Below are 55,520 nucleotides of genomic sequence, written 5' to 3'. Positions count from 1 at the left end.
GTCCACGACGGAGGCGCGGACGGCGGAGCCGAGGGCCCCGCGGACGGCGGCGCGGCGGGCACTCCCGGCGTCCACGACGGAGGCGCGGACGGCGGAGCCGACAAGTCCGGCAGCGGCGTTTGAGCATCCCTCCGACCGGGCTTCAGGACGCCGGCGCCACAACGGGTGCCGGCGTTCTGGAGACACGCCTGACCGGCCTGAGCCCAGAGAGGTTCGCCCGCGAGGTGTGGGCGCGCACCGCGCTGCTCACGCGCCGCGCGAGTGATTTCTCCGACCTGTTCCGCGCCGACGCCGTGGACGAGCTGATCTCGCGTCGCGGGCTGCGTACGCCCTTCCTCCGCGTCGCCAAGGACGGCTCCACGCTTCCCGAGTCGTCATTCACCTCGTCCGGCGGTGTCGGCGCCACCATCTGCGACCAGCTCGACGACACCGCCCTGTGGCGCGCGTTCGCCGACGGCGCCACGCTCGTCCTGCAAGCCCTTCAGCGCACGTGGGCGCCGGTCGCGGACTTCAGCGCCCGCCTTGCCCATGAGCTGGGGCATCCGGTGCAGGCCAACGCCTATGTCACCCCGCCGCAGAGCCGCGGGTTCGACGACCACTATGACGTCCACGATGTCTTCGTCCTCCAGATCGACGGTGCCAAGCGCTGGATCGTGCACGAGCCCGTCCATCCCGACCCGCTGCGCGATCAGCCCTGGACCGATCGCCGCTCCGCCGTCGCCGAGGCCGCGAAGGGCGAGGCGTACATCGACACCGTCCTCGAACCCGGCGACGTCCTCTACCTGCCGCGGGGCTGGCTGCACGCCGCGCAGGCGCAGGGCGAGGTCTCGGTCCACCTGACGCTCGGCATCCACAGCTGGACGCGGTACGCGCTGGCCGAGCAGCTCGCCCAGTGCGCGCTCGCGGTGCTGCGCGACGATCCCCGGATGCGCGGCACCCTGCCCCTGGGTGTGGACGGGCCGGAGTGCGAGATCGACGTCGTCCGCGAGCGCCTCGTCGCCGCCGTCACGGAGGCCGATTCCGCGCCGCTTTTCCACCGCGCCCGGCGTGCCCAGGCACGCCCCGCTCCGCTGGGGCCGCTGGCCCAGCTCGCGGCCGTCGACGGCCTGGGTCCCGACTCGCCGGTGCGGCTCCGTGAGGCGCTGGAGGCGCGGCTGGAGGGGCGGCGCCTGGCCACGCGCGTGGGCCGGCTCGATCTCCAGGAGACCGACCTGCCGTCGGTCACCCTCATGCTCGACGGTGAGGTTCGCACCGCCGGTGATCTCGGCGTCGGACTCGTCGAGAGACTGCTGCGCGCGGGCGTACTGGTGCCCGCCGAACAGTGACGTGGCCCCGGTGAGTGCGGCGGAGCGCTTCTTCTGCGCCGATGCCGCCCGGACACGCGGCGACCCACTCGCGGGCACGGCACCGTACGGCCGTGTCTGGGTCCTGATCGAGTACCGAGGCGGCTGGCCACCCAACGGCTTCGACGGCCTCGATCTCGAGCCCGACACCAAGAGACTCGTGTTCTCCGCCGCCCAGGCGGTGCGGGCGCGCGTGCTTCTCATCAGGCGGCACGGGCGCCGCGCACCCGGAGGCGCCAGGCGCTGGGCCGTACTGCGCTACGAGAACTCCGGCGCCCACCGGCAGGAATGGGGCACATGGAGCCGTGACGAGGACCTGGCGCAGATCACCGGCGCTCTTGGGGCCCCGGGACGGCTCGGCTGTCCGCCCGTGGTCCTCGTCTGCGCCCACGGTCAGCACGACACCTGCTGCGCCGTGCGCGGCAGGCCCGTGGGGCGCGCCCTGAGCGAGCGCTGGCCGCACCTGGTGTGGGAGTGCACCCACGTGGGCGGCGACAGGTTCGCCGCCAACGTCGTCGTCGCGCCCGACGGTGTCTACTACGGCGCTCTCGACGCCGGCTCTTCCGTGGCAGTGGTCGCGGAGCATCTGGCCGGCCGCGTCCATGCGGAGCATCTGCGCGGGTACACGGATCTCTTCCCGCCGCAGCAGGCCGCTGTGGCCGCCCTGCTCAGACGCTTCGGCCCGGCCGGCCGCCACGACTACGCGGTCGTCGAGACCGTGCGCGAACACGAACACGAGCCTTACCGCGACCGCTGGCGAATCCGCGTCACCGATCACCCGCCCCGTCCGACGGCCTTCGACGTCGAGGTGCGCTCCCACCGCACACCGCCGTGCCGGCTGACCTGCCGCGGCCCGACAGGGAGTTCGGCCGTCGTCTACGAAGCCACGTCGATCCGCGTCGACTGAGCTTTTGCGGCGGGCGGCCTCCTACAGCCCGTACGTCTTGCCGATGATGTCCCGCTGGATCTCGCTCGTCCCGCCGTACACCGTGGACACGACGGTCGAGCGCAGCAGGGCCTCCATGCCGTACTCCGTGGCGTAGCCGTAGCCGCCCATCATCTGCATGCCCTCCAGGGTCACGTGCTTGGCCAGCTCGGTGCACTTGAGTTTGGCCATGGAGGCCTCGCGGGCGAACACGCGTCCGGGCTCGGCGTCGATCGTCGCCGCCACGTCGTCGAGGAGCAGCCGGGCGCACTCCAGTTCGGTGGCCATGTCCGCGATGCGGTGCTTGAGGACCTGGAACGAGCCGACCGGCCGGCCGAACTGCTCCCGCTGCCGTACGTACGCGAGGGTGTCGTCGAACGCCCGCCGGGCGACACCCAGCATCAGCGCGGCGAGGATCATCCGCTCCAGGTTCAGCCCGGCCATCAGCTGCGTCCAGGCCCGGCCCGGTGTGCCGACGACCGCCGAGTCCGGCACGAAGCAGTCGGTGAAGTACAGGTCGTTGACCTCCCGGCCGCCCATCGTGTCGATGCCTCTGATCCGCAGGCCCTCGGCGTCGGTGGGCACCATGAACTGGGTGAGTCCCGCGTGCCTGGACTCCTCCCGCGAGGTGCGGGCGATGAGCAGGATGTGATCGGCGAAGTGCGCGTTGGAGCACCAGGTCTTCTGCCCGTTGACGAGATAGCCGCCGTCGGTGCGCTCCGCGCGGCAGGTCAGCGCGCTCACGTCCGACCCCGCGCCGGGTTCGGACATCGAGACGGCCTCGACGCGGCCCTTGACCACACCACCGAGCACGACGCGCTTCTGTTCCTCGGTGCCGAACTTGTCGTACGCCGCCGCCGTGATGATCGTGGTCCCGAAGCCGCTGATCGGTGCGAGCCCGTAGGAGGTCTCCTCCAGGAACAGGCAGAGGTCCGTCATGCCCAGGCCCGCGCCGCCGTACTCCTCGGGGACGGCGATGCCCAGCCAGCCCAGCCCGGCCATCTTCTCGTAGAGCTTCTGGTTGTGCGGTTCCTGACCGCCCGCGGTCAGCTTGTCCCGCTGCTCCTTGGTGCCGCACTCGCGGCGGCAGAAGTCGCCTACCGCCCTGACCAGGTCTCGGCGTTCGTCGTTGAGGACTCTGGGCATGATCTGGGTTCCTCCTTGGATCTGGACATGCCGGACGAGGGCCTGCCGCGTGCGCGCTACGCGCGGGCGGGGCGCGGCGGGTCGAGCATCGGGACGAGGAACTGGCGGGCCACCGCGCGCACCTGCTCCTCGTCGTCGAGGTCGATGACATGGCTGGGGACGACCAGGAAGGAAGCGGAGACCCGGACCATCATCTCGGCCACGACGTCCACGTCCACGTCGCCGGATACGCCGCCCGCCTGCTGCTCCCTGCGGAGCCTGCCCGCGACGAACTGCCGTACGACGGCCAGCGTCCGGCCCCCGTCGCTGGTCATGGACGGCACGACGGCGTCCGGCTCGGCGGCCAGCAGGCCGCCGATGAGGGGGTTGCTCCGGATCGCCCGCAGCGAGCTGACGAAACCCAGTACGACGCGGTCGGCGACGGTCTCGGCGTCCTGGATGTCGACGATGAACTGGTCGAAGTACCGCCGGAACTCGCGCCGCACGACCTGCTCGACCAGCGCCTCCTTGGAGGCGAACCGGCGGTAGACGGTGATCCGGGAGACACCGGCGAGCCGCGCCACATCCGCCATGGTGGACCGCTTGATGCCCATGCGGCAGAACTGCTCGTGAGCGGCGTCGAGGATGCGCGCGATGTCCTCGTCGTCCTGGTCGACGCCTTCGACGGCCTCGGTGAACGCGAGTTCCAGCAGTGACTGGGAGTCCGAAGGGTTCATGAGGGCCGACAGTACGGGTTCCACGGTTGCCTTCCCTGGGTCCGAAGTCGCCTTCCCGGACTCTGTGAAGCCTCTGGCGTTCATGCCTCGTCTGTGCTCCTCTGGGGATACGTGGATACACAACGCGTTTCAGCGTATCAGCATCAGCAGCACGTGAGGAGTTCGCAGCAATGGACCGACTCAGCAGACGCGACATGTTGATGGCGGGCGGAGCGCTGGGCGCACTCGGTGCGCTGGGCGCCGCGACACCCGCGCAGGCACGCACGCCGTGGACGTGGTCGCCCAAGGGCTCGGTGGCGGGCTCCGGGGCAGGCGAGGACCCGCGGTGGGTGTGGGACGCGGAGGCCGACCCGCTGGTCGCCTCCCTGCTGGACCGGGGCGATGTCCCCAAGGTCAACAAGCTGTTGCGGACCTGGACCAAGAACGGCCAGCCGCTGCCGACCGGACTCCCCGCCGACCTGCGGGACTTCATGGAGCGGGCCCGTCGACTGCCCTCGTGGGCCGACCGGGGCAAGCTGGCCACGGCGGTCGAGTTCAACGAGAAGCGCGGCCTCTACCTGGGGGTGCTGTACGGCCTGGCCAGCGGCATGATGAGCACGGTCATCCCCAAGGAGGCACGCGCGGTCTACTACTCCCAGGGCGGCGCGGACATGAAGGACCGCATTTCCAAGACCGCCAAACTGGGGTACGACATCGGGTCCCGGAACGCCTACCAGCCCGACGGCGAAATGATCGTGACCTGCGTCAAGACCAGGCTCGTGCACGCGGCGGTGCGTCATCTGCTGCCCCAGTCCCCGCACTGGCCCGACGTCGCCGACGAGGAGATCCCGATCAGCCAGCGGGACATGATGGTCACGTGGCACAGCCTGCCCACGACCGTCATGCAGAAGCTGACCGCGTGGAAGGTGCCGATCCCCGCCGCCGAGTCCGCCGCCTTCCTGCACTCGTGGCAGCTGGGCGGGCACCTGCTCGGCATCAAGGACGAGTACATCCCGGGGTCGTGGGACGAGGCCGACGCCCAGGCGAAGCAGGTCCTGGACCCTGTCCTCGCGCCGACGCCCGAGGGAGTCAAGCTGGCCCACATCCTCCTCGACCTCGGCTCCTCGGTCGACGGCGGCATCCTCAGCAAGCCCATACTCGGCGCGTTCACACGCTTCCTGCTCGGCGACCGGATCGCCGAATGGCTGGACATTCCCAGGGAGGTGATCTGGGACTCGCTGCTCAAGACGGCCTGGGGCCCGTTCGTCGCCGTACGCGAGGGCCTGCTCCCCTTCCCGCTGGCGCCGAAGGCCTACTGGACGTTCGACGAGTTCCTGCGCAAGGCTGCCCTGCTCTTCCTGTCCGAAGCGCGGCCCATCAGCATCGAGATCCCGGAAACCAACCGCCCGTCCTGAGCGGGCCTCAAGGAACTGAAGGAACTGAAGGAGCTCAAGGAACTCAAGGAGGAGTGCAGGACATGGCGGATCTCAGCAGACGCAAGATGTTGGCCGCGGGCGGGGCCCTGGGCGCGCTCGGAGCGTGGAACATGGCCTCCCCTGTCCACGCGCGCCCCATGAACTGGTCCTGGTCGCCCAGCGGTTCGGTCGCGGGTTCCGGTGCCGGTGCCGACCCCCGGTGGGTGTGGGACGAGGAGGCCGATCCCCTCGTCGCCTCCCTGCTCGACCGCGGTGCCGTACCCGAGGTCAACCGCCTCCTGTGGAACTGGGAGCGGAACGACCAGCCGCTGCCCGACGGTCTGCCCCGGGATCTGCGGACGTTCATGGAGGAGGCGCGTCGGCTGCCGTCGTGGGCGGACCGGGCCAAGCTGGAGACCGCCGCCGACTTCAACAAGTCCAGGGGCCTCTACCTCAACCTGCTCAACGGTGTGGGCGGCGGCATGCTCAGTACCGCCATTCCCAAGGAGGCGCGGGCGGTCTACTACTCCAAGGGGGGCGCGGACATGGAGGACCGCGTCGCCAAGACGAGCATCCTGGGATTCGCCGTCGGTGCCCTCGACGCGTACCGGCCCGGCGGCAACTGCGTGGTCAACGCCGTGAAGACGCGTCTGGTGCATGCGGCTGTACGGCACTTGCTGCGGCAGTCGCCGCACTGGGGCGACGACATACCGATCAGCCAGAACGACATGCTGGTCACCTGGCACACCCTGCCGACCTTCGCCATGCGCAGGATGCGCGAGTGGAAGGTGCCGATCACCAGGGCCGAGTCCGCGGCGTATCTGCACGTGTGGCAGGTGACCGCGCACATGCTCGGCATCAAGGACGAGTACATCCCCGCCACTTGGGACGCGGCGAACGCCCAGTCGGACCAGGTACTCCCCCCGGCCATGGGGCCGACCCGCGAGGGCGTCGAACTGACCGACATCCTGCTCGGGCAGCTCGCCGAGCAGACCAGCCCCGGCAGCGTCAGCCGGCCGCTGTGCAACGCGCTCGCCCGCTATCTGGTCGGCGACGAGGTGGCCGACTGGGACGAGATCCCGCGTGAGCCGGTCTGGGGCCCGGCGATCAAGATAGCGTGGCCGGCCCTGGTGAAGTTCCGCGAGGGCCTCATCCCGCTGCCGCTGGTGCCCGAGACCGCCTGGATCATCGACGAGGCCGCCCGGAAGTACATCCTGTTCTATCTCACCAAAGGCAAGGAGACGAAGATTGATATCCCCGTCGTCAACCGCCCCGAGTCCTGACCCGACACCCGACCCGAGTCCTGACCCGAGTCCTGAGTGGACCGGACGATGAGAGAACCGGAGAAGGACGGCCGGGCCGCCGTCGGCCGGCGGCGATTCCTCGGCTATGTCCTCGCCGCCCCGACCTTGGTGGCCGCCGCCGAGCTGGGCCCCGCGCCGACGGCGGAAGCCGGACCGCCGACAGCCGACGCCCGGCTGCCGTCGCCCGACATCACGGACCTGCTCGACCTCAACGACCTGATGACCGCGGCGGCGCTGCCGACCTCCGGTCTGATCACGGTCGAGGTCAACCGGGACGGCACGGTGTCGTTCGCGCTGCCGCGGGCCGAGGTGGGCCAAGGCATCACCACCTCGGCGGCCATGCTGATCGCCGAGGAGATGGACGTACCGCTCGAACGGATACGGGTCACGCTGGCCGATGCCCGGCCGGAGCTGGTGTTCAACCAGCTCACCGGCGGATCGAACACGACCATCTCGACCTACACCCCGATCCGGATCGCCGCCGCCATCGCCCGGCGGAGACTGCTGGAGGCGGCGGCGAGGCAACTCGGCGCGGACGTAGGCGAGTTGACGGTGAAAGCCGGAGTGGTCACCGATCGCTCCGGCGGGCGCGACGGCATCGGCATCGGCGCGCTCGCCGAGAAGGCGGCGAGCACCCGCACCCGGAAGATGCCCGTGGAACTCACGGCCCGCGAGGACTTCACCGTCATCGGCAAGCCGCACAACCGCGTCGACGCGCTGGAGGCGGTGACCGGGCGCAAGAAGTTCGCGATGGACCTCGACGTCCCGGACGCGAGGCCGACGATGGTGTGCCGCCCGCCGACCATCAACGGCAAGGTCGGCCCGGTCGCCAACCTCGCCGAGGTCCGCGGCATGCCGGGCGTCACCGATGTCGTGGTGATCTCCACCGGGGTCGCGGTGCGCGCCGAGACGTTCGGCCAGTGCATCGACGCCGTACGCGCGCTGCGCGTGTCCTGGAGACCCGGCACCGCCGAAGGCGAGTCCGACGAGACGGTACTCGAGGAGCTGGCGGCCGCGGAGCTGCCGCTCGGGCTGCGGCCGCCGACACCGACCGTGGAGGGCAAGTTCACCTTCCACTTCCGCAGCAACAGCGCGCTGGAGCCGAACTGCGCGATCGCCGACGTGCGGTCCGACCGTGCCGAGATCTGGTCGTCGCTGAAGTCACCGATCGTCGCCAAGCAGGCCATCGCCGCCAAGCTCCGGCTGCCGCTCGGAAAGGTCACGGTGCACGTCACCGAAGGCGGCGGTTCCTTCGGGCGCAAGCTGTTCTTCGACGCCGCCCTGGAAGCCGCCGAGGTCTCCCAGAAGGTCGGCAAGCCCGTCAGGCTCATGTGGCACCGCGCCGACGACTCCCGCCAGGGCCGCGCCCATCCGATGGCCACCTCGCGGGTACGCGTCGCCTACGCCGGTGACACCGTGCTGAGCTACAAGCAGCGGCACACCAGTGTCTCCACGGACCTCGGCCACGGGCTCGGCGAAATCATCACCGCCCTGGCCGCGCGGCTGCCGGTGGGCGACATCGGTTTCTCCGAGACGTTCTTCCAGCTCAGCCAGACCATGTCGTACGACTTCGGCCTCAACAGCCGGCTGCTCAGCGAGACCGACAAGGGCTTCAACACCGGCAGCATGCGCAACGTCTACTCCCCGGACGTCACCTGCGCCCGGGAGCTCGTCGTCGACCAGGTCGCCGCGCGGATGGACAAGGACCCCTACCGGTTCCGGCACGACTTCCTGCGCGACGACCGCTCCCGCGCGGTCCTGGAGAAGGCCGCCGAGGCCGGCGACTGGGGGCGGCGGATGCCGGCCGACACCGCGCAGGGCATCGCCTTCCACGCCGAGTACAAGGCGGTCAGCGCCGCCCTTGTGGAGATCGACTGCCGGCCCGGGACCGTCGGCCGGCCCATCCGCGACGGCGTGGGCGGACCACGCGTCACCAAGGCCGTCTTCGTGGTGGACGTCGGCCTCGCCGTCAACCCGCGCGGTCTGGAGGCGCAGATGATGGGCGGCGTCATGGACGGCATCGCGCTGGCCCTGACCTCCAGCCTGCACCTGCGTGACGGGTACTTCCTCGAAGCGAGCTGGGACAACTACTTCTACACCCGGCAGTGGAACACCCCGCCCGAACTGAAGATCATCGTCATGCCGAGCACCTCCGACGAGCCCGGCGGCGCCGGGGAGTTGGGCGTCGCCGCGTCGATGGCCGCGGTCGCCTGCGCGTACGGCCGCGCGACCGGAGCGATGCCCACCAGTTTTCCCATCAATCACGGCACGCTCTCGTTCACCCCCAAACCCACCGTCCCGCCCATCCCCCCGTCCCCCACCGACGGCCTGGACCACGCCCGCTGAGAGCTTGGAGACCTGAGTGCCTGAGCACACTTTCCGCGTCAACGGCGAGCGGGTCACCGTGGACGTCGCCGACGACGTGCGCCTGCTGTGGGTGCTGCGCGACATCCTCGGCATCACCGGACCGAAGTACGGCTGCGGTATCAACGTCTGCAAGGCGTGCACCAGCCACCTCAACGGCCAAGCGGTCAATCCCTGCGCGATCCCCGTCAAGGACCTGGAGCCCACCGACGAGGTCACCACCATCGAAGGGCTGCCGGCCACGGTCGGCGAGGATCTGCACCCCATGCAGCAGGCGTGGCTCGACCACGACGTCGCCCAGTGCGGCTACTGCCAGCCGGGCCAGATCATGGCGGCGGTGGCCCTGGTCCGCCGTGCCGCCGCCGAGGGCCGCGGCATCACCGACGCCGACCTCGACGGCCTGCGCAACATCTGCCGCTGCGGTACGTACTTCCGCATCCGCGAGGCCATCAGGGCCGGTGCCCGGAAGATGCAGCCGGGCAGCTGATCATCCGGTCAGTCGATCAGGGGGTGCGCCGGGAAGTCGTGGTCCTGCCACAGCAGTCGGGAGGTCTCCTCCGGGTAGGCGGTGACCGTCGGTCGCGCGTCGAAGAGCCGTACGAGGCGTCGCTCGGCGTCGTACGCGGGCCAGCCGGGGTCGCCGTGCGTGGCGAACGCCGTCCACGCGGTGCGGATCTGCGCGGACAGCGCCTCCGCCTCCTCGGAGGGGGATGCGCCGATCAGCAGGGCGGGCTGTCCGCTGCTCAGGTTGCCGAAGGTGAGCGGCACGTCGAGGCCGTGGCAGGCGCCGAGCGCACCGTCCATGCCCGGGGCGGGCCAGGTCAGTTCGTAGACGTGGGCGCGGCCTCCGCCGGCGAGCCGCGCCCGGGCCAGGTGCAGCGACGGCATGCGGAACAGCCAGTCGGCGTTGACCAGTTCGTACAGTTCCTGCGGGTCCGCGGCCGGGAAACCCTCGCGGTAGCGCCGTGCGCCTTCCTGGCCGGGCGCGAGGATGCGCAGCGCGGTATCGGCGTGTTCCCGCGTCACCTGGCCGAGCAGGCCGTCGATCACGGTGAACAGCCGGTGCTCGTCACGGGTGTGGCCGACGACGAGTTCGACGTCACGGGCGGCACCGGCGGCCAGCGCCTGCCAGGGAGTGACCGGCAGGACATCGCCGTCGACGACGGGAGAGAAGGGGATCGGCCGGTGCGTGATCTGCCCCCAGCGCTCCCGCCACCGGCTCATGTTCGCGGCGACCGCGTCACCGGCGGCGGGCAGCAGGGCCGGAGCCACCGTCGCCAAGTCGGTCGCTGTGGGGCGTGACCCCAGCTCACCGGCGCAGGCGGCGGCGATGTCGGCGGCCAGCCCGGGCGAGAAGTACGTGCCCTGGACGCTCTGTGCGACGGCCCGGCGGAAAAACCCTGCCGCCCGTGGCATGGCCAGCAGCGCGGCGATCGATCCGGCGCCCGCCGACTGGCCGAAGACGGTGACCTGGTCCGGGTCGCCGCCGAACGCCCGGATGCTGTCGCGCACCCACCGCAGAGCGGCGACCTGGTCGAGCAGACCCCGGTTGGCGGGGGCCCCTTCGATCTGCCCGAAACCCTCCATGCCCAGCCGGTAGTTGAACGTCACCACGACGACGCCGTGCCCGGCCAGGCGGGCGGCGTCGTACTCCGGGAGGCAGGACATGCCGAAGACGTAGGCGCCGCCGGGGATCCACACCATGACGGGGAGTCCCGCTCCCGCGTACGGTTCGGGCGACCAGACATTGACGGTCAGCCAGTCGTCCCCCGCCGTCTCCCGGGACAGTTCGTCCATGCCGAACACGCTGGACTGCGGGGGCGGCGGGCCGTACGACATCGCCGTGCGCACGCCGTCCCAGCTCCGCGCCGGCTTCGGCGCGCCGAAGCGGAGCGCTCCGACCGGCGGTTCGGCGAACGGGATGCCGCGGAAGACCGCCGTTCCCGACTCGCGGCTGCCGCGCAGCGCTCCGGCGGCCGTACGGACTTCGGGCTCGGACGGCGCGGACTCGGTGACGGTCGACATGGCTTCCCCTCGGGTGGGCCGAGCACGGTCAGTGGGCCGGTCAGTGGACCGAGCACCGTCAGGCGGTTTCACCGGCGGCCGGTCACCGCGAAGCATCCCGCCGCCGCGAGCCGCCGGTCCACTCATTTAGGGCGTCCGGTCGTTCAGGGCGTCCGGTCGTTCAGGGCGTCCAGATCGCACCGGGCCCTCTGGCCGAGCGTGTGCCCGCCGTTGACCTTGACGCGCTCGCCCGTGACGAAGGCCGCTTGCGGTGAGGCGAGGAAGGCCACGGCGGCGGCGACGTCCTCCGGTCGGCCCATGCGGCGCAGCGGCACGTCGGCGGCGTAGGCGGCCAGTGACTCGGCGCTCGCGTCGGCGTGCCGCTCGACCGGGATCCAGCCCGGCGCGACGGTGTTCACTGTGATCCCGTACGGGCCGAGCGCGCGGGCCCAGCACTCGGTCAGGGCGTGCTGGGCGGCCTTGGCGGCCGTGTACGCCGACATCTCGGGCAGTACGCGTTCCAGCACGTCGGAGCCGATCTGGACGATCCGGCCGCCGCCGCGTCCGCGCATGCCCGGCAGCACCGCCCGCATGAGCAGTGTGGGGCTCTTGACGAAGAACGTGAGCTGGTCGAGATGGTCTTCCCAGGACACCTCCGCCGGGTCCAACTGGGGCTGCGGACCCGTGGCGTTGACGACGAGGGTGGTGACGGGCCCGAGCCGGGCCGTGACGTCCGCGACGAGTTCCGTGACGGCGGTGTCATCGGTGACATCGGCGGGGAACGCCTCGGCTGTCCCGCCCGCCGCGCGTATGTCCGCGACCACCGTGTGGGCCGCTTCGGCCCCCGACCGGTAGGAGACGGCGACCGGGTGTCCGTCGGCCGCCAGACGTCGGGCGATCACGGCGCCGAGGCCGCGGGAGGCTCCGGTGACCAGGGCGGTGCCGGCGGTCGGGCCGGCGGTGCTGTCGGCGGTGACTGCTGCGTATGTCATGTCGCCAACATATGCGGACGGACCGCCTAGCCCAACCAGGTCACATCTGCGCCGAACTCGCCCCCCGCCCGTGCGTCCGCATGACCGGTGCGAGCCGGGCGGACGATGTTGGTGCCCGGTGTGCCGTGCCGGTGGTCACGTCGGTACCGGACAGGTGCGAGAGCGAGGAGGCCACGATGGCGGAGCTGTTCATCGACGGGGAGTGGACCGGTGCCGTCCAGGGCGCGCGGCGGGACGTGATCAACCCGTACGACGCGTCCGTCGTCCAGCAGGTCGACGACGCGGGCGAGGCCGACGTCGACCTCGCCGTACAGGCCGCACGGCGGGCCTTCGACCGCGGCGACTGGCCGGCGTCGCCCACCCGGGAGCGGGCCGACGTACTGCTCAGGGTGGCGCGGTTCCTGCTGCGCGACCAGGAGGAGATCGCGCACATCGAGTCCCTCGACACCGGCAAGACGCTCGCCGAGGCGCGGATCGACGTCGAGGACGTCTCGAACGCGTTCCGCTACTTCGCCGAGATCGCCGACAAGGACGGCGGCCGGGTCGTGGACGTCGGCCCCGATGTGCTGAGCCGGATCACCTACCACCCCATCGGGGTCTGCGCGCTCATCGCACCCTGGAACTACCCGATGCTGCAGGCCTCTTGGAAGGTCGCCCCGGCGCTGGCCGCGGGCAACACCTTCGTGCTCAAGCCCAGTGAGACGACACCGCTCTCCACCATCCACATGATCCGGCTGATCGCCGAGGCGGGCGCGCCGCCCGGGGTCGCGAACCTCGTGCTGGGCCCGGGCGCCACCGTCGGCGCGGCGATGTCCTCCCACCCGGAGGTGGACCTGGTCTCCTTCACCGGTGGTCTGGCCACCGGGCGCCGGATCATGGAGGCGGGCGCGCCGGACGTGAAGAACCTCGCGCTGGAGCTGGGCGGCAAGAATCCCAACGTCGTCTTCGCCGACTGTGACTTCGAGGCCGCCGTCGACCACGCGCTCGAAGCGTCGTTCTTCCACTCGGGGCAGGTCTGCTCGGCCGGCTCCCGGCTTCTGGTGGAGGACTCCCTGCACGACCGGTTCGTGGAGCGTCTCGCCGTCCGCGCGGGGGCCATCCGGCTCGGCAACGGGCTCGACCCGCGGACCGAGAGCGGTCCGCTCAGCTCGGCGGAGCACCGGGAGAAGGTCGAGGGCTATCTGGAGATCGCCCGCGCCGAGGGCGCCCGCCTGGTCTGCGGCGGCCGCCGTCCGGACGATCCCGAGCTGTCGCGCGGCTTCTTCCTGCTGCCCACCATCTACGCCGACTGCGACCGCTCCATGCGCATCGTGCAGGAGGAGGTCTTCGGCCCGGTGGTCACCGTGGAGCGTTTCCGCACGGAGGACGAGGCCGTGGAGCTGGCCAACGACACCCGTTACGGGCTGGCCGGCGGCGTCTGGACGAACGACGCGAGCCGCGCCCAGCGGGTCGCGGCCCTGCTGCGGCACGGCACGGTCTGGATCAACGACTTCCACCCGTATGTGCCCCAGGCCGAGTGGGGCGGCTTCGGCCGTTCCGGTTTCGGCCGGGAGCTCGGGCCCACCGGTCTGCGCGAATACCAGGAGGCCAAGCACATCTACCAGAACCTGAGGCCGGGCGTCTCCGGCTGGTTCAAGGGCTGAGCGGGCAGGGCGACAGGGCGAGAGAGAGGGCGACGCCATGGACGGCGAGACGACGACCTACGACTACCTGATCATCGGCGGCGGTACGGCGGGCTCCGTGCTGGCGGCGCGGCTGAGCGAGGACCCGGCCTGCCGGGTGTGCGTGGTGGAGGGCGGGCCCAGCGATGTCGGCGACGACCGCGTCCTGCGGCTGCGGAACTGGATCAATCTGCTGGGCTCCGAGTTCGACTACGGCTACACCACCGAGGAGCAGCCGCGCGGCAACTCGTACATCGTGCACTCGCGGGCCCGTGTGCTCGGCGGCTGCTCCTCGCACAACACGCTGATCAGCTTCCTGCCGTTCCCGCAGGATCTCGACGAGTGGGTGGCGAGCGGCTGCGACGGCTGGGGTCCTGAGACGATCCTGCCGTACCGGTCGCGGCTGCGGAACAACATCGTGCCCGTCGGCGCCGCCGACCGCAACGCGATCGCGGAGGACTTCGTGACGGCGGCGTCCACCCGGCTCGGCGTCCCGGTCGTGGAGGATTTCAACGCCCGCCCCTTCACCGACGGCGCCGGCTTCTTCTCCCTCGCCTACCACCCGGAGACCAACAAGCGCTCGTCCGCGTCGGTCGCGTATCTGCACCCCATCATGGACCGACCGAATCTGACGCTGCGTCTGGAGACGTGGGCGTACCGCCTGTCGCGCGACAGCGAGGGCCGTTTCACCCGCGTCCAGGTCCGCAACCCCGACGGCTCCATGTCGACGCTGGAGGCCGAGGCGGAGGTTCTGCTCTGCGCCGGAGCCATCGACACGCCGCGGCTGCTCATGCTCTCCGGCATCGGCCCCGCCGACCAGCTGCGCGACCTGGGTATCGAGGTCGGCGCGGACCTGCCCGGGGTCGGGGAGAACCTCCTCGACCATCCCGAGTCGGTGATGGTGTGGGAGACCCGTGGGCCGCTGCCGCCCAACTCGGCGATGGACTCCGACGCCGGCCTCTTCCTGCGCCGCGACGCCGCGGGCGGCCCGCGCCCGGACCTGATGTTCCACTTCTACCAGGTGCCGTTCACCGTCAACACCGAGCGGCTCGGCTACCCCATCCCCGAGCACGGCGTCTGTATGACCCCGAACGTGCCGCGCGCCCGTTCCGTCGGCCGCATGTGGCTGCGGAGCGCGGACCCGTCGGTCCACCCGGCCCTGGACTTCCGCTACTTCACCGATCCGGAGGGGCACGACGAGCGTACGATCCTCGACGGCCTGCGCATCGCCCGCGAGGTGGCCGCCACGGCCCCGCTCAGCGACTGGCTGCTGCGCGAGGTGGCGCCGGGACCGGACGTCCAGTCGGACGCGGACCTGTCCGAGTACGGACGCCGCGCCGCGCACACCGTCTACCACCCGGCCGGTACCTGCCGGATGGGCGCCGAGGACGATCCGATGGCGGTGGTCGATCCGCAGCTGCGGCTGCGGGGACACGACGGGCTGCGCATCGTGGACGCGTCCGTCTTCCCCACCATGCCGTCCATCAACCCGATGATCACCGTACTGCTCGCCGCCGAACGCGCGGCGGACCTCATCAGCGCCCGGCCGGCCCCGCAGCCGACGGGCGTGGAAGGGGCGGTCCGGTGACCGTTCCGGGAATGCCGGACAGCGCCGCGGAGGCAGGGCAGAAGGAAGCCGACTCGGAGTTCCGCAAGGACATGGGGCCGTGGGCGAACTTCGCCCTCGGCTTCACCTACCTGTCCCCGGTGGTGAGCACCTACACGCTCTTCGGCACGGCCCTCGCCGACGGCGGCCCCCCGATGATCTGGGCGTTCGTCATGGCGGGCTGCGGGCAGTTCCTCGTCGCGCTGGTCTTCGGCGAGGTCGTCGCGCAGTACCCGGTCGCGGGCGGGGTCTACCCGTGGGCGCGGCGGCTGTGGGGCAAGCGCTGGGCCTGGATGACCGGGTGGGTCTACCTGTGGGCGCTGCTCATCACGATCACCAGCGTCGCGTACGGCGCCGGGCCCTACATCGCCATCCTGCTCGGTTTCGACGCCACCGTGCACACCACCGTGCTCTGCACGATCGGGCTGATCGTCGTCGCCGTACTGATCAATTACGCGGGTACGAAGGTGCTCTCGTGGGCGGCGCTGATCGGCTTCGGGGCGGAGCTGATCGGCGCCCTCGTCGTCGGCGTCATCCTCTTGGTCACGCACCGCTTCCACGGCCTCGGCGTTCTCTTCGACGACTTCGGCGCCGCCGGTGACGGCTCCTATCTGCCCGTGTTCCTCGGAGCGGCGATCATCGGCTTCTACCAGTACTACGGCTTCGAGGCCTGCGGAGACGTCGCCGAGGAGGTGAAGCACCCCGGCAAGGTGATTCCCAAGGCGATGCGCCGCACCATCTACGTCGGCGGGGCCGCGGCGACCTTCACCTGTCTGACGCTGCTGCTGGCCGTCGTCGACTACCGGGCGGTGATCTCCGGGCAGGACACCGACCCGGCCGTCAGGATCCTCTTCGACGCCCTCGGCGAGGCAGGCGCGCGGCTGGTGATGGCCGTCGTCCTCATCTCCTTCCTGTCCTGCACGATCAGCCTGCAGGCCGCGGCGGGCCGGCTGATCTACTCGTACGCACGCGACGAGATGATCATCGGCCACCGGCTGCTGCGGAAGTTCTCCCCGACCCGTGCGGTGCCCGAGTACGCGCTGCTGGTCGCCGCGGTGCTCCCGGCGCTGATCGCCGTCGGCTCCCTGATCTCGGAGGACGCCCTGACCAAGATCGTCTCTTTCGCGATCCTCGGCATCTACGCCGCCTTCCAGATGGTCGTCCTCGCCGCGCTGCGGGCCCGCCTCAAGGGCTGGCGGCCGAGCGGCGAGTACCGGCTGGGCCGGTGGGGTCTGGTGGTCAATATCGGGGCACTCGCCTACGGGATCTTCGCCATCGTCACCATCGCCTGGCCCCGGACGCCCGAGGCCGCCTGGTACGACAACTGGATCGTGCTGCTCGGCGCCGGCGTCGTGGTGGGCGTGGGGCTCGTATACATGTTCACCACGCGCCACTACGGCCGCGGCGACGCCCCTTCGGCGAACGCCATCCCCGACTAGAGCACTGGATCACTGGGCCACTGGACCGCTGGGCCCAGGAAACAAGGAACTAGGAGCGACATGAAGATCGGTTACAAGCTGGCCGCCGAGGCGTTCGGTCCGGCGGAGCTGGTGAGGCAGGCGGTTCTCGCCGAGGAGGCGGGCTTCGACTTCGTCGAGATCAGCGACCACTACCATCCGTGGCTCGACAATCAGGGGCACTCGCCCTTCGCCTGGACGGTGCTGGGCAGCATCGCAGCCAAGACCTCCCGGATCGGGCTGGCGACCGGCGTGACCTGCCCGACCGTGCGCTACCACCCGGCGATCATCGCCCAGGCGGCCGCCACGCTGGCCCTGCTGTCGGAGGGCCGTTTCGTCCTCGGTCTCGGCTCCGGAGAGCGACTGAACGAGCACGTCGTCGGCCTCGGCTTCCCGGACTCGGTCCACACCCGGCACGAGCTGCTCCGGGAGGCCCTGGAGATCATCCGGCTGCTGTGGAGCGGGGGGTACCGGTCGTACGAGGGCAAGCATCTGCGCCTTGAGGACGCCCGGGTGTTCGACCTCCCCGAGGAGCTTCCGCTGATCGCGGTGGCCGCCAGCGGCGAGGTGTCCGCGCGGATCGCCGCGGAGCTGGGCGACGGCCTGTTCGCCACGGAGGACAAGCCGGAGATCGTCCAGCACTACTGCGACGCGGGCGGCAGCGGCCCGCGCTACGCGGAGGTCCCGATGGCCTGGGCGCCCGACGAGCACACCGCGGCGAGGGCCGCCCTGGACACGTCCCGATGGGCCATGACGGGGTGGAAGGTCATGAGCGAGCTGCCCAACCCGGTCAACTTCGACGCCGCGACCACCACGGTGCGTGAGGAGGACATCCTGGGGAAGTTCGCCTGCGGCACGGACCCCGCCCGGTATCTGGAGGTGGCGCGGCAGTTCGCCGACGCGGGCTTCGACAGGCTGGTCATGCAGAACGCGGGCCCCGACCCCGACGGGTTCATCGACTTCTACCGGCGTGAGCTCGACGGCCCCGTCCGGCAGCTGAAGGCGGACAGCACGCGATCCTGAACCGCACCGCACCAATCCCTCAGCGAGCGCTCCACCCGGCCGGGTGGAGCGCTCGTCGCGTTTGTCCGTTGACGCGTGATTTGCGGTCTCGGCTGTGAGCCCACCCATAGGGGCCACGTCACATGCTAGGGACGGTAGTGGTCACCGGCACGGGGGCCCATAGGCCCGGCGCGCCCTGCGAAGGCTCTGACCAGGGCATCTGCGATCCCGGGTAGTAGGTCACATCCTTGCGTCCCCGTCCGGGCGCCGCTAACTCTGGATGTCGTTCCGGGGAGCCGCACTCGCACCGGGCGGATTCGCCCGCTCCGACCGAGCCCCCCACTCACCACGCACCACATGGAGAACCACATCCGCATGGCCACGACCCAGACGCAGCCCCGCACCGCCCGACTCCGCAAGATCTCGCTCACCGGCATCGCCACCGCCGGCGCCGCCGCCGTGGCCCTCACGCTGGCCCCCTCCCCCGCACACGCCGCGGAGCCGACCGCCGCGAGCGCGAAGGTGTCGCAGGCGGCGGCCAAGGCGGGCCACGCCGACAACCTCGACGGGTGGATCCGCGAGGCCCTCGGCATCATGAAGGCCAAGGGCATCCCGGGTACCTACGAGGGGCTGCACCGCAACATCATGCGCGAGTCCGCCGGTGATCCGAACGCCCAGAACGGCTGGGACGTCAACGCGCAGAACGGCACCCCGTCCAAGGGCCTGCTCCAGGTGATCCAGCCGACCTTCGACGCGTACCACGTCGAGGGCACCGCGAACAGCCTGACCGACCCGGTCGCCAACATCACCGCGGCCGCCAACTACGCCGCCGACAAGTACGGCTCCATCGACAACGTCGACTCCGCGTACTGAGCCACCGGCCGACGAAGAGAGGCGAGCACATGCAGCACCACTCCCGGCGCAAGCCACGGAAGAAGACCCTGCGGTACGTCGCAGGGGGCGCCCTGGGAGCGGTCCTGATCGGCGGAGGGGGCCTGGCCTATGCCTGGCAGCATCTCGACGGCAACGTCCGGAGCACGGACATCGACGCCGCCCTCGGCCACGACCGGCCCGGCGAGCAGCACGACGGTTCGATGAACATCCTCCTGCTCGGCTCCGACTCACGGGCGGGAACGCACGGCCAGTACGGTCGCGGCGTCAGCGGAGCCCGCGCCGACACGGCGATGGTCCTGCACGTCGACAAGACCCACAAAAAGGCTTCGGTCGTCAGCGTCCCGCGCGACACGATGGTGCGCCGGCCCAGCTGCGCTCAGCGTGACGGCGGCAGTGCGCCGGGCGCGCGGCAGGCCATGTTCAACTCGTCCTACCAGGTGGGCGGGCCCGCGTGCACCGTGAAGACGGTCGAGAAGATGTCCGGCGTCCGCATGGACCACTACCTCGAAGTCGACTTCAAGGGATTCCAGAAGCTCATCGACGAACTCGGCGGCGTGGACATCACCACCCGCGAGGCCATCCACGACCACAACAGCGGTCTCTCCCTGGACGCCGGCGAGCACACCCTCAAGGGCAAGCAGGCGCTCGCGCTCGTCCGCACCCGGCACGGCGTGGGTGACGGCAGTGACCTGGGACGCATCCAGCTCCAGCAGGCGTTCGTCAAGGCCCTGATCCACCGTGCCGACACCGTCGACCCGCTCAGCGACCCGGCCAAGTCCTACGGCCTGGCGGACACCGCGACGAAGGCCCTCAGCGCGGACTCCGAGCTGGCCTCCGCGGAGAAGCTGCTCGGCCTGGCCAAGGAGCTGCGGGGCATCAGCCCCGACCGCACCACCATGGTCACGATGCCGGTCACCTACGACGCCCGGGACGCGGGACGCGTCAAGCCGATGGACGAGGCGGCACACCAGGTATGGGCCGCTCTGCGCCAGGACCGGCCCATCCCGAAGTCCGCGACCGACGGTTCGGTGGGCGACAGGACCGACTCACCGGTGTCCGCGGGCGGCTGACGCCACCACCGACCCGGCGTCCGCCGAGCCGCCGGTATGCGGTACGAAGTCTTCCGTGAACGAAGAGATCCAGCCCGCGACCGTTCGTGTGTTCATCGCCCTCGCCCCGCCCGACGACGCCAAGCAGGAACTGGCGAGAGAACTCGCCCCCGCCTACCACGCCCATCCGCGGATGCGGTGGAACCGCGTCGAGGACTGGCACATCACCCTGGCGTTCCTCGGCGAGGTGCCCCGCGCGGTGATCGACCTGCTGCGCCCACCGCTCGCGGACCTCGCGGCGGCGCGCCGCCCCCTCACTCTGGCGCTGCGCGGTGGCGGGCACTTCGACGAACGTGTGGCGTGGAGCGGGATCGAGGGGGACCTCGACGCGTTGCGGCTGCTCGCCACCGAGGTGCGTGCCCTGCTCCAGGAGCGCGGTGTCGCCTTCGTGGACCGGCCGTTGCGCCCGCATCTGACGCTGGCGAGGGCCCGGCGGGACACCCCGTCGTGCGCGGCGGAGGTGGCCGCCGGCCTCGCCGGGTTCGCCGGCCGCCCCTGGCGGACCGAGCGCCTGCATCTGGTCGCCGGTGACCTCGGCCGCGGTCCCGGGCCGGTCCGCTACGGCGACGTCGACGCCTGGCGCTTCGGCGGCGGCTCCGGTCGCCCCGCCGGATAGCGCGCGGTCATCTCACGGATGCAGCGCGGCCCACGTGTTGGGGCCGACGAAGCCGTCGGGGGTCAGGCCGACGCTCTGCTGGAAGTTCTTGACCGCGGCCAGGGTGGCATCGCCGAAGATCTTGTCGATGGTGACGTTCTTGTAGCCGTACACCTTGTTGAGGATGCACTGCAGGTGCCCGACGGCGTCGTTCGCGTGGCCCTTGCCCAGTTCCGGGTGGGTGCCGGTGTAGGGGCAGTACCGCCACTCCCCGTTGGTGGCCTGCTTGATCTGTACGTCGGTGCCGGCGGCCGCCCTGCCGTCCTTCCCGGACGGGCTCGCACCGGCCAGGGCCACGGCGGGACCGGCCAGGAGCGCGCAGCCGAGCAGCGTGGCGGCGAGCGTACGGACGCGGACACGTCGGTTGCGTCGTGAAGTCACGGTGAACCTTCTCCCGAACTGTGGTGGGGCGTACGTGGATTGAGGAGGGGCGCGGGTGGATCAGCGGGTCAGAACCAGGGGCAGCGGGGCAGCCCGGGGTAGGGGTGCTTCTGGGTCTGTACGACCTTGGCCGGGACCATGCCCCAGCCCTTGATGCCGGGCAGGCTCACGACTTCGTCGCCCTGGGTGTAGTACCAGACCTTGTTCCCGTCGGGGGCGGCGTCGCCCTCGGTCCAGCACACGAACCAGCTCGGCGAGAGTTTGAGGCGGCCGGTGACCGGCGCGTTGAAGGCGGGGCGGCCGAACGCGTCCGAGGCCAGGTTGTCGCAGTACAGGTCCAGGCTGAAGGCGTTGCCCAGGGTGTCCTTGTGCGGGTGGTTCTGCCGCAGGGAGCAGGTGGCCGACGCGTCGGCCGGACCGGCCGGGGGCCTGGCGGGGCTCGCCAGGGCGGCCGGGGTCGACGCGGCGGTGAGGGACAGGGCGAGCGCGGCGCCCGCGAGGGCCGCGCGGCGCTTTCCGGGGGACGGTGCGGGGCTCATGCTCGTACTCCAGGGGTCCGGAGGGGCTGCGATGTCATGACCAGGTGCACTGCTTGAGGCCGGGCACAGGATGTGTGGACGAGGCCATTTCGGCGGCCGGGAGGTAGCCCCAGCCCTTCGTCGTCCTGGCGCCGGAGACGGTGTCGCCCTGCGTGTAGTACCAGATGTCTCCTCCCTGGTACGGGCTGCCGCGCTTCCAGCACACGAACCAGCTGGGGGAGAACGCGATCTGGCCGTTGACCGTGCTGTCGGTCGTGGACTGCACCCGGATCGAGCCGGTGTTGTGCGAGCACACCACGTCCCCGAGGAAGTGCATCCCGGTCCAGTCGGTGTGCCGGGCGTCGGCCCGCGTCTGGCAGTCCGCGGCGGCGCCCTCGGCGGCGGCGGTGGCCTGCGAGGCCGGTGACACGGCCAGGGCCGCGGCGCAGGCGACGACGCCCGCGAGGGCCGTGCGCCAGCCGCGCCTGCCTTGCCATGTGCGGCTTGCGGGGCTCCCGGGGCGGTCGCCCTCGCCGCTCGGTGTGGTCCCGTTACGGTCGCGTGCGCGTTGTCGGACGGCCATGTCTGCTCTCTCCTGGGCGGCTTGGTTCCGTGTCGTTCCGCGTGCACGTCCGATCGTACCCGGGAAACCTGACGCGTCCCTGACATCCACGCCTTCCGGCCACGGCCGCCCGTCCTCTCCCCGGCGGTGACGGCGCGTGCCATCGTGGCGGCCGTGGCGGACGGCGTCGGGATGAGGAGCGTACGCATGCGCGGCACAACGGTCTTGCCCGGCGAGGGGAACAACGGAGAGCCGACCGGCGACGGCATGCCGACGCACCGCCTTGAGGTGCCGATGCCCAACGCGTTGCCGTTCGCCATCGGCACGTTCGACACCATCGGGGCGATGTCGCGCGCGCCGTTCCCGCACCGGCACACCTTCTACGAGATCGTCCACGTCACCGGCGGCACCGGCAGGCACGTCGTCGACCTCACGGGCTTCGCGCTGCGGCCGCCCAACCTGTGTTTCCTCACCCCCGGCCAGGTCCACCACTGGGAGGGCGTCACCGGCCTGGAGGGCAGCGTCATCCTCTTCACCGACGACTTCCTCCTGGACCACCCCGCCGACCGGGACGTCCTGCGGGGGCTCGGCCGGCGCTCGTGGCTGGAACTGCCCGACGAGGCGGCGCGGTGGACCGCGCGTCTCGTCGCCGATCTGGACGGCGAGTACCGCACGGGCGCCGAGGGTTTCCAGAGCGTGCTGCGGTGTCTGCTGCACATCCTGGTGGTGCGGGCCGCGCGGCTGCCCTCGCACCAGCCGGCGGCCGTGGCGCCGCACTCGCGGCCGGGCTCGGTGGCCGCGGGGTTCGTGGCGCTGCTCGGCACGCCCGAGGGCGCGCCGCACTCGGTGCGGACGTGCGCGGAGCACCTGGGCGTCTCGGTGAGCTACCTCAGCGAGGCGGTGAAGGCGTCCACCGGCCGGACGCCCGGCGAGCTGATCCGGCAGGCCCGGGTGCACGAGGCCAAACGCCTGCTGCTGCGCACGGAGTTGTCGGTACGTCAGGTGGCGGGGCGGGTCGGGTTCGGGGATCCCGCGTACTTCTGCCGCTTCTTCCGCCGCGAGACCGGCGCCAGCCCCGGGGACTTCCGGCGCGGCAACGGCGATATTCACCACGACCACCGGCTCCAGTCCATCGCCCGGCACCGCTCCCCCGCATAGCTTCTTAGCCGATCCGGAACCCACCCCACCCCACCCCACCCTTCAGGAGGAGCGATGGACGACGAGATCGGCAAGGGGCCCAGCCGCAAGACGGTCCTGAGAGCCGCCGCCGCGGTCGGCATGGCCGTACCCGTGACCCTCATGGGAGTCCCCGCGCTGGCCCGTACCGCGAGCGAGCGGGGCGAGGCACCGGCGATCACCCCGTCCTGCGACGACGGTGACGACCCGACGCCGCCCCAGACGGAGGGACCGTACTTCAAGCCCAACTCCCCGCGGCGCACCTCGCTCCTCCAGCCGGGCACGCCAGGGGTGCGGCTCACCGTCACCGGCTACGTCTTCGGGCGTGCCTGCCGACCGATACCCCAGGCCCTCATGGACTTCTGGCAGGCCGACACCTACGGACGGTACGACAACGCCGGGTTCCGCTTCCGCGGGCACCAGTACACCGACGCGTCCGGCGCGTTCCGGCTCACCACGATCGTGCCGGGCCTCTACCCCGGACGCACCCGCCATCTGCACGTCAAGGTGCAGGCCCCGGGGCGTCCGGTGCTCACGACCCAGCTGTACTTCCCCGGTGAGCCGCGCAACAACACGGACCCGATCTTCGACGCCCGGCTGCTCATGAACGTACGTACCGTCGGAAACGCGAAGGAGGCCGACTTCGACTTCGTCCTGAACGTGCCGCAGTAGTCACGCTGTTGCCGAAAGTGCCGGTAGGGGCGCCGTACAACCATCGGGGACGGTTGCAGGTCAACCGATCGGACCAGCCGAACGTTGACCGAGGGAAGTCGTATGCCGCGCGCCAGTCGTACCGTCCGTCTCACCATGCCCCTGATCGCCGCGTCCCTGCTCGTGGGCGGTGGCCTCTCGGCCCTCGCGCTCGGGCAGGGCAGCGCCCGGGCCGCCACCCCGGCCGCCGAGACGGGCCGCGCCGGCGCCGCGGCGAAGGCCACGGACGACTTCAACGGCGACGGCTACGGCGACCTGGTCGTCGGCGCCCCGGGCGGTACGGTCTCCGGCCGGGCCAAGGCCGGGTACGTGGTGGTGACGTACGGGTCGAAGGACGGCCTGGACCCCGCCCGCAAGAAGGTCATCAGCCGCTCCACGAGCGGTGTGCCCGGCGCGGCCACGGCGAAGCAGGAGTTCGGTGCGACGTTCACCAAGGGCGACCTGGACCGCGACGGTCTCGCGGACCTGGTCATCGGTGTGGGCGGCAGGAGCGCGTCGGAGGGCTCGGTGATCCTGTGGGGTTCCGCCTCCGGCCTGACCGGCGGCACCAAGATCGCCACCTTCGGCCGGTCCCCGAAGACGGGGGACTTCGACGGCGACGGCACGACCGACCTCGCCCTGTTCGCCGGGGTGGAGTACTACGGCGACGACCCGGTCGGCCAGCAGGCCCGCCTGTGGAAGGGCCCCCTCAAGCGCAGCGGCACGCCCGCCAAGACCCTCGACTTCATGGACGAGTCGCAGTGGTGGGACTACGGCAGCCGTCGCCCCGACCCCACCTGCGCCGACCGGGACTGCGTCGACGGCCCCAGGAGCCTGTCGGGACCGGCCTCGCCGCAGGCCGTCGGCGACTTCAACGGCGACGGCCGCACCGACATCGCCATGGTCCGCTACCGCGGTGACGGCGAGTCGAGCAACGGCGTCCTGTACGGCTCGCCCACCGGTTTCAAGAACGGCGAGGCGCCGGGCTCGGGCGGCGACATGGGTATCGGTGACATCAACGGCGACCGTTACGACGACCTGGTGCTCGGCGACGACGACTACAAGTCGAGGGTCAGGATCGCCTACGGCTCGGCGAGCGGCCTCAAGGACGACACCCAGGTGTTCGACCAGGACCTGCCGGGCGTTCCCGGCGCCGAGGAGAGCGGGGACCAGTTCGGCGGCTCGGTGGCCGTCGGCGATGTGACGGGCGACGGATACGCCGATGTCGCCGTGGGCGTCACGGGCGAGGACGTGGGCACCGTCGCCGACGCGGGCGCGGTCGTCCTGGTGCGCGGCAGCGCCGACGGCGTGACCGGTGCCGGGGCGCAGGTCTTCCACCAGAACACGGCGGGTGTTCCCGGCGTCGCCGAGAAGGGCGACAGCTTCGGGGCGGAAGGCGCGCTGCTCGACGTCACCGGCGACGGCCACCGCGACCTCGCCGCTTCCTCCATCACGGAGAACGCGCAGGCCGGGGCGGTCTGGTCGCTGCGCGGCACGTCCACGGGCCTGACGGCCACGGAGTCCGTCGCCTTCGGACCCAAGGACGTCACGGCCCCGAACACCGCGGCGCTCTTCGGCAGCGCTCTGCGCTAGGACCCGTTCAGGGCCCGTGACGGCCCTGGCCCGGCCTGAGACCACCCCCGTGGGTCTCAGACCGGGCGGACCAGCTCCCACGTGTCGACCGCGTGGTCCAGGGCCATGCCGTGCCGCTCGTACAGGGCGAGGGCACCGCTGCTGTTGTCCGTGTCGACGCCGAGACCTATCCGGTCGCGGCCCAGCGCCGCGTAGTACCCGAAGGCGTGGCGCAGCAGGTGGCTGCCGAGGCCGCGGCCGCGGGCCTCGGCCAGGACGCCGAGGTTGCCGACCCAGGCCATCGACGGACGGTCGTTGTGGGTACGCAGCACAGCCGCGTCGCCGACGCCCTCGACGTGGGCGATCCAGATGAGTGACCAGTCGGCGCGCTCGGCATCGATGTCGTCCAGCCACTGCGCGTAGGTGCGCGGCTGGTGGTCGAAGTGCTCGTTGAAGCACTCCTGGAGCAGCCGGTGGGCGCGCCGCCGGTCCTCTTGCGCCGTGCAGTCGCGCAACGTCACGCCGTCCATCGACTCGGGCGATGGGTCTGATTCTACCTTCAGTTGACGGGCCATCACATTGTAGCGGCGTACGGGGCGCCAGCCTCGCCCGCGCAGTTCCCGCACATCCATGGTGGGCGCGATGTTGAGGTGCAGGCGCAGCACCGCGCGCGCAGCTCCGTTGGCCGCGGCGCGCTGTGCGGCGCGGGCCTCCATCAGGTCGAACAGGTGCAGGGCGCCCTGCGATCGGCCCGGCAGGACGTAATGATCGACATCGATCCGTTCGCCGCCCGACTCATCCCACAACAGGGCGTATCCGACGAGCCGCTCCCCCTCGAACAGCAGCCAGGAGTCACGCTCCAGATCCACCTCGGGATGCTTCAAATCGGCCAGCACCTCGGCGTGTTCGGTGTCCGCGCGGCCGACTTCCAGCAGGTCGACCTCATTGAGCAGCGCGCACACAGCGGCCGCGTCACCGAGCGTCGCAGCCCGCACGGTCAGGCCGGGCGGCGGGATGAGAGACGTGGTCATGGACCCACTGTCCGCCGCCGCACCCCTCGCCCGCAACGGACTTTTCCCGGGCCCGGGACATGGCGGATCCGGCCACCGCCGCGCTGGGCGAAGGCGAGGGCTCGGGCGAGGGCGCGCGGCCGGTGGTGGGGCGTCCTCGGCGGGCTCGTCACGGCCGGGGGCCTGCTGCTCGTCGCGGTCCTGGCCGTGTACGTACTGCCGAGGCAGGTCACGGGCGCCCTGCGTGGTCAGGGCTCCGCTGAACTACGGGTGCTGGTCTCGCCCGTGCCGCCGGCCCCTCAGGCCAGCACCGCCCGCACCGTCTTGCCGCCGCGGCGGGCGGATACGACCTCCAGGCGGTGGGTCAGTTGGCGTACCAGCGCCAGGCCCCGGCCGCTCTCCCGGACAGTGCTCGGTTTGCGTACCCGTGGGCGGACGGGGCTCGCGTCGGAGACCTCGACGGTGACCCGGTCGCCGGAGACCTCCACGCGCAGGCGGCAGCCGCCGTGCGCGTGCTGGACGGCGTTGGAGACCAGCTCGGAGACGACCAGTGCGGCGTCGTCGACACGCTCGGCGGTCACCTCGTTCTTGCGGCGGTGCGGTCTGACGAGGAACGCGCAGGTCAGCCTCCGTGCCCGCCCCGCCGAAGCGGCCTCCTGCGGCAGTGCGTACTCCACCCTCGCCGTGGGCCGATGGGCGCGCTGGTGCGCACGCATGGCAACTCACTTCCCCTCCCTGGGACAACCGGCACACCCGCGACCACTGTCGCCACCGGGGCCGCGGCGTGTCTTGCGCGACCGGTCCTGCCTCACCGTGATGCCCCCGTCGACTGATCGCCAATCCGCACGTCCAGTGCGCCCTACCGCAACGGGAGGACGCGCCTCGCCAGTCGCCTCGAGGAGCCTTGCCGTTGCCATGTGCCCCCGGTCGTTGGCGGGGACCACCGGTCGTCGCCGTGGACGTCGACCTCCGGGTTCCTCGTCGACACCTGGTGAGCGTCCGGCATCTGGTAAGTGTCGACATCCGGCAAGCGTCGACATCTCGTGAACGATGCCCTCCGTACGACCCGCCCCCGGAAAGGCCGCCCATGAATCAGCCTCCCCGCCCCTACAAGGACTACCAGGACGAGATCTACCTCGACGGTCTGCGCGGCGTCGTCCCCAAGTACCCCATGGCGTACGCCGAGCTGGAGGCCCGCGCGCACTCCGCGCTGCCGCCCTCCGTCGTCTCGTACGTCGCGGGCGGCGCCGGAGACGAGCGGACGCAGAACGCCAACGTGACCGCGTTCGAACGCTGGGGGCTGATACCGCGGATGTTCGTCGGCGCCTCTCGACGCGACCTCTCCGTCGACCTGTTCGGCATGACGCTGCCCTCCCCGCTGTTCATGGCGCCCATCGGGGTCCTCGGCATCTGTACACAGGACGGGCACGGCGACCTCGCGACCGCGCGGGCGGCGGCGCGGACCGGGGTGCCGATGATCGCCTCGACGCTCTCCGCCGACCCGATGGAGTCGGTCGCCGCGGAGTTCGGGGAGACTCCGGGCTTCTTCCAGCTGTACACGCCGACCGACCGCGCGCTCGCCGAGAGCCTGGTGCGCCGCGCGGAGGAGTCCGGGTTCAAAGGGATCGTCGTCACGATGGACACCTGGATCACCGGGTGGCGCCCGCGGGACCTGAGCACCTCCAACTTCCCCCAGCTGCGCGGTCACTGCCTGGCCAACTACACCAGCGACCCGGTCTTCCGCGCGCTGCTGCCCGCCGACCCCGAGCAGGACCCGCAGTCCGCCGTCCTGACCTGGGTGCGGGTCTTCGGCAACCCGCTCACCTGGGACGACCTGCCGTGGCTGCGTTCCCTGACCTCGCTGCCGCTGATCGTCAAGGGCCTGTGCCACCCCGAGGACGTCCGGCGTGCCAGGGACGGCGGGGTGGACGGCGTCTACTGCTCCAACCACGGCGGTCGCCAGGCCAACGGCGGGCTGCCCGCGCTCGACGTGCTGCCCGCGGTCGTCGAGGCCGCCGACGGGCTGCCCGTCCTGTTCGACTCGGGGGTGCGCGGCGGCGCGGACATCGTCAAGGCGATCGCGCTCGGTGCCACCGCCGTCGGCGTCGGCCGCCCGTACGTCTACGGCCTCGGCATCGGCGGGGTCGACGGCGTCACACACGTCCTGCGCTCACTGCTCGCCGAGGCGGATCTGCTGATGGCCGTGGACGGCTACCCGACGCTCGCCGACCTCACTCCGGAGGCGCTTCAGCGGGTGCTTTAGCGGGTGCTTCAGCGGGTGCTTTCGCGGATATCGCGCCGCGACCGTTGGACACTCACACGTTCCATGTGAGACGTTAATGTCTCATTCGAACTTGGAGTGTCCCATCATGACCCCGCAGCGTGATTCACGACGCTGGGCCGTCCTCGCGATCCTCTCCGGCAGCCTGCTGCTGATCGCCATGGACACCACGATCCTGAACGTCGCCTTCCCGTCCCTCGTCGCCGATCTGCGGCCCAGCTCCGTGCAGCAGCTGTGGATCATCGACGTCTACGCCCTCGTGCTCTCCGGACTTCTGGTCACGGCGGGCGCGCTCGGCGACCGGTGGGGCCGCAAGCGGCTGCTGCTCATCGGCTTCGGCGTCTTCGCCCTCGCCTCGCTGCTCGCCGTCTTCGCGACCGCCGCCTGGCAGGTCATCGCCGCCCGCGCGCTGCTCGGCGCCGGTGGCGCGGCGATCATGCCCGCCACCCTGTCGATCCTGCGCCACGTCTTCACCGACGCCCGGGAGCGCGCCCTCGCCTACGCGGTGTGGTCCGCCGTCTTCGGCGGCGGCATGGCGCTCGGCCCGGTCATCGGCGGTCTGCTCGTGGAGCACGACGGCTGGCACTCCGCGTTCCTGATCAACATCCCCGTCGCACTGGTGATCATCGCGCTCGGTCTGTGGTTCCTGCCCGAGTCCCACCAGCCCCGCCAGGGCCGCTGGGACTGGTGGGGCGTGGGCCAGTCGGTCCTCGGCATGCTCGCCCTGGCGGGCGGCATCAAGCAGCTCGGCAAGGGCGGCCCCGCCGACCCCATGGCCTGGGCACTGCTCGTCGTGGCCGCGGTGACGCTGACCGTCTTCGTGCGCCGCCAGCTGCGTCTGGAGCACCCGCTGCTCCAGGTGCGCCTCTTCGCCTCACGGCCGTTCGCCATCGCGGCGGCCTCGATCTTCCTCGGCATGATCGCGCTGGGTTCGGCCCTGTTCCTGATCACCCAGTGGTTCCAGTACGGGCAGGGCTACTCCCCCCTGGAGGCGGGCATCCGGCTGCTGCCCGCGCCGCTCGGCCTGGTCCTCACCTCGCTGGTGACGCCGGTGCTGATGCACCGGCTGCCGATCCGGCACGTCATGGGCGGCGGTCTGCTGCTGATGACGGCCGGCCTCGCCCTGCCGTGGCTGCTCCAGCTGACGGGACCGCTCGGCTACGGACGGATCGCCGTGGCGCTGGGCGTGCTCGGCTGCGGCGTCGGCATCGCGACGACCGCCGCGTCCGTGACGCTGATGGCCGCGACCCCGGCGAAGGACGTCAGCGGTGCGGCGGCCGTCGAGGAGACGTGTTACGAACTCGGCGCCGCGATGGGCGTGGCCATCCTCGGCAGTGTCGCCACGGCGCTGTACCGCGTGAACCTGCCCGACATGGGCCTCGCGGGCGACACCGCTTCGGCCGTGAGCGACTCGATCGGCGAGGCCGCGCGGGTGGCCTCCGAGCTGACCGGACCGGCCGGCGCCGCCCTGCTGTCGGGGGCCGCCGACGCGTTCACCTCCGGGATGACGCCGACGTTCCTGATGGCGGCCGCGCTGCCGCTGGCCGCCGCGGCGCTCACCTGGGCGAAGATCCCGAAGGGCCTGCGCCCGACGGAGGACGCGCACTGAGACCGCGTGAAGCCGCGGACCAACTGGCACCAGCCAGCTCCCGCGCGGCGCCTGGGCAGTGTCCGGTTAAGATCACAGAAAATTCGGCACAACGGGCGAGGAACGAAGAACTGTGCAGGTCAAGGGGAGGGGCATCGTGACGGCGGCCGTGGGGGCGGCGCTCACGATGGTGTTGGCGGGCTGCGGCGGCGAGGGCGACGGCGCGGACGGTGACCAGGGCAAGGCATCGCAGAATGAACGGGCGGAGGAGCGTAAGGATCAGCGGAAAGACGCCCGCGCCGTCCTGACGGCCGCGGCGAGGAAGACCGCGGCGCAGTCCTCGTACAAGACGATCCAGACCGGACAGGGCGGCACCGACCGCTCCGAGATGCTGTACCAGAAGAAGCCCGGCGCCACGGTCATCAAGGCGCAGGTCTCGAAGTCCGCGATCAACCCGGACGGCGTCAGCCACATGCTCTCCACGGGCGGCTCGACGTACGTGAAGACGGACAAGGTGCCGGGCAAGAGCTGGTACAGCATGGATCTCGGCGGGGGCGGTGGCGCTCCGCGCGGCGCCGGCTACGTCGCCGAGTTCACGGGTGCCCTCGCCGCGACGGAGTCCACCGAGTGGGTCGCCGAGGAGAAGGTCGGCGGCCGCCCGGCCGACCACTACCGCGGCAAGGTCGTCCTCGACGAGCTGGCGAAGTACGACGGTCCGGCCCTGTCCGCGGACCTCCGCGACCTCTACGTCAAGATGGCGAAGAAGCAGGGCATGGAGTCGGTCGTCATCGACATGTGGGTCGGCAAGGACGACCTGGTCCTCAAGGCGCGGGAGACCGGCGAGGGCAAGAAGGGCCGCGACGAGATCAACGAGGAGTACTCGGACTTCGGCGCCGTTCCGAAGATCTCCGCGCCGCCGGCCGCGTCGGTCGCCACGTGGGACCAGTTCATCGCGGCCCAGGCTCAGCCGTAGCGGGCTCCAGCCGTTGCGGCCCGCAACGGCTACAGTCACCAGCCAGCCAGCCATCAGCCTCGCTCCTCACCTGGGAGAACCCCGACCATGGCCGTCGACGAACTCGACACCCGCATCCTGCGGCTGCTCCTCGAACAGCCGCGCACCAGTCTGCGCGAGTACGCGCGCGTGCTCGGCATCGCGCGCGGCACCCTGCAGGCCAGGCTCGACCGCCTGGAGCGCGACGGCGTGATCACCGGCACGGGCCCGTTCCTCTCCCCCGCGGCGCTCGGCCACCCGGTGCTGGCCTTCGTCCACATCGAGGTCACGCAGGGGCATCTGGACGAGGTGGGCGACGCGCTCGCGGCCGTGCCGGAGATCATCGAGGCGTACTCGATCACGGGCGGCGGCGATCTGCTGACCCGCGTCGCGGCGCGGGACAACGGCCATCTGGAAGATGTCATCCAGCGGTTGATCAAGCTGCCGGGCGTGGTGCGCACGCGGACGGAGATGGCCCTGCGGGAGCGGGTGCCGCACCGGCTGCTTCCGCTGGTCGAGTCGGTCGGCAGGACGGCCGCGGGCCAGCGCTGAGCCCACCCACCCCGCGGCCGCGACCTGCGGCTTTGGCATCCTTGACGGCATGAGCAGCTTCGGTACCACCTCGGTCATCCTCGATCTCGACGGCACGCTCGTGGACAGCGAGCCCAACTATTACGAAGCGTCGCGGGCGCTGCTCGCCGAGTTCACCGGCCGGGAGTACACGTGGGCCGACAACGAGCAGTACGTGGGCATCAGCTCCCACGAGACGCTGGCGCGGTGGCGGCGGGAGTACGGGATCGACGCCTCGGTGGCCGAACTGCTCGCCGACCTCGACCGCCGCTATCTGGAGCTGGCGCGCGCCGATACGCGCGTCTACCCGGAGATGCGCAAGCTCGTCGAGGTGCTGCACGAGGCGGGCGTACCCATGGCCGTCGCGTCGGGGTCCTCCCGCGCGGCCATCGAGGCGATCCTCGCCGGTACGGGTCTGGACGCCCAGCTGACCACGTTCGTCTCCGCGGAGGAGGTCCCGCGCGGCAAGCCGGCGCCGGACGTGTTCCTCGCCGCGGCCGCGCTGCTCGGCGCGGACCCCGCCGACTGCGTGGTCTTCGAGGACGCGGCGCCGGGCGCGGCGGCGGCGCGGGCGGCGGGCATGCGGTACGTAGCGATTCCGTACGTGGCCGCCCACGCGGATGCCCCGGAGTTCGCCGAGGCCGAGCTGCTCTTCCGGGGCGGGCAGGCCGAGTTCACGGCACGGGCGGCGCTGGACATACTGGCGTCCGCGCAGTCGCCCCGATAGGGGCGCGGGGGACTGCGCGCCCAGCCACACGCGGCCCGCACGGGCAGGACACAAGCCGCTCCGGAGGCAACAAGGCTGCGCGCAGCGAGGTGATGCTCTTGGCGAGGGAGCGGCCTGCACCGGCGGCAGGTTGATCTCGTTGAACCCGGAGCGCGGCCCCGACGAGAGCAGCCGCAGGTCGTTGCAGCTCTTGGGAAGCTTGACGGCGATCCGCTTCAGGACGCCGGACAGGTGTACGAAGGCACCGCAGTCCTGGGTCGCCTCGACCAGGTTGGCGGCCGTCACCAGCGGCATGCCGGTGATCTCGGCGAGGTGGCGGCGCGCGACGGAGACCGCGACGGCGACGGCCACGGCGACGGGCGACCGGTTCGGCCACGCCTCCGCCGAGGCTAGGCGGCGGCCTGGTCGACGGCGACGGCGACAGCCACGGCGGCCCGTTCGGCCACGCCGCTACCTTCGCCCTCGCCCGCGCCTTTCAGCTCGCCCTCGCCCTCGCCCTCGCCGAGGAGACGGCGGAGTTCCGCCGTGCGCGCGGCCGGGTCGCCCGTGGTGAGCAGCGCGGCGAGGAGCGCGGTGCGCGCCTGGCCCGCGCGCAGCGTGCCGGTGAGGACGGCTCCGGCGGCCGCGAGGTCGACGGCTCCGCCGTGGGTGTAGATCTCGGTGACGGGACCGGCCTGGACGCGGGTGGTGAGCGCGACGAGAACGCCACGGTCGACGGCGTCGGTGACGGCGGTGACGAACTCGGGGGTCGCGTTGCCCGCTCCGGTGGCGACGAGCACGATGCCCTGCGCGCCCGCCGCGACCGCCGCCTCCAGGAGCAGCGGATCGGCGTCGACGTGGTGCATGACCATGTCGATGCGGGGCAGCGAGCCGGTGGCCGCGGGCAGCGGCAGCGGCTCGGGGCGCTCCGGGCGGTGCAGTACCGAGACCTTGCCGAAGCCGACCTTGCCTACGCGCGGCCCGGAGGGGTCGGCGAAGGCGTCGGCGGCGAGGGTCTGCGTCTTCACGGTGCCGCGCGCGGCGTGCACCTTGCCGTCGAAGACGACCAGTACGCCGAGGTCGCGCACGGTCGCGGCGGTGAGCAGCGCGTCGTACAGATTGCCGGGTCCGTCGCCGTCCTCGGCACCGAGCGGCTTCTGGGCGCCGGTGAAGACCACCGGGCGGGGGTCGCGGTGGTACAGGTCGAGCAGGAAGGCGGACTCTTCCAGAGTGTCCGTGCCGTGGGTGACGACGATGCCGTCGACGCCGGGGTCGGCGAGCACCTCGTGCACGGTACGCAGCAGGGTGATCTGCTGGGCGGAGGTCAGACGCGGGCTGTTCACATTGAAGAGGTCGATGACCTCGGAGGTGATGCCGGCGGGTATCGCGGCCGAGGCGAGCACCTCGCGGCCGGGGGCGTCGGCGGCGAAGCCGGTCCCCTGCCAGCGGCTGGCGATCGTCCCGCCGGTGCTGATGACGACGATCCGTCGCGCCTGTGCTTCCACGTCTGCGTACCTCCCAGGAACCCCGAGGACCAACAGCCCCCCGGGTGGTGGGCAGCCTCGACGCAACGATAGATCGAACAGCGCGCAATGTGCTTGCCTGAATCCGGCGCCCTGGCAACATCCGTAGTGGATAATTGCGACATGGACGAGATCGACCGCAGTATCTTGCGCGAGCTTCAGAGCGACGGTCGGCTGACCAATCAGGAGCTGGCCCAGCGGGTCGGCCTCAGCGCGTCACCGTGCATGCGGCGGGTGCGTCAGCTGGAGCTGGACGGCGTGATCCAGGGGTACCGCGCGGTCGTCGACCCGGAGGCGGTCGGCCGGGGCTTCGAGGTACTGGTCTCCATCGAGGTGCGGCGGGACCGCGCGACGGTCGAGGCGTTCGAGGCGGCGCTGCACGACATTCCGGACGTCATCGAGGCGTACCGCCTGTTCGGAAGCCCCGGCTGCCTGCTGCGCATCGCCGTCGCGGACCTCGCGGCGTACGAGCGTCTGTGGATCGAACGGCTCACGGCGCTGGCGGGTGTCACGGAGGTCAACTCGCAGATCATCATGAAGAGGATCAAGGAACCCGAGGGCCTGCCGGTGGACGACTGACCCGCTCCACGCCAGCGACACACCCCCGACTCGGCCGCGACACCTCAACCCTCCTTTGGTACAGACCTATTGACGCCTGGTCCAGTCCTTCCTAACGTGACGCTTCGCACCACGCACGTCTCGTCTCCTCTCCCCCACGCACCCAAGGAGCACAGCGTGATCGGTCGGACGTTACGCCTGCTGGGGACCGCCCTGGCGCTGGCCTGTGCCGCACAACTGCCGGCCGCCGCGGCGGCCCCCTCCGCTCCCGCGGCCGACACCTGCGCGGTCAAGTCGAAACCCGCCGGGAAGGTGCTCCAGGGCTACTGGGAGAACTGGGACGGCGCGGCCAACGGCGTACACCCGCCGTTCGGCTGGACCCCGATCACCGACTCCCGCATCCGCGAGCACGGCTACAACGTGCTCAACGCCGCCTTCCCCGTGATCCGCTCCGACGGCACCGTCCTGTGGGAGGACGGGATGGACTCGACGGTGAAGGTCGCGACCCCCGCCGAGATGTGCCGGGCGAAGGCGGACGGCGCCACGATCCTGATGTCCATCGGCGGCGCGACGGCCGGCATCGACCTGAGCTCCAGCAAGGTCGCCGACCGCTTCGTCGAGACGATCGTGCCGATCCTGAAGAAGTACAACTTCGACGGCATCGACATCGACATCGAGACCGGCCTCGTGGGCAGCGGCAGCATCAACCAGCTCTCGCCCTCACAGTCCAACCTCGTCCGCATCATCGACGGCGTCCTCGCCCGGATGCCCGCGGACTTCGGCCTGACCATGGCCCCCGAGACGGCCTACGTCACCGGGGGCAGTGTCGCGTACGGCTCGATCTGGGGCGCGTACCTGCCCGTCATCAAGAAGTACGCGGACAACGGCCGCCTGTGGTGGCTCAACATGCAGTACTACAACGGCAGCATGTACGGCTGCTCCGGCGACTCCTACGCGGCGGGCACCGTCCAGGGCTTCACCAAGCAGACCGACTGCCTCGACAAGGGCCTGGTCATCCAGGGCACCACCATCAGGGTCCCCTACGACAAACAGGTCCCTGGCCTGCCCGCCCAACCCGGCGCGGGCGGCGGCTACATGGCCCCGAGCCTGGTGACCCAGGCATGGAACCACTACAACGGCGCCCTGAAGGGCCTGATGACGTGGTCCCTCAACTGGGACGGGTCGAAGGGGTGGACGTTCGGGGACAACTTCAAGCGGCTCACTTAGCACCGGCCCGTGCTGGATGTGAGGCGGCGCTGCGCAGCGCCGCCTCGACCCGGCGGTTGTTGGTCATGGTCGCTGTGAGGGCGGTCATGGTGAGGAGGAGGCCCGTGGCGGCGTACAGCGGGGTGCGTACGTCGTATGTGGTGGCCAGCCAGCCGCCGAGGAAGGCGCCGAACGGGGCGGCGCACATGGCGAGCATGCGGGAGGTGGAGGCGACCCGGCCCATCAGGTGGGCCGGGACGATCGCCTGCCGCAGAGAGGGCCCGAGCACCATCGTGGCGCCCATGCCCGCCCCGCAGACGGCGAGCGCGAGCCCGGCCACGTACGGGTTCGGGGCGGCGGCAAGACCCAGGACGGCAAGCCCCTCGACCGCGGCCGTACAGGTCAGTGCGGTGCCGGTGCCGAGTCGTCGGCCGAGGAAGGAGGCGATGGCCGCGCCGAGCAGGCCGCCGGTGGCCTCCGCCGTGAGCAGCAGGCCGTAGCCGAAGGTGCCGATGCCGAGGCGGTCGTGCGCGAAGAGGGCCAGTACCGTCTCCACGGCGAGGAAGGCGACGTTCCCGACCGCTGGACGGAGCGCGAGTCCGAGCAGCAACCGGTCCCGGAAGACGTACGAGGCCCCGGCCCGCGCCTGTCGAAGCAGCGACTCGCGGGCCTCCGGTACGGGCCGGGGCACGGCCGGCAGCGACCGTACGAGCAGTGCGGAGAGTGCGAACGACACCGCGTCGGCGAGCAGTGGAACCGCCCGCCCGAGCGCGAGCAGCGCACTGCCCGCGGGTGGCCCCGCGAAGCCGGACGCGGCGGTCTGAGTGCCGCGCACGCGGGAGTTGGCGCGCTCCAGGAGTGCGGGGTCGCGGCGGAGCAGATCCGGCAGATAGGCCGTGGCGGCCGTGTCGAAGAAGAGTCCGCCGAGGCCGAGCAGGAAGGCGACGGCCGCGAGCAGCGGAATGCTCAGCACGTCGAGCGCGGCTGCCGCCGCCGGTATCGCGAGCAGCACCGCACGCGCCACGTCCGCGACCCACATCGTGCGCCGACGGTCCCAGCGGTCCACCAGCGCACCGCCGAGCACCCCGAAGAGCAGCCACGGCAGTGTCCCGGCCGCCGTGACGACGGCGAGCGCCATCGGATCCCTCGTCAAGGTCAACGCGAGCAGCGGCAGCGCGGCATGCGTCACCCCGTCACCGAGCGAGGACACCGTCTGCGCGGTCCACAGCCGCCCGAACCCGGCCGGGAACTTGTTTACGGGAAAGGTCACTTGACGTCTCCCTCGGCCTGCTCGCGAGGCGCCGGCCGGAACAGCGCGAAGGCGAGCGACACGTCCGGCAGCGACGGGTCGGACAGATCCCGGTACTCGTCCGCCAGTGCCTGCAACCGCGCGCCCAACTCCGCGAACTGCTCCCCGGTGAGCCGCAGATGCGCCATCCGCACGTGCCGCTCACCATCCGCCGGGGCCGCCTCCAGGTCCGCCACCGCATGCCGCATCAGCACATCCGGCTGTCCCGCCCCCGCGTCCGGCAGCACGATCGCCCGCGCGGCCATCGCGTAGTACCGCTCGGTGACCCCCCGGACCTTCCGCGTCCGCACCACCGTCACCAGGCCGGCCCGCTCGAGCAGCCGCATGTGGTAGCTGGAACTCCCCTTCGCGATGCCCACCCGCTCGGCGACCTGCGTAATCGTCGCCGGCTCGAAGCGGAGCACGGCCATGATCCGGTGACGGGTGAGATTGGAGACGGCGCGTAGCTGGTCCTCAGTGGTGACGTGAAAGGTCTCGGGAAGATCATCGGCAGGCATGCGCGCAATGGTCAACGATCCTTGACCATTGCGCAAGGGGGTTCCCTACGGCCTTCCGGGATTCGCTGTCCGGATGCGATCGACACCGGGGCAGTCTCCGCAAGTGACAGCGGCGAGCCCAACCTCGGGGGACAACTCAAGCGGCTCACGGCACGCTGGGCCGCGGCCGCCAGTACGCGCCGGTCCGTGCCCCGCAGCGGGGCGTGTGCCGTGATCCGCGCGGTCAGGTTCCGGGCGGCGGCCACGCGGCGCAGCGAGGCGGTGAAGTCCTCGTCGCCGAGGAAGGCGGCCGTGGTGCTGGGGACGCCGCCCTGCCGGTAGGTGATCGTCGCGGGGCGTACGGCCGCGCCCGCGTCGGCCGCGGCCTGGAAGGCGGCCCGCCGGAAGTGCCCGGCCGCCGGGGAGCACCAGGTCGTCGCCTGGGGAAAGACGAGCACCGAAGTACCGCCGCGAAGGTCGCTCGCCAATTCGGCCACGGCACGCGGCAGTTGCCGCGGGCTGCCGCCTCTGTCGATGAACCGCGTCCCCGCCCGCCGGGCCAGCGTGCCGATGACCGGCCACCCTGCGACCTCCCGCTTGGCGAGGACACGCACCGGCTCGACGGCGAGCAGGGCGACGACGTCGAGCCAGGAGATGTGGTTGGCCACGACGAGGGTCCCCGTGCCTGCGCCGTCCGGCACGCTCAGCCGCCCCTCGCACCCCGCCTCCAACCGCACCCCGAGCGCGCCGAGCACCGCGCGCGCCTCGGTGCGCAGGGCGCGGGGGTCGGCGAGCCGGTCGCCTCGCGCGGCGGCCCGGGTCAGCGCGTACGTCAACGCGGCGTACCTGCGGGCGAGTTCCACGAGCGGCACGCGCGCCACGGGGTCGGCGGCGCAGCTCGCGGGGCAGCCGGGGTCGAGCGTCCAGGGACTCACCGCGCGTCCTCGCCCAGGAAGTAGCGGCGGTGCCGCGCGCTGAGCCGCTCCATGTCGAGGAGTACGAAGAAGTCCGCGACGTCGAACTCCGGATCGTGCGCGGGGGCTCCGCACATCCAGGCGCCGAGGCGCAGGTAGCCGCGCAGCAGGGGCGGCAGATCGGCGTAGGCGGGGCGTTCCGGAGCCGGGCCCGTGGGGGTCCAGGGACGCCGGGGGTGCACACGCAGCTCGGGCGGCGCGGCGTGTTTGGCGGTGCCGAGCAGCCAGGCGCTGGACGCGGCCCGGCCGCCGTCGGCCAGCGGCACGGAGGCGCAGCCCGCCAGGTGGCGGTGGCCCGAGAGCAGGACGTAGCGGGCGAGCGCGGACCACATGAGGTTGATGACAGCCCCGGAACGGTGGTCGGGGTGGACGCAGGAGCGGCCCGCCTCGACGGTGGAGGACCGCAGGGCTCCGAGGGCGCGCAGGTCGAACTCCCCGTCGGAGTAGGAGCGTGCGGTCCGACCGGGCGGCAGCAGCCGGTACGTGCCGACGACGTCGCCGGTCGAGGTGTCGCTGACGATGAGGTGGTCGGCCAGGTCGTCGTAGGCGTCGATGTCGTGGCCGGCCAGGGGTGTGTCGAGCGTCGCTCCCATCTCTTCGCCGAAGACGCGGTGGCGCAGCCGCTGGGCGGCCCTGATCTGTTCGGTGGTGTCCGCGATGGAGGTGACGTACGAGCTGGTGGCCGTCGGATCCAGCGATGCCGCGGAGGGTGAGGATGTCGAGGGCATGACACTTCCGTTTCTCGGTGCGGTGGGGACGAGTACGCGAGGCGGACGAGAGGTGCGCCCGCCCGGGGGCACGTTCAGCACGGTGGCGGCACCAGCTGAACTACGCGCGTCGGCCGCACGTCCGGCGCACGTCGGGAACGCGGCACGCCACGCGGCCCTCCCACGCCGCACCGCTCACCCCTGCCCCCCCCGGAATGGGCGGCGTCCACTGGATGTTCGAGAGACCATGACCATTGACCAGCGCACGATCACCAACCCGGCCGCCCTCCACGACCCGACACCGTTCGGGTACAGCCATGCCGTCTCGGCCTCGGGCGAACTCGTCTTCATCGCCGGCCAGTACGCCTCCGACGCCACCGGCGCGCCCGTGCCGGGGGACTTCGCCGCCCAGGTCGATCTGGCCCTGGAGCGGCTGCGGTCGGCGCTGGAGGCGGTCGGCCTCGGCTACGAGCACGTGGTCCGGCTCGGCACCTTCATCGTGGACCACGACATGGACAAGCTGACGGTCCTCGGCAAGGCGCTGCACGCCCACTTCGGCGACCGCCTCCCGGCCCAGACCCTGAGCGGCGTGGCCTCTCTCGCGCTGCCGGGGATGCTGTTCGAGGTGGACGCGGTGGCGGTACGACCGTAAAGGTGGCGGTACAACCGCAGAAGGAGCCAGCCTTACGCAGTATCCGCGGCCGTACACCGCCATAGCCGTGGCGGCCCCTCGTCTTGACCGTCCCGTCCCCGGGCTTCTCGCGAGGGGCCCCATTGACCCGCCCCGGGCCAACGCCGTACAAACGCCGCATGCCACCTCCCCTCCCCCTCGCCGGTATCACCGTCGTCAGCCTTGAGCAGGCCGTCGCCGCGCCCTTCGCCACCCGGCAGCTCGCCGATCTGGGTGCTCGCGTCATCAAGGTCGAGCGGCCGGGCGGCGGTGACTTCGCGCGGCGGTACGACACCACCGTGCACGGCCAGGCCAGCTATTTCGTCTGGCTCAACCGCTCCAAGGAGTCGCTCACCCTCGACCTCAAGCCGGAGCGGGGCAGGGAGATCCTGGAGGAGTTGCTCGCGGGGGCGGACGTGTTCGTGCAGAACCTCGCCCCGGGCGCCGCCGCCCGCATGGGCCTGGGCGCGGAGGAGCTCCAGGCCCGCCACCCCTCCCTCATCCCCTGCACCGTCAGCGGGTACGGCACGGACGGACCGTGGGCGGACCGCAAGGCGTACGACCTGCTGGTGCAGTGCCAGACAGGGCTGCTCCAGCTCACCGGCACCCCGGACGAGGCGGTGCGCGTCGGCATCTCGGTGGCCGACATCGCGGGCGGGATGTACGCGTACAGCGGCATCCTGTCGGCCCTGTTCACACGGGCGACGACCGGCCGCGCCCCGGCCGTGGAGGTCTCCCTCTTCGACGCGCTCGCCGAGTGGATGAGCCAGCCCGCCTACTACACGCGGTACGGCGGCACGCAGCCGCCCCGCGTCGGCGCCCGGCACGCGACGGTCGCCCCGTACGGCCCGTTCACCGCGTCGGACGGCAAGGACGTACTGCTGTCCGTCCAGAACGAACGCGAATGGTCCTCGCTCTGCCGGGAGTTCATCGGCCGGCCAGAGCTGGTGGACGATCCGCGGTTCGCCACCGGGTCCGACCGCGTGGCGCACCGGGAAGCCCTCGACGCGATCATCTCCGTACGCTTCCGTGAACTCGGCGGTGAGGAGGCGATGAAGCTGCTCGACCGGGCCGGCATCGCCAACGCGGGCGTCAATTCGGTCCATGAGTTCCTCGACCACCCCGTGCTCACCGAGCGCGGCCGCTGGCAGGACGTCCGGGTGCCGGGCGCGCCCTCACCCGTACAGGCGCTGCTGCCGCCCGCCGCTCTCTCCGGGGTCGCCCCGCGCATGGACCCGGTACCGGCGGCGGGCGAGCACACCGAGGCCATCCTCGCCGAGCTGGGGCGCGACCCCGACGACATCGCGCGACTGCTCGCGGAGGGGGTCTGCCGGTGAGCGCCCTCGACAGCCTCTCCCCGGACGAGCAGCTGGTCGTCACGACCGTGCGGGACTTCGTCGACCGGGAGGTCCGGTCGGCCGTACGGGAGTTGGAGCACGCCGACACGTATCCCGAGGCGCTCATCGAGGAGATGAAGGAGCTGGGCGTCTTCGGCCTCGCCGTGCCGGAGGAGTTCGGCGGCACCCCGGTCTCCACACCGTGCTACGTCCTGGTCACCGAGGAGCTGGCGCGCGGCTGGATGAGTCTGGCGGGCGCGATGGGCGGGCACACGGTCGTCGCGAAGCTGCTCCTGCGCTTCGGCACCGACGCGCAGAAGCGCCGCTGGCTGCCGCGCATGGCCACCGGCGAGGTGCGCGCGACGATGGCGCTGACCGAGCCGGGCGGCGGCTCCGACCTCCAGGCGCTGCGTACGGTCGCGCGCCGCGACGAGGACGGCGGCGGCTATGTCGTCGACGGTGCGAAGGCGTGGATCACCAACTCCCGCCGCTCCGGGCTGATCGCGCTGCTCTGCAAGACCGACCCGGACGCCGAACCCCGGCACCGCGGCATCTCCGTCCTGCTCGTCGAGCACGGCCCCGGCCTGACCGTCTCGCGCGATCTGCCGAAGCTCGGCTACAAGGGCGTGGAGAGCTGCGAGCTGTCCTTCTTCGGCTACCGCGCCCCGGCCGACGCGCTGCTCGGCGGCGTCGAGGGCGAGGGGTTCGGACAGATGATGAAGGGACTTGAGACGGGACGGCTACAGGTCGCGGCCCGCGCGCTCGGCGTGGGACGGGCCGCGTTCGAGGACGCGCTGCGCTACGCCCAGGAGCGCGAGTCGTTCGGCGTGCCGATCTGGAAGCACCAGTCCATCGGCAACTACCTGGCGGACATGGCGACTTCGCTCTCCGCGGCCCGCCAGCTCACCTTGCACGCGGCCCGGGAGGCCGACGCGGGCCGGCGCGTCGACATGGAGGCGGGCATGGCCAAGCTGTTCGCGTCGGAGGCGGCCATGCGGATCACGCTGGACGCGGTCCGCATCCACGGTGGGAACGGCTACTCCACGGAGTTCGACGTCGAACGGTACTTCCGTGACGCGCCGTTGATGATCGTCGGCGAGGGCACCAACGAGATCCAGCGCAATGTGATCGCCCGTCAACTCATCGCGCGTGGTGGCCTGGACGCCTGAACCGCCCCTTGTCCGCAGCCGTGTTCAGGCGACGCCCAGCCCCTCGACGACCACCGCGTTCGGCAGCCCGGCGAATACCTTGCCCGGCACGATCAGCTTGCCGCGGCGGCTGCCGCTGCCGACGAGTACGTGCGGCAGATCGGCGACGGCGGCGTCGACGAGCAGCGGCCACGCGGTGGGCAGGCCGATCGGCGTGATGCCGCCGTACTCCATGCCGGTCTCACCCGTGGCCGTGTCCATCGGCGCGAACGACGCCTTGCGGGCGCCGAGTCGGCGGCGCACGACGCCGTTCACGTCCACCCGCGCCCCGGACAGCACGACGCACGCGGCGAGCGTCGTCCCGCCGCCGCGCTTGCCCGCGACGACCACGCAGTTCGCGGAGTGAGCGAGCAGTTCGGGACCGTAGTGCTCCAGGAAGGTGGCGGTGTCGGCCCACCGCGGATCGGTGTCGACATGGATCAGCTCGTCGGCCGGGACGGGCCCGCTCCAGCCGCGTACGGCTTCCGCGACGGGCGCGACCAGCAGGTCGAGGACCTCAGGGGCGGGGCGGACTACGTCGAATTCACCGAGGGGAGCACGCATGGCGGCACGGTAGCAGCCCTCGGACCGTCAGTACGCGGCCGCGTGGGCGGGTGGCACCGAGACCGACATCGTCATCTCGACCGGCTCGGCGCCCTTGTTGCGGTAACTGTGCGGCACATTGGCCTCGAAGGTGGCGGCCGACCCTGCCGCGACGACGTGCTCGACGCCGTCCACGACGAGCGTCAGCTCACCCCGCGATACGTGCAGCAGCTCGACGGTGCCCGGCGGATGCGCGTCGGACTCGCTGCCCTCGCCCGGCACCAGGTGCCAGGACCACAGCTCGAAGGGACCGCGCGCCTCCGCCCCGACCAGGAGCGTGGTGCTGCTGCCCGCGTCCGTGGACCACATGCGCACCGCCTGCTCCGGCGGCACGAGCCGGACGTGGGGGCCCTGTTCGTAGTCCAGGAGCGTGGTGATGCTGACGCCCAGCGCGTCCGCGAGCTTCACCGTGATGCCCACGCTGGGGTTGGTCCTGGCCTGCTCGATCTGGATGATCATGCCGCGGCTCACGCCCGCGCGGGCCGCCAGGGCGTCGAGGGTGAAGCCCCTTTCGTTGCGCCAGCGCTTGAGGTTGCGCGCGAGCGACTGGGTCAGCTGGTCGAGGTCCGACACATTCCGTCCAATATTTTGGATGACAGAGTTCACTGTACTGAACTACGGTGTGGTGCACCTGATGGTTCAACACACTGTACTGCGAGGCTTCTCCATGACCGTACTGTTCGCCCTGGCCACCAGCCTCCTCTGGGGCCTCGCCGACTTCGGCGGCGGACTGCTGACCCGCCGCGTCCCCGCCCTCACGGTGGTCTTCGCCTCGCAGGCGATCGCCGTGGTCGTGCTCGGCGTCATCGTGGTCGCGACCGGTGGATGGACGGAGTGGGGGCCGCAGCTGTGGTTCGCGGTCGGGGCGGGTCTGGTCGGCCCCGTCGCCATGCTCGCGTTCTACAAGGCCCTCGCCCTCGGACCGATGGGCGTCGTCTCGCCGCTCGGCTCGCTCGGCGTCGCCGTGCCGGTCGGCGTCGGGCTCCTGCTCGGCGAACGGCCCGGGCTCGCGCAGTTCGCGGGCATCGCCGTGGCCGTGGCGGGCATCGTGCTCGCGGGCGGCCCCGAGCTGCGCGGTGCCCCCGTGCAGCGGCAGGCGGTCCTGCTCACGCTGCTCGCGGCCTTCGGCTTCGGCGGCGTCATGGCCCTGATCGCCGAGGCTTCCAGCAGCCTCACCGGACTGTTCCTGGCCCTCTTCGTGCAGCGCGTGACGAACGTGGTGGCGGGCGGCACGGCGCTGTACGTCTCCGTGAAGCGCGGCGGCACGGCCCTGCCCGAGGGCTCCGGCATGGGCGTCATCTGGGCGTCGCTCCCCGCCCTCGCCTTCGTCGGCCTGGCGGACGTCGCGGCCAACGGCACGTACTCCGTCGCGGCCCAGAACGGCCCGGTCACCGTCGCCGCCGTACTCTCCTCCGTCTACCCGGTGATCACCGCGCTCGCCGCGGGCGTCGTACTCAAGGAGCGGCTGCGGGGGATACAGGCGGCGGGAGCGGGCCTGGCCCTGGTCGGCACGGTCCTCCTGGCAAGCTGAACGGCGGAGCGCCCGGCTAAGCCTCCCCCGACTCCCCCAGGGCGATCAACTGTTCCGGCGTGACCCCGTCAGGAATAGGCACGGGCGCAGGCGTACGCAGCGGAGGCTGCCACCCCCGGTCGGCATCCCACGTACGTACGACACGGGCCGGCGCCCCCGCCACCACCGCGTGGTCGGGAACCTCCCCCCGCACGACCGCGCCCGCGGCGACCACGACATTGCGGCCGATCCGGGCCCCCGGCAGGATCACCGCGCCCGTCCCTATCCAGCAGCCCGGGCCGATGTCCACCGGGTCCATGCGCGGCCACTGCTTGCCGATGGGCGTGTGCGGATCGTCGTACGAGTGGTTGGTGGACGTCACGTAGACATAGGGGCCGAAGTAGCAGTCGTCGCCGATCGTGACCGTGGTGTCCGCGATGACGTGGCTGCCGCGGCCGAGCACGACGCCGTTGCCGATACGGAGTATCGGATCGGGGCCGAGGTCGAGGTCCGGCATCATCCCGGCGGTGAGCGTGACGTGCTCGCCCACGATGCAGTGGTCGCCGATCCTGATCCACGGCTCACCGAAGACCGTGCCCTGCGGGAAGGCCAGCTTCGTGCCCTCGCCGATCGCGCCGAACCGCAGCCGTCCCGGGTGCGCGGCGGTCACCGCGCCCGTCCGCTGCACCCACGCCCAGCCCGAGTGGACCGCGCGCTGCGCGAGGCGGCGCGGCGCGGCGGCAAGGGATGAGAACGTGTTCCTGTTCTTCGGCACGCGCTCACGTTACTCAGTGCCATCGGGCCCCGCAGGCCCATGGCCTGTGATCTTCACCCCACACGGCCGTGTCCACCGCCCCGTCCCGTACGGTGCCGTCAGGCGCGACGAGACGAAGACGTACGGAAAAGGGAGCGAGTCGATGAGCCACGAGGCACTCATCACCGGCATCGGCGGCAAGGACCCGAAGATCGATCAGGACGCCTTCACCGCGCCGACGTCGGTCGTGCTGGGCGAGGTGACGCTGCACGCCGGGGCCAGCGCCTGGTACGGCGCGGTGCTGCGCGCCGACTGCGGGCCCATCGTCGTGGGCGCCGACAGCAACATCCAGGACAACTGCAGCCTCCACGTCGACCTGGGCTTCCCCATCACCATCGGCGAGCGCGTCTCGGTGGGGCACAACGCCGTCCTGCACGGCTGCACCGTCGAGGACGACTGCCTGATCGGGATGGGCGCCACCGTCCTCAACGGCGCGGTGATCGGCGCCGGTTCACTGGTCGCCGCGCAGGCTCTCGTGCCGCAGGGCATGCGGGTGCCCCCGGGCTCACTCGTCGCGGGCGTGCCCGCCAAGGTGCGCAGGCCGCTCACGGACGAGGAGCGCGAGGGCATCTCCTACAACGGCACGATGTACGTGGAGCTGGCCAAGGCCCACCGCGACGCGCACGCCACCGGGTGACTCAGTCGGCGACGGGGACGGGCTGCCGCTCGTCCACCGTGACGCCCGCGGCCTCGGCCTCCCCCTCGGCCGCGGCCTTCTTCGCCCGGCGCTTGACGAACAGCATGGAGCCGACGCCGATCAGCACGGCGATGGCGAGCCCCAGGTAGGAGAACCGCTTCAGCCAGTCCTCGGCGACCACGCCGATGTAGTAGATGACCGCGGTGGTGCCGCCCGCCCAGACGATGCCGCCCAGGACGTTGGCGATGAGGAACTTCCAGTACGGCATGCGCAGGACGCCCGCGAGCGGCCCCGCGAAGATGCGGAGCAGGGCGACGAAGCGGCCGAAGAAGACGGCCCACATGCCCCACTTCTGGAAGGACCGCTCGGCGCTCGCGACGTTGGCCGCGCTGAAGTGCTTGGGGAACTTCCGCTCCAGCCATGCGAGCAGCGGCCGGCCGCCCTTGCGCCCGATGGCGTACCCGATGGAGTCGCCGATGATGGCGCCCGCGGTGGCGCACACGCCCAGGATCACCGGGTTGAGGTCCCCGTGCTGGGAGGAGAGAAGGGCCGCGGAGACCAGGACGATCTCTCCGGGCAGCGGAATGCCCAGGCTCTCCAGGCCGATGACGATTCCCACCAGCGCGTAGATGCTGACGGCTGGCACCTGCTCCAGCCACTCCTGGACGTGCAACGCCGGTTCCTCCCGCTAGTCCCAGTACTTGCCCCCCGGCACACGCGCCCCACGGCCGCGCACGCCGCGCAGCCTACCCGTCCGAGGTCGTGGGGACGGAACGGCGCCGCTCACCTCCGCGCGAGCCAGGCACCGATGGACCGCCTGTAACCCTCCGGCATGTTCAGCCGGAGGATCTCGTCGGCGGTGAACAGGCCGATCTGCTGGTGCTCATGGCTCAGGACGGGCTCCTGGCCGGGCGTGAGGACCCGGCAACCGTAGGTGACGATGAGGACGCGCTGTTCCGGCCTCGTCCGCGGCAGAGGCTGATAGAGCCAGACGTCGAGGAGCGGGCCGGCCTCCACCACCCAGCCGGACTCTTCGGCGAGTTCACGTTCGACCGTCGCCTCCGGGCTCACGTCGTCCGATTCGAGGCGGCCGCCCGGCAGCTCCCACTCCTCGCGCTCGTTCTTCAGGAGGAGGACGCGGCCGCGGTCGTCCACGGCCACCCCTTTCACGGAGACGCACCACGTCGGGGACATGTGCGCGACCTGCCCGTCAGCTCGGGCCGTTCGGCCTCAAGGTCCACAGGACCGTCATCTCGCCGGTCACCGCGCCGTCCGTGCGCTGGATCTCGATGGTGACGGGGAACTCGGGGCGCTTCCCGGCGTCGAGTTCGGCGATCACTTCGGCGGCCGGGCGGCCGAGGGTGGCCGTGGCCGTGACGGGGCCCATGGCCAGCTTCTTGTACGAGATCTCCGCGCTGACGGCGAGCGGCACGGCGCGGGAGAGCTGCGCGCCGAACGCGGCGAGGACGATGGCCCCGCTCGCCGACTCGCCCAGCGTGAACATGGCGCCGGCGTGCGGGCCGCCGACGTGGTTGTGGTAGTCGCTCTGGTCGGGCAGGGCCACCACGGCCTTGTCCGGCGTGGTCTCACGGAACTCCAGGTTCAGCGTCCTGGCCATCGGTACCGTGGCGGCGAGCATCTCGCCGATCGACATCTGGTCTGCGCTCATGGCCGCGATGTTACCCATGAGTAGTCTCGGTTGGCCAGGGCCCTCCTGCCCGTGGATCACCGTCGCCTATCGTGGACGCCCATGTGGCATGGACAGCAGCCGCCCGGGGGCGAGCAGAACCAGCGGGGTCAGGGCCAGAACCCGTACCGGCAGCCGGGGTACCAGCAGCCCAACCCCTATGGGCGGCAAGCCCCTTGGAACGCCCCAACCATGCCCGGCGGGCCCCGGCAAGACGGCGACGGCAATAGCAATGGCAATGGCAATGGCAATGGCAATGGCAAGCGGACCAAGGTGATCGCCCTTTCCGCGGCGGCCGCCGTGGTCGTCGCCGCGGGCGCCACCGGATTCCTGCTCCTGGGCGGCGGCGACAAGGACGACACCGCGAAGCCGGAGCCCGAGCCGACGAAGGCCGGTGCCTCGCCGAGTACGTCCGGCTCCGCCGGCAATCCCCGCGCCGAAGGCGGCGAGCCCGAGCCGACCGTGCCCGGCTGGAAGGTCGTCGTGAACCCGCGGCGCGGCATCGCGTTCGACGTACCGGCCGAGTGGTCCCTGGATTCGCGGGACTGGGCCGGCGGAGTCGTGGAGGACAAGGACGCCGAGGACGAAGCGGCCCAGTTCCTCGTCGCGTACGCCGCTCCCGCCTACTTCAAGGAGAAGTGGTGCGCGAGCGACGACGACAGGGACGGCACCAAGGACCACACGCCGCTCGCCGCGGCGGGCACCCGCGGGAACAAGGGCGCCAAGAGCACGGAGCAGGTCGCGCGGAACGACGCGACGATGTGGGTCTACGGCGCCTACGCGCAGCCCGACAAGAAGAAGGTCACGACCGGCGCCGTGGAGCCGTACACCACGAAGTCGGGCCTCAGCGGCAGCCTGGTGAGCGCCACGTCGTCCGGCGCCGAGAAGCAGGACAAGTGCGACTCCGACGGCAAGGCCACGGTGTTCGCCTTCAAGGACTCCGACGGCGAGTTCGCCTCCTGGTCCTTCCACGGGGCGAAGGGCGTGACGGGGGAGCTTCCGGACGCGACCGTGCGGAAGATCCTCTCCACCGTGCGCGAGTACGAGATGCCCGAGGACTGAGGGAACCGAGGCCCCCGTATCGTTTCCGGCCATGTGGCCAGGACAGCAGCAGCAGCAGCCCAATCCCTATCAGCAGCCGGGATATCAGGCGCCGAACCCCTACCAGCAGCCGGCTGCCGGACCGCAGGGTTCGTGGAGCGCGCCGACGGTACCGGCCGGGCCGGGGGTGCCGCAGGCACCAAAAGGCGGCGGAGGCGGGGACAGGGGCGGAGGCGGAGGCGGTAACAGGATCAAGGTCGTCTCCATCGTGACGGCGGCCGCCGTGGTCGTGGCCGCCGGCGTGACCGGATTCCTGGTGCTCGGCGGCGACAAGGACGAGAAGGACGGCAAGGCTGGCCCGGCGAAGCCCTCCAAGTCCGTGACCAAGAAGCCGAGCCCCACGGCCACCGACGGCGACGACAGCGAGCGCGACACGGACGACGGCCTGAAGCCGACCATCAAGGGCTGGCACGTCGTGGTGAACCCCAGGTGGGGCACGGCCTTCGACGTACCGCCCGAGTGGGAGGTGCAGAACCCCGGTTCCGCGATCGCCTTCGAGGACAACAAGACCGGCAAGCCGCTCATGACCATGTCGGCGCCCGCGTACCTCAAGTCCAAGTGGTGCACGACCGACGACGACAAGGACGGCAGGACCGAGGACCACGAGCTCGCCGCCGTCGGCACCAAGGGCGCCAACGGCGCGAAGAGCACCGACCAGGTCGCGGTCAACCAGGTCGCCTGGTGGGTCTACGCCGGTTACACCCAGCCGGACAAGAAGAGCTTCACCTCCGACGAGAAGGCCCAGCCGTACACCACCAAGTCCGGCATCAAGGGCAGCATCGCCCGCGCCGAGTCGACGAACACGCCGCAGAAGGGCAAGTGCGCCTCGGACGGCAAGGCGATCACCTTCGGCTTCAAGAACTCCGAGGGCGCGTACGTCGCGTGGAGCCTCTACGGCGCCAAGGGCGTCAAGGAAGAGATTCCGGAGGCGACGGTCATGAAGATCCTCAGCACGGTGCGCACCCACGGCGACCCGACGGAGTCCTGACGGAGTCCTCACGGAGTCCTCGCGGAGCGGGGGCCCGTGGCACCCGGGCCCCCGGCACCTCTATGGTTACTCGCCATGTGGCCAGAACAGCAGCCGCCCGGGGGCGAGCAGAACCCGCAGGACCAGAATCCGAACCCGTACCAGCAGCCGGGGTACCAGGCGCCGAACCCCTATCAGCAGCCGGGGTACCAGCAGCAGCCCGGGGGTGGCTACCCGCAGCAGCCGCCGGCGGGCGGCTACCAGCAGCCGCAGCAGCCGCACTCGGGCGCGTTCTCGCAGCCCGAGCAGTCACAGTGGTCCGCTCCGACGCCGCCGACCGGCCTGCCTCAGCAGAGCACCGGTGGCCAGGGCGGTGGCGGCCAGGGCGGTGGCGGCGGCAACAAGACGAAGATGACCGCCATCGTCGCCTCGCTGGCCGTGGTGGTGGCGGCCGGCGTCACCGGCTTCCTGGTCCTCGGCGGTGACAAGGACGAGAAGGACGACAAGGCGGGCCCGGCGACGCCCTCCAAGTCCGTGACCAAGAAGCCGAGCCCCACGGCCACCGACGGCGGGAACGAGCGCGGTGAGGGCGGCGAGGACAAGCCGACGGTCCCCGGCTGGCAGGTCGTGGTGAACCCCAAGTGGGGCACCGCCTTCGACGTCCCGGCCGACTGGAAGGTCGAGACCCCGGACACGTTCATCGGCTTCGACGACCGCAAGGACGAGGGCGCGAAGTCGATCATCGGCATGTCCGCGCCCGCGATCCTCAAAGAGAAGTGGTGCACGTCCGACGACGACAAGGACGGCGAGCCCGACGACACCTCGCTCGCCGCGGTCGGCACCAAGGGCCAGAACGGCGCCAAGAACACCAAGGACGTCGCACGCAACGACTCGGCCTGGTGGGTCTTCGGCGGCTACACCGAGCAGACCAAGGCCGACAAGAAGAAGATCAAGATCGGCAAGGCGGAGAAGTACACCACCAAGTCGGGCGTCAAGGGCAGCATCGCCACGTCGACGACGTCCGGCGCCGCCACCTCCGCCAAGTGCGACTCGGAGGGCAAGGCCACCACGTTCGCCTTCAAGAACGAGGCCGGTGAGTACGTGGCCTGGACCCTCTACGGTGCCAAGGGCGTCAAGGACGAGGTGTCCGACGCCATGGTGAAGAAGATCCTCGACACCGTGCGGTGGAGCGCGGCGGGGTCCGAGGAGTCCTGAGCTGAGCCGCGGGGTCATGCCGAGCGGCATGCCGCGCCACAGAGAGAAACAGTTTGGCAAGTCGGCCCGCCGCCGGGGATAGTCCCTGGGTGACGACTCCCGCCCCGCCCCCGCGCCGCCGCCCCTCCTGGGCGGGGCGCAACTACACGCTGCTGACCGCCGCCGCGATCGTGACGAACCTCGGAAGTCACGGGGCGTTGATCGCGGCGGCGTTCGCGGTTCTCGACGCCGGGGGTGACGGCGGGGACGTCGGGCTCGTGGCGGCCGCGCGGACACTGCCGCTCGTGCTGTTCCTGCTCATAGGCGGGGCGGTCGCCGACCGGCTGCCGCGGCACCATGTGATGGTCGCCGCCAACGCCCTCAACTGCGTGTCGCAGGCCGCCTTCGCCGTGCTCGTCATCGCGGGCGAGCCGCAGCTGTGGCAGATGATGCTGCTCACCGGTCTCGGCGGCGTCGGCCAGGCCTTCTTCGGCCCCGCGGCCGAGGGCATGCTGATGTCGTCGGTCAGCGGCGAACAGGTCAGCCGGGCGTTCGCGATGTACCGGATGGCGATGCAGGGCGCGGGCCTCGGCGGCGCCGCGCTCGGCGGCCTGATGGTCGCGGCGATCGGCCCCGGCTGGGTGCTCGCCGTGGACGCGGCGGCGTTCGCGGTCGCCGGGGCGCTGCGTTCTTTCCTCGACGTCAGCCACATCCCCGAGCGCGCGCCCGGTGGCGGACTGCTCTCCGACCTGCGGGACGGCTGGCGGGAGTTCACAGGGCGCACCTGGCTCTGGTCGATCGTGGCGCAGTTCTCGGTCGTGGTGGCGGTGGTCGGGGCCGCCGAGTCGGTGTTCGGGCCGCTGGTCGCCCGCGACGAGCTGGGCGGCGCGGGGCCGTGGGGCCTGGCGCTCGGCGCGTTCGGCGCGGGCACGGTCGGGGGCGCGTTCCTGATGACGCGGTGGAAACCGCGGCGACTGCTGCTCGCGGGCACCCTGTGCGTCTTCCCGCTGGCCGCCCCGTCGGCGGCGCTCGCCGTGCCGCTGCCGGTGGCCGGGCTCGCCGCGGTGATGTTCGTCAGCGGGGTGGCGGTCGAGGTGTTCGGCGTCTCCTGGATGACCGCGATGCACCAGGAGATCCCGGAGGAGAAGCTGTCGCGCGTCGCCGCGTACGACTGGTTCGGCTCGATCGCGATGGTGCCGCTGGCGACGGCCCTCGCCGGCCCCGCGGAGTCCGCGTTCGGGCGCGCCCCGTCGCTGTGGGGGTGCGCGGTGCTCGTGGTGCTCGTGACGGCGGCCGTCCTATTCGTCCCGGACGTACGCAACCTGACACGGCGTACGAAGGAAGCGACGGCCGTACCCGCGCCCCGCCTGGCCGACCCAGTGGCCTCAGCCGACGCGGAAACCCCCGCCGGGCGACTCGGGTAGGGCGCCACGCCCCGCCCAGCCGGCACCCCGAGTTTCAGCCGACGCTGAAAGCCCCATCCGGCGGCTCGGGCGAAGGCACCGCGTCCAAGTCACGTACCGCCTGCCTTCGCGTCCCCGACGAAACACCGCGGCAACTCGCCACACTCGGCCACCCCAGACCCCGCCCAGCCGACACCCCCGACTCACCCGATACTGAAGGCCCCATCCGGCGGCTCGGGCGAAGGCACCGCGTCCTCGTCGCGTACCGCCTGCGCGTCTCCGATGAGGCGCCGCAGCGGCTCGCCGTGTTCGACGCGGGCGGGAAAGGCGTCGGACGCCGCGCGTCGGGCGAGTGCCGCGATGTCGATGGGGGCGTGCGAGGCGATGAGTACCGCGTTCCCGAAGCGGCGGCCGCGCAGTACGGACGGCTCGGCGATCAGCGCGAGCTCCTCGAAGACCTCGGCGAACGTGGCGAGTTGGGAGCGGAGGAAGGCGAAGGGCGCACCGTCGGCGAGGTTCGCCGTGTAGTGGCCGCCGGGGCGCAGCACGCGGTCGGCGGTCCTCGCGTAGGCGACCGTGGTGAGGTGCGCCGGCACCCGGGAGCCGCCGAAGACATCGGCGACGAGGAGATCGGCGCTGTCGTCGGGCGCCTCGTCGAGCCACTGCCTCGCGTCCGCGCCGTGCACGGTGACCCCTGACCCTTCGGCCAACGGCAGCCGCTCGGCTACCAGTCGGAGCAGCCCGCGGTCGGCCTCGACGACGTCCTGCCGGGAGCCGGGGCGGGTGGCGGCGACATAGCGGGGCAGCGTGAGGGCGCCCCCGCCGAGGTGGACGACGTCGAGCGGACGGTCCGGCTCGGCCGCGGTGTCCAGGACGTGGGCGAGCCGCCGCGCGTACTCGAACTCCAGGTGAGTGGGCGCGTCCAGGTCCACGTACGACTGGGGCGCCCCGTCGACGGTGAGCAGCCAGGCACGCGGCCGGTCGATGTCAGGCATCAACTTGGCGGTACCGTGCTCAACCTCCCGAACCACCGGCACGGCCTCGCCCTCCGCACCACTCCCACCGCCAGCCGCAGCCCTTGCCACCTCCGCGCCCCGGGGATCGACCCGCGCCACCCCCTCCTCATCCCCGCTCCGCGCCTCAGCACCGCCACCCGCACCACCGGCCGCGGCCGCGACCGGGGCCGCAGATTCCGCCCCGCCCACGCCCCCGCCCACGCCCTCGCCACCGCCCTCGAACTCACGCTCGTCCACGCGCCCATTGTGCCCGCCCGTCCCGGAGGTTCGACGCTCTCCGGGTAAGTCGGCGGGGGGCAACAGCCGTTGAACTACTCGGGGAAGGCACCCGGAGGGCCGCCCGGCGCCAGAGCCGCCGGGTTTTGGACGGCCCGGTGGCGGATGAACCACGTGGAGCTGGCGGGATGTGGCGGACCAGGGCTCAGAAGTGATCATCGTAGGCGCGGATGTGGGCAAGAATCGTCACAGGCGTCGGACGACCTGGGCGCTGGGGCGCAGGTGCCCCCACGGCCGGTGACGAGGTTCTGGCCAACCCCCGATCGGCGCGCTTCGGCATGTGGACCGTCAGCCGCAGCGTGTCACTGTGGGCACCCTCCAACAGAGGGGGCACACAATGGCACCTCCGACGACCACGGGAATGCGCTGGGGGACCCCGATCAACCTCGGTGGCTCGTTCACCGAAGACGTGGCGGTGGCGCCCAACGCCGACGGCCGGCTTCTGGTGATCTATCAGGGCGGCGGCAACACCCTGTACGCGAGTTGGCAGAACCACGACCTGAACTGGACCAAGGACAAGGAACTGGTGCCCAACGCCCGGATCGTCGGCACGCCCGCCGCGCTGCGCGGCCGGGACGGGCTGATCCACGTGTTCTGGCGCAGCCGGGACAACCAGCTCATGCGCGTCCGGCAGAACGAGATCAACGGGGGCTTCGGCACCCCGACCGCGATCACCGGCGGAGTGAACAGCAACCCGACGCCGGTGCTCAACGCCAACGGGCGGATCTCGATCTTCTACATCGGCGGCGAACGCGCGATCTGGGAGACCCGGCAGAAGGCCCTGGACTCCGCGGACTGGAACACTCCGGTCAACCTCGGCGGCACGGCCAAGGGCGAGCGTCTCGCAGCCGGGCTCGCCGCGGACGGCCGGGTCTCCGTCGTGCACATCGGCCAGGGCGACGAGGCGTTCACCAACACCCAGAAAGCCGCCGACGCCACCGAGTGGGAGGGCTACGCCAAGATCACCACCGGCGTGAAGGGCGGGCTGCACGTCCTGCCCGACTGCAACGGGCACCTGGATGTGCACTACTGGGGCTCGAACAACGAGTCGTGGTGGTTCGGCCACGTCACCGGCTACAGCAGCTTCTCCAAAACGACCTACAGCCTCAAGGGCAACCTCACCGGAATCCCCCGCTCCATCCTGGCCGCCGACGGCCGCCAGCACGTCTTCGTCCGCGGCAGCGGCGATCAGCTGCTGACCGCCGCCCAGAAGGAACGCGGCAGTCTGGAGTACGTACCGTTCGCGGACATCACCTCGGGGGTGAACAACAACCCCGTACCCGCGCTCAGCCGCGACGGCCGGATCTTCGTCTTCTACCGGGGCGGCGAAGGCGCCCTGTGGCACGCCTTCCAAGAACGCGCCTGACAGCAGCACTGGACTTCCGGCTCACACGTCGGGGTCACACGTCGGGGCGAGCCCACAGCGGGCTCGCCCCGACAGTCGCGACGGGACGCGGCCCGTCAGCCGACCTCCGTCACGGTGCCCGCTCCGACGGTGCGGCCACCCTCGCGGATCGCGAAGCCGAGGCCGGTCTCCAGCGGCACGTCGCGGCCCAGTTCGACGGTCATCGTGACCGTGTCGCCGGGGCGGGCCACGGCCGCCTCGCCGAGGTCGACGTCGCCGACCACGTCCGCCGTGCGGATGTAGAACTGCGGCCGGTACCCCGTGGCGATCGGCGTCGTACGGCCGCCCTCCCGCGCCGACAGGACGTACACCTGCGCGGTGAAGCGCCGCCGCGGACCGACGC

Annotated in this window: 56 protein-coding genes and 2 pseudogenes (2 of these 58 cut by a window edge); 35 read left to right on the top strand and 23 right to left on the bottom strand. The window is 71.4% G+C overall.

From position 1 onward, the window contains the following. The 3 genes in view from ACWDZ7_RS09160 to ACWDZ7_RS09150 are tightly spaced (at most 10 nt apart) and all read left to right on the top strand, a layout consistent with a single transcriptional unit that may run on beyond the window. On the top strand, positions 1–123 hold the 3' end of the coding sequence (locus ACWDZ7_RS09160) for a hypothetical protein (protein WP_451796037.1). The gene continues 1,038 nt to the left of window position 1, outside the view; 123 of the gene's 1,161 nt are visible here — the last part of the coding sequence; the start codon falls outside the window, past its left edge; it ends in the stop codon at positions 121–123. Next, a complete protein-coding gene (locus tag ACWDZ7_RS09155) occupies positions 120–1,325 on the top strand; it encodes a cupin domain-containing protein (protein WP_451796036.1) in 1,206 nt (401 codons plus the stop codon). Before ACWDZ7_RS09160 ends, ACWDZ7_RS09155 begins: the two co-directional genes overlap by 4 nt. Positions 1,326–1,335: 10 nt before the next feature. Continuing rightward, a complete protein-coding gene (locus ACWDZ7_RS09150) occupies positions 1,336–2,250 on the top strand; it encodes a sucrase ferredoxin (protein WP_451796035.1) in 915 nt (304 codons plus the stop codon). A gap of 21 nt (positions 2,251–2,271) precedes the next feature. Here the strand turns inward: ACWDZ7_RS09150 and ACWDZ7_RS09145 are convergent, their stop codons facing one another. Further along, the gene (locus ACWDZ7_RS09145) at positions 2,272–3,414 is read right to left on the bottom strand and encodes an acyl-CoA dehydrogenase family protein (protein WP_451513708.1); all 1,143 of its coding nucleotides are present in this window, start codon (positions 3,412–3,414) and stop codon (positions 2,272–2,274) included. 56 nt (positions 3,415–3,470) lie between these two features. After that, positions 3,471–4,130 (bottom strand): TetR/AcrR family transcriptional regulator, encoded by a 660-nt coding sequence (locus ACWDZ7_RS09140; protein WP_451796034.1) that lies wholly within the window; start codon positions 4,128–4,130, stop codon positions 3,471–3,473. Positions 4,131–4,300: 170 nt separating this feature from the next. Between ACWDZ7_RS09140 and ACWDZ7_RS09135 the strand changes: the two genes are divergently transcribed. The 4 genes from ACWDZ7_RS09135 to ACWDZ7_RS09120 all read left to right on the top strand — a co-directional run bounded on the left by ACWDZ7_RS09135 (position 4,301) and on the right by ACWDZ7_RS09120 (position 9,679). Then, on the top strand, positions 4,301–5,524 hold the full coding sequence (locus ACWDZ7_RS09135; RefSeq protein ID WP_451796033.1) for an oxygenase MpaB family protein: 1,224 nt from the start codon (positions 4,301–4,303) through the stop codon (positions 5,522–5,524). Between the two features lie 62 nt (positions 5,525–5,586). Next, positions 5,587–6,807 (top strand): oxygenase MpaB family protein, encoded by a 1,221-nt coding sequence (locus ACWDZ7_RS09130; protein ID WP_451796032.1) that lies wholly within the window; start codon positions 5,587–5,589, stop codon positions 6,805–6,807. A 48-nt stretch (positions 6,808–6,855) separates the two neighbouring features. After that, positions 6,856–9,174, top strand: coding sequence for a molybdopterin cofactor-binding domain-containing protein (locus ACWDZ7_RS09125; protein ID WP_451796031.1), 2,319 nt, complete (start codon positions 6,856–6,858; stop codon positions 9,172–9,174). Between the two features lie 16 nt (positions 9,175–9,190). Then, complete coding sequence (locus tag ACWDZ7_RS09120) at positions 9,191–9,679, top strand: (2Fe-2S)-binding protein (RefSeq protein WP_451796030.1); 489 nt, start codon at positions 9,191–9,193, stop codon at positions 9,677–9,679. A gap of 8 nt (positions 9,680–9,687) precedes the next feature. On the opposite strand, the gene ACWDZ7_RS09115 is transcribed toward ACWDZ7_RS09120, so the two are convergent. Further along, positions 9,688–11,217, bottom strand: a complete 1,530-nt coding sequence (locus tag ACWDZ7_RS09115) for a carboxylesterase/lipase family protein (RefSeq protein WP_451796029.1) — start codon at positions 11,215–11,217, stop codon at positions 9,688–9,690. 143 nt (positions 11,218–11,360) lie between these two features. Then, complete coding sequence (locus ACWDZ7_RS09110) at positions 11,361–12,188, bottom strand: SDR family NAD(P)-dependent oxidoreductase (protein ID WP_451796028.1); 828 nt, start codon at positions 12,186–12,188, stop codon at positions 11,361–11,363. Between the two features lie 176 nt (positions 12,189–12,364). Here ACWDZ7_RS09110 and ACWDZ7_RS09105 point away from each other — a divergent pair, with 176 nt between their 5' ends. The 7 genes from ACWDZ7_RS09105 (at position 12,365) to thpR (ending at position 20,533) form a co-directional block, all read left to right on the top strand. Next, positions 12,365–13,831 (top strand): aldehyde dehydrogenase family protein, encoded by a 1,467-nt coding sequence (locus ACWDZ7_RS09105; protein WP_451796027.1) that lies wholly within the window; start codon positions 12,365–12,367, stop codon positions 13,829–13,831. A 37-nt stretch (positions 13,832–13,868) separates the two neighbouring features. Then, positions 13,869–15,437, top strand: a complete 1,569-nt coding sequence (locus ACWDZ7_RS09100) for a GMC family oxidoreductase (RefSeq protein WP_451796026.1) — start codon at positions 13,869–13,871, stop codon at positions 15,435–15,437. Continuing rightward, positions 15,434–16,894, top strand: a complete 1,461-nt coding sequence (locus ACWDZ7_RS09095) for an APC family permease (RefSeq protein WP_451796025.1) — start codon at positions 15,434–15,436, stop codon at positions 16,892–16,894. The genes ACWDZ7_RS09100 and ACWDZ7_RS09095 overlap by 4 nt, the downstream gene beginning before the upstream one ends. A 60-nt stretch (positions 16,895–16,954) precedes the next feature. Then, positions 16,955–17,935 carry a TIGR03557 family F420-dependent LLM class oxidoreductase gene (locus tag ACWDZ7_RS09090; RefSeq protein ID WP_451796024.1) on the top strand — a complete coding sequence of 327 codons (981 nt, stop codon included), beginning with the start codon at positions 16,955–16,957 and terminating at the stop codon, positions 17,933–17,935. 354 nt (positions 17,936–18,289) lie between these two features. Beyond that, the gene (locus ACWDZ7_RS09085; protein ID WP_451796023.1) at positions 18,290–18,787 is read left to right on the top strand and encodes a transglycosylase SLT domain-containing protein; all 498 of its coding nucleotides are present in this window, start codon (positions 18,290–18,292) and stop codon (positions 18,785–18,787) included. Positions 18,788–18,816: 29 nt separating this feature from the next. Beyond that, on the top strand, positions 18,817–19,878 hold the full coding sequence (locus tag ACWDZ7_RS09080) for an LCP family protein (protein WP_451796022.1): 1,062 nt from the start codon (positions 18,817–18,819) through the stop codon (positions 19,876–19,878). Between the two features lie 55 nt (positions 19,879–19,933). Further along, complete coding sequence (gene thpR / locus ACWDZ7_RS09075; protein WP_451796021.1) at positions 19,934–20,533, top strand: RNA 2',3'-cyclic phosphodiesterase; 600 nt, start codon at positions 19,934–19,936, stop codon at positions 20,531–20,533. A 12-nt stretch (positions 20,534–20,545) separates the two neighbouring features. Here the strand turns inward: thpR and ACWDZ7_RS09070 are convergent, their stop codons facing one another. The 3 genes from ACWDZ7_RS09070 to ACWDZ7_RS09060 all read right to left on the bottom strand — a co-directional run bounded on the left by ACWDZ7_RS09070 (position 20,546) and on the right by ACWDZ7_RS09060 (position 22,054). Next, positions 20,546–20,953 (bottom strand): peptidoglycan-binding domain-containing protein, encoded by a 408-nt coding sequence (locus ACWDZ7_RS09070; RefSeq protein ID WP_451796020.1) that lies wholly within the window; start codon positions 20,951–20,953, stop codon positions 20,546–20,548. 68 nt (positions 20,954–21,021) lie between these two features. Then, positions 21,022–21,492 (bottom strand): hypothetical protein, encoded by a 471-nt coding sequence (locus tag ACWDZ7_RS09065; protein ID WP_451513723.1) that lies wholly within the window; start codon positions 21,490–21,492, stop codon positions 21,022–21,024. A gap of 34 nt (positions 21,493–21,526) precedes the next feature. After that, positions 21,527–22,054 carry a hypothetical protein gene (locus ACWDZ7_RS09060; protein WP_451796019.1) on the bottom strand — a complete coding sequence of 176 codons (528 nt, stop codon included), beginning with the start codon at positions 22,052–22,054 and terminating at the stop codon, positions 21,527–21,529. Between the two features lie 186 nt (positions 22,055–22,240). On the opposite strand from ACWDZ7_RS09060, the gene ACWDZ7_RS09055 reads away from it, so the two are divergent. From ACWDZ7_RS09055 to ACWDZ7_RS09045, 3 genes and pseudogenes are all read left to right on the top strand, one after another. Next, entirely contained in the window at positions 22,241–23,191 is a 951-nt protein-coding gene (locus ACWDZ7_RS09055; RefSeq protein ID WP_451796018.1) for an AraC family transcriptional regulator, read from the top strand. Positions 23,192–23,245: 54 nt separating this feature from the next. Beyond that, positions 23,246–23,878 (top strand): annotated as a pseudogene (locus ACWDZ7_RS09050) (dioxygenase family protein); the annotation flags it as partial. Positions 23,879–24,016: 138 nt separating this feature from the next. Next, the gene (locus ACWDZ7_RS09045; RefSeq protein WP_451796017.1) at positions 24,017–25,492 is read left to right on the top strand and encodes a hypothetical protein; all 1,476 of its coding nucleotides are present in this window, start codon (positions 24,017–24,019) and stop codon (positions 25,490–25,492) included. A gap of 56 nt (positions 25,493–25,548) precedes the next feature. Here ACWDZ7_RS09045 and ACWDZ7_RS09040 read toward each other — a convergent pair whose 3' ends face one another. Both ACWDZ7_RS09040 and ACWDZ7_RS09035 read right to left on the bottom strand, forming a co-directional pair. Next, positions 25,549–26,502, bottom strand: a complete 954-nt coding sequence (locus ACWDZ7_RS09040) for a GNAT family N-acetyltransferase (RefSeq protein WP_451796016.1) — start codon at positions 26,500–26,502, stop codon at positions 25,549–25,551. Positions 26,503–26,780: 278 nt separating this feature from the next. Beyond that, on the bottom strand, positions 26,781–27,197 hold the full coding sequence (locus ACWDZ7_RS09035; RefSeq protein WP_451796015.1) for an ATP-binding protein: 417 nt from the start codon (positions 27,195–27,197) through the stop codon (positions 26,781–26,783). Between the two features lie 371 nt (positions 27,198–27,568). On the opposite strand from ACWDZ7_RS09035, the gene ACWDZ7_RS09030 reads away from it, so the two are divergent. From ACWDZ7_RS09030 to ACWDZ7_RS09010, 5 genes are all read left to right on the top strand, one after another. After that, the gene (locus ACWDZ7_RS09030; protein WP_451796014.1) at positions 27,569–28,744 is read left to right on the top strand and encodes an alpha-hydroxy-acid oxidizing protein; all 1,176 of its coding nucleotides are present in this window, start codon (positions 27,569–27,571) and stop codon (positions 28,742–28,744) included. Between the two features lie 106 nt (positions 28,745–28,850). Next, positions 28,851–30,371 (top strand): MFS transporter, encoded by a 1,521-nt coding sequence (locus ACWDZ7_RS09025; RefSeq protein ID WP_451796013.1) that lies wholly within the window; start codon positions 28,851–28,853, stop codon positions 30,369–30,371. A gap of 136 nt (positions 30,372–30,507) precedes the next feature. Next, positions 30,508–31,323 carry a hypothetical protein gene (locus tag ACWDZ7_RS09020; protein WP_451796012.1) on the top strand — a complete coding sequence of 272 codons (816 nt, stop codon included), beginning with the start codon at positions 30,508–30,510 and terminating at the stop codon, positions 31,321–31,323. Positions 31,324–31,410: 87 nt separating this feature from the next. After that, positions 31,411–31,893 carry an Lrp/AsnC family transcriptional regulator gene (locus tag ACWDZ7_RS09015; RefSeq protein ID WP_451796011.1) on the top strand — a complete coding sequence of 161 codons (483 nt, stop codon included), beginning with the start codon at positions 31,411–31,413 and terminating at the stop codon, positions 31,891–31,893. A 49-nt stretch (positions 31,894–31,942) separates the two neighbouring features. Beyond that, the gene (locus ACWDZ7_RS09010) at positions 31,943–32,638 is read left to right on the top strand and encodes an HAD family hydrolase (RefSeq protein WP_451796010.1); all 696 of its coding nucleotides are present in this window, start codon (positions 31,943–31,945) and stop codon (positions 32,636–32,638) included. Positions 32,639–32,740: 102 nt separating this feature from the next. Here the strand turns inward: ACWDZ7_RS09010 and ACWDZ7_RS09005 are convergent. Both ACWDZ7_RS09005 and ACWDZ7_RS09000 read right to left on the bottom strand, forming a co-directional pair. After that, positions 32,741–32,962, bottom strand: a pseudogene (locus ACWDZ7_RS09005) (lyase family protein); the annotation flags it as partial. A 65-nt stretch (positions 32,963–33,027) separates the two neighbouring features. Next, the gene (locus tag ACWDZ7_RS09000) at positions 33,028–34,122 is read right to left on the bottom strand and encodes an asparaginase (RefSeq protein WP_451796009.1); all 1,095 of its coding nucleotides are present in this window, start codon (positions 34,120–34,122) and stop codon (positions 33,028–33,030) included. A 141-nt stretch (positions 34,123–34,263) separates the two neighbouring features. On the opposite strand from ACWDZ7_RS09000, the gene ACWDZ7_RS08995 reads away from it, so the two are divergent. Further along, positions 34,264–34,719: an Lrp/AsnC family transcriptional regulator gene (locus ACWDZ7_RS08995; RefSeq protein ID WP_451796008.1), complete on the top strand. Its 456-nt coding sequence runs from the start codon at positions 34,264–34,266 to the stop codon at positions 34,717–34,719. Between the two features lie 156 nt (positions 34,720–34,875). Continuing rightward, on the top strand, positions 34,876–35,925 hold the full coding sequence (locus ACWDZ7_RS08990; protein WP_451796007.1) for a chitinase: 1,050 nt from the start codon (positions 34,876–34,878) through the stop codon (positions 35,923–35,925). Here the strand turns inward: ACWDZ7_RS08990 and ACWDZ7_RS08985 are convergent. The 4 genes from ACWDZ7_RS08985 to ACWDZ7_RS08970 are packed head-to-tail and all read right to left on the bottom strand — an operon-like array spanning position 35,918 to position 39,391. Continuing rightward, entirely contained in the window at positions 35,918–37,174 is a 1,257-nt protein-coding gene (locus ACWDZ7_RS08985) for an MFS transporter (RefSeq protein WP_451796006.1), read from the bottom strand. The genes ACWDZ7_RS08990 and ACWDZ7_RS08985 overlap by 8 nt on opposite strands. Continuing rightward, positions 37,171–37,710, bottom strand: a complete 540-nt coding sequence (locus ACWDZ7_RS08980) for an ArsR/SmtB family transcription factor (protein WP_451796005.1) — start codon at positions 37,708–37,710, stop codon at positions 37,171–37,173. Before ACWDZ7_RS08980 ends, ACWDZ7_RS08985 begins: the two co-directional genes overlap by 4 nt. 11 nt (positions 37,711–37,721) lie before the next feature. After that, a complete protein-coding gene (locus ACWDZ7_RS08975) occupies positions 37,722–38,624 on the bottom strand; it encodes a lysophospholipid acyltransferase family protein (RefSeq protein WP_451796004.1) in 903 nt (300 codons plus the stop codon). Further along, positions 38,621–39,391: a GNAT family N-acetyltransferase gene (locus ACWDZ7_RS08970; RefSeq protein WP_451796003.1), complete on the bottom strand. Its 771-nt coding sequence runs from the start codon at positions 39,389–39,391 to the stop codon at positions 38,621–38,623. Before ACWDZ7_RS08970 ends, ACWDZ7_RS08975 begins: the two co-directional genes overlap by 4 nt. 226 nt (positions 39,392–39,617) lie before the next feature. Between ACWDZ7_RS08970 and ACWDZ7_RS08965 the strand changes: the two genes are divergently transcribed. From ACWDZ7_RS08965 to ACWDZ7_RS08955, 3 genes are all read left to right on the top strand, one after another. Continuing rightward, entirely contained in the window at positions 39,618–40,022 is a 405-nt protein-coding gene (locus ACWDZ7_RS08965; RefSeq protein ID WP_451796002.1) for a RidA family protein, read from the top strand. Positions 40,023–40,180: 158 nt separating this feature from the next. Next, positions 40,181–41,377, top strand: a complete 1,197-nt coding sequence (locus ACWDZ7_RS08960) for a CaiB/BaiF CoA transferase family protein (protein ID WP_451796001.1) — start codon at positions 40,181–40,183, stop codon at positions 41,375–41,377. Then, entirely contained in the window at positions 41,374–42,546 is a 1,173-nt protein-coding gene (locus tag ACWDZ7_RS08955) for an acyl-CoA dehydrogenase family protein (protein WP_451796000.1), read from the top strand. The genes ACWDZ7_RS08960 and ACWDZ7_RS08955 overlap by 4 nt, the downstream gene beginning before the upstream one ends. A 24-nt stretch (positions 42,547–42,570) precedes the next feature. Here ACWDZ7_RS08955 and ACWDZ7_RS08950 read toward each other — a convergent pair whose 3' ends face one another. After that, positions 42,571–43,128, bottom strand: coding sequence for a YbaK/EbsC family protein (locus ACWDZ7_RS08950; protein WP_451795999.1), 558 nt, complete (start codon positions 43,126–43,128; stop codon positions 42,571–42,573). Positions 43,129–43,155: 27 nt separating this feature from the next. Next, a complete protein-coding gene (locus ACWDZ7_RS08945; RefSeq protein ID WP_451795998.1) occupies positions 43,156–43,740 on the bottom strand; it encodes a helix-turn-helix domain-containing protein in 585 nt (194 codons plus the stop codon). 94 nt (positions 43,741–43,834) lie between these two features. Here ACWDZ7_RS08945 and ACWDZ7_RS08940 point away from each other — a divergent pair, with 94 nt between their 5' ends. Beyond that, a complete protein-coding gene (locus tag ACWDZ7_RS08940) occupies positions 43,835–44,698 on the top strand; it encodes an EamA family transporter (RefSeq protein ID WP_451795997.1) in 864 nt (287 codons plus the stop codon). Positions 44,699–44,714: 16 nt separating this feature from the next. On the opposite strand, the gene ACWDZ7_RS08935 is transcribed toward ACWDZ7_RS08940, so the two are convergent. Further along, the gene (locus tag ACWDZ7_RS08935; RefSeq protein ID WP_451795996.1) at positions 44,715–45,452 is read right to left on the bottom strand and encodes an acyltransferase; all 738 of its coding nucleotides are present in this window, start codon (positions 45,450–45,452) and stop codon (positions 44,715–44,717) included. A gap of 142 nt (positions 45,453–45,594) precedes the next feature. On the opposite strand from ACWDZ7_RS08935, the gene ACWDZ7_RS08930 reads away from it, so the two are divergent. After that, a complete protein-coding gene (locus ACWDZ7_RS08930) occupies positions 45,595–46,128 on the top strand; it encodes a gamma carbonic anhydrase family protein (protein ID WP_451513750.1) in 534 nt (177 codons plus the stop codon). Between the two features lies 1 nt (position 46,129). On the opposite strand, the gene ACWDZ7_RS08925 is transcribed toward ACWDZ7_RS08930, so the two are convergent. The 3 genes from ACWDZ7_RS08925 to ACWDZ7_RS08915 all read right to left on the bottom strand — a co-directional run bounded on the left by ACWDZ7_RS08925 (position 46,130) and on the right by ACWDZ7_RS08915 (position 47,782). Continuing rightward, on the bottom strand, positions 46,130–46,801 hold the full coding sequence (locus tag ACWDZ7_RS08925; protein WP_451795995.1) for a DedA family protein: 672 nt from the start codon (positions 46,799–46,801) through the stop codon (positions 46,130–46,132). A 110-nt stretch (positions 46,802–46,911) separates the two neighbouring features. Beyond that, entirely contained in the window at positions 46,912–47,322 is a 411-nt protein-coding gene (locus ACWDZ7_RS08920; RefSeq protein ID WP_451795994.1) for an NUDIX hydrolase, read from the bottom strand. Positions 47,323–47,338: 16 nt separating this feature from the next. Beyond that, on the bottom strand, positions 47,339–47,782 hold the full coding sequence (locus ACWDZ7_RS08915; protein WP_451796233.1) for a DUF4442 domain-containing protein: 444 nt from the start codon (positions 47,780–47,782) through the stop codon (positions 47,339–47,341). 96 nt (positions 47,783–47,878) lie between these two features. Here ACWDZ7_RS08915 and ACWDZ7_RS08910 point away from each other — a divergent pair, with 96 nt between their 5' ends. The 4 genes from ACWDZ7_RS08910 (at position 47,879) to ACWDZ7_RS08895 (ending at position 52,501) form a co-directional block, all read left to right on the top strand. Then, entirely contained in the window at positions 47,879–48,877 is a 999-nt protein-coding gene (locus ACWDZ7_RS08910) for a hypothetical protein (RefSeq protein ID WP_451795993.1), read from the top strand. A 31-nt stretch (positions 48,878–48,908) separates the two neighbouring features. After that, entirely contained in the window at positions 48,909–49,904 is a 996-nt protein-coding gene (locus ACWDZ7_RS08905; RefSeq protein ID WP_451795992.1) for a hypothetical protein, read from the top strand. A 75-nt stretch (positions 49,905–49,979) separates the two neighbouring features. Next, positions 49,980–51,098: a hypothetical protein gene (locus ACWDZ7_RS08900; RefSeq protein WP_451795991.1), complete on the top strand. Its 1,119-nt coding sequence runs from the start codon at positions 49,980–49,982 to the stop codon at positions 51,096–51,098. A gap of 89 nt (positions 51,099–51,187) precedes the next feature. Continuing rightward, positions 51,188–52,501 (top strand): MFS transporter, encoded by a 1,314-nt coding sequence (locus ACWDZ7_RS08895; protein WP_451795990.1) that lies wholly within the window; start codon positions 51,188–51,190, stop codon positions 52,499–52,501. A 182-nt stretch (positions 52,502–52,683) separates the two neighbouring features. Here ACWDZ7_RS08895 and ACWDZ7_RS08890 read toward each other — a convergent pair whose 3' ends face one another. Continuing rightward, a complete protein-coding gene (locus tag ACWDZ7_RS08890) occupies positions 52,684–53,475 on the bottom strand; it encodes a spermidine synthase (RefSeq protein ID WP_451795989.1) in 792 nt (263 codons plus the stop codon). A gap of 15 nt (positions 53,476–53,490) precedes the next feature. Here ACWDZ7_RS08890 and ACWDZ7_RS08885 point away from each other — a divergent pair, with 15 nt between their 5' ends. Together ACWDZ7_RS08885 and ACWDZ7_RS08880 are read left to right on the top strand one after the other, a co-directional pair. After that, on the top strand, positions 53,491–53,781 hold the full coding sequence (locus tag ACWDZ7_RS08885; RefSeq protein ID WP_451795988.1) for a hypothetical protein: 291 nt from the start codon (positions 53,491–53,493) through the stop codon (positions 53,779–53,781). Between the two features lie 328 nt (positions 53,782–54,109). Continuing rightward, positions 54,110–55,138, top strand: coding sequence for a hypothetical protein (locus tag ACWDZ7_RS08880; protein ID WP_451795987.1), 1,029 nt, complete (start codon positions 54,110–54,112; stop codon positions 55,136–55,138). A 95-nt stretch (positions 55,139–55,233) separates the two neighbouring features. On the opposite strand, the gene tuf is transcribed toward ACWDZ7_RS08880, so the two are convergent. Further along, on the bottom strand, positions 55,234–55,520 hold the 3' end of the coding sequence (gene tuf / locus ACWDZ7_RS08875) for an elongation factor Tu (protein ID WP_451795986.1). It continues 883 nt past the right edge of the window; 287 of the gene's 1,170 nt are visible here — the last part of the coding sequence; its start codon lies off the right edge, out of view — the gene reads right to left on this strand; its stop codon occupies positions 55,234–55,236.

The sequence above is a fragment of the Streptomyces sp. NPDC003032 genome (genome assembly GCF_053591415.1).
The sequence above is the reverse complement of the archived record's forward strand: the minus strand, read 5'-3'. Positions and strand labels throughout refer to the sequence as shown.

Coding starts and splice junctions, on each gene's coding strand:
- ACWDZ7_RS09125 (WP_451796031.1), top strand. CDS start 6,856: ATGAGAGAACCGGAGAAGGACGGCCGGGCCGCCGTCGGCCGGCGGCGA.
- ACWDZ7_RS09025 (WP_451796013.1), top strand. CDS start 28,851: ATGACCCCGCAGCGTGATTCACGACGCTGGGCCGTCCTCGCGATCCTC.
- ACWDZ7_RS09090 (WP_451796024.1), top strand. CDS start 16,955: ATGAAGATCGGTTACAAGCTGGCCGCCGAGGCGTTCGGTCCGGCGGAG.
- ACWDZ7_RS09035 (WP_451796015.1), bottom strand. CDS start 27,197: ATGCGTGCGCACCAGCGCGCCCATCGGCCCACGGCGAGGGTGGAGTAC.
- ACWDZ7_RS09115 (WP_451796029.1), bottom strand. CDS start 11,217: ATGTCGACCGTCACCGAGTCCGCGCCGTCCGAGCCCGAAGTCCGTACG.
- ACWDZ7_RS08950 (WP_451795999.1), bottom strand. CDS start 43,128: ATGCGTGCTCCCCTCGGTGAATTCGACGTAGTCCGCCCCGCCCCTGAG.
- ACWDZ7_RS08905 (WP_451795992.1), top strand. CDS start 48,909: ATGTGGCCAGGACAGCAGCAGCAGCAGCCCAATCCCTATCAGCAGCCG.
- ACWDZ7_RS09055 (WP_451796018.1), top strand. CDS start 22,241: ATGCGCGGCACAACGGTCTTGCCCGGCGAGGGGAACAACGGAGAGCCG.
- ACWDZ7_RS09105 (WP_451796027.1), top strand. CDS start 12,365: ATGGCGGAGCTGTTCATCGACGGGGAGTGGACCGGTGCCGTCCAGGGC.
- ACWDZ7_RS08890 (WP_451795989.1), bottom strand. CDS start 53,475: ATGCCTGACATCGACCGGCCGCGTGCCTGGCTGCTCACCGTCGACGGG.
- ACWDZ7_RS08965 (WP_451796002.1), top strand. CDS start 39,618: ATGACCATTGACCAGCGCACGATCACCAACCCGGCCGCCCTCCACGAC.
- ACWDZ7_RS09060 (WP_451796019.1), bottom strand. CDS start 22,054: ATGGCCGTCCGACAACGCGCACGCGACCGTAACGGGACCACACCGAGC.
- ACWDZ7_RS08980 (WP_451796005.1), bottom strand. CDS start 37,710: ATGCCTGCCGATGATCTTCCCGAGACCTTTCACGTCACCACTGAGGAC.
- ACWDZ7_RS09130 (WP_451796032.1), top strand. CDS start 5,587: ATGGCGGATCTCAGCAGACGCAAGATGTTGGCCGCGGGCGGGGCCCTG.
- ACWDZ7_RS09135 (WP_451796033.1), top strand. CDS start 4,301: ATGGACCGACTCAGCAGACGCGACATGTTGATGGCGGGCGGAGCGCTG.
- ACWDZ7_RS08930 (WP_451513750.1), top strand. CDS start 45,595: ATGAGCCACGAGGCACTCATCACCGGCATCGGCGGCAAGGACCCGAAG.
- ACWDZ7_RS09085 (WP_451796023.1), top strand. CDS start 18,290: ATGGCCACGACCCAGACGCAGCCCCGCACCGCCCGACTCCGCAAGATC.
- ACWDZ7_RS09110 (WP_451796028.1), bottom strand. CDS start 12,188: ATGACATACGCAGCAGTCACCGCCGACAGCACCGCCGGCCCGACCGCC.
- ACWDZ7_RS09100 (WP_451796026.1), top strand. CDS start 13,869: ATGGACGGCGAGACGACGACCTACGACTACCTGATCATCGGCGGCGGT.
- ACWDZ7_RS08915 (WP_451796233.1), bottom strand. CDS start 47,782: ATGTCGATCGGCGAGATGCTCGCCGCCACGGTACCGATGGCCAGGACG.
- ACWDZ7_RS08910 (WP_451795993.1), top strand. CDS start 47,879: ATGTGGCATGGACAGCAGCCGCCCGGGGGCGAGCAGAACCAGCGGGGT.
- ACWDZ7_RS09065 (WP_451513723.1), bottom strand. CDS start 21,492: ATGAGCCCCGCACCGTCCCCCGGAAAGCGCCGCGCGGCCCTCGCGGGC.
- ACWDZ7_RS08970 (WP_451796003.1), bottom strand. CDS start 39,391: ATGCCCTCGACATCCTCACCCTCCGCGGCATCGCTGGATCCGACGGCC.
- ACWDZ7_RS09015 (WP_451796011.1), top strand. CDS start 31,411: ATGGCCGTCGACGAACTCGACACCCGCATCCTGCGGCTGCTCCTCGAA.
- ACWDZ7_RS09145 (WP_451513708.1), bottom strand. CDS start 3,414: ATGCCCAGAGTCCTCAACGACGAACGCCGAGACCTGGTCAGGGCGGTA.
- ACWDZ7_RS08995 (WP_451796008.1), top strand. CDS start 34,264: ATGGACGAGATCGACCGCAGTATCTTGCGCGAGCTTCAGAGCGACGGT.
- ACWDZ7_RS09045 (WP_451796017.1), top strand. CDS start 24,017: ATGCCCCTGATCGCCGCGTCCCTGCTCGTGGGCGGTGGCCTCTCGGCC.
- ACWDZ7_RS09080 (WP_451796022.1), top strand. CDS start 18,817: ATGCAGCACCACTCCCGGCGCAAGCCACGGAAGAAGACCCTGCGGTAC.
- ACWDZ7_RS09010 (WP_451796010.1), top strand. CDS start 31,943: ATGAGCAGCTTCGGTACCACCTCGGTCATCCTCGATCTCGACGGCACG.
- ACWDZ7_RS09040 (WP_451796016.1), bottom strand. CDS start 26,502: ATGACCACGTCTCTCATCCCGCCGCCCGGCCTGACCGTGCGGGCTGCG.
- ACWDZ7_RS08880 (WP_451795987.1), top strand. CDS start 54,110: ATGGCACCTCCGACGACCACGGGAATGCGCTGGGGGACCCCGATCAAC.
- ACWDZ7_RS09030 (WP_451796014.1), top strand. CDS start 27,569: ATGAATCAGCCTCCCCGCCCCTACAAGGACTACCAGGACGAGATCTAC.
- ACWDZ7_RS08940 (WP_451795997.1), top strand. CDS start 43,835: ATGACCGTACTGTTCGCCCTGGCCACCAGCCTCCTCTGGGGCCTCGCC.
- ACWDZ7_RS08900 (WP_451795991.1), top strand. CDS start 49,980: ATGTGGCCAGAACAGCAGCCGCCCGGGGGCGAGCAGAACCCGCAGGAC.
- ACWDZ7_RS08960 (WP_451796001.1), top strand. CDS start 40,181: ATGCCACCTCCCCTCCCCCTCGCCGGTATCACCGTCGTCAGCCTTGAG.
- ACWDZ7_RS09140 (WP_451796034.1), bottom strand. CDS start 4,130: ATGAACCCTTCGGACTCCCAGTCACTGCTGGAACTCGCGTTCACCGAG.
- ACWDZ7_RS08920 (WP_451795994.1), bottom strand. CDS start 47,322: ATGTCCCCGACGTGGTGCGTCTCCGTGAAAGGGGTGGCCGTGGACGAC.